The sequence below is a fragment of the Halomonas sp. 3F2F genome (genome assembly GCF_014897805.1).
Classification (GTDB): Bacteria; Pseudomonadota; Gammaproteobacteria; order Pseudomonadales; family Halomonadaceae; genus Vreelandella.
In genome coordinates, this window is sequence record NZ_JABUZE010000181.1 from 1 (window position 1) to 57,417 (window position 57,417).

At 52.6% G+C, this 57,417-nt stretch carries 56 protein-coding genes and 1 pseudogene (1 of these 57 only partly in view); 23 read left to right on the top strand and 34 right to left on the bottom strand.

Annotation, left to right across the window (positions count from 1 at the left end):
- Positions 1-105: 105 nt before the first annotated feature.
- Positions 106-417, top strand: a complete 312-nt coding sequence (locus INT21_RS17940) for a hypothetical protein (protein WP_226930694.1) — start codon at positions 106-108, stop codon at positions 415-417.
- A 318-nt stretch (positions 418-735) separates the two neighbouring features.
- A complete protein-coding gene (locus INT21_RS17945) occupies positions 736-1,596 on the top strand; it encodes a PA0069 family radical SAM protein (protein WP_226924553.1) in 861 nt (286 codons plus the stop codon).
- Here INT21_RS17945 and tyrS read toward each other — a convergent pair.
- Both tyrS and INT21_RS17955 read right to left on the bottom strand, forming a co-directional pair.
- Positions 1,593-2,861: a tyrosine--tRNA ligase gene (gene tyrS, locus INT21_RS17950; protein WP_193060514.1), complete on the bottom strand. Its 1,269-nt coding sequence runs from the start codon at positions 2,859-2,861 to the stop codon at positions 1,593-1,595. The genes INT21_RS17945 and tyrS overlap by 4 nt on opposite strands.
- Positions 2,862-2,968: 107 nt before the next feature.
- Positions 2,969-3,823 carry a LuxR C-terminal-related transcriptional regulator gene (locus tag INT21_RS17955; protein WP_193060513.1) on the bottom strand — a complete coding sequence of 285 codons (855 nt, stop codon included), beginning with the start codon at positions 3,821-3,823 and terminating at the stop codon, positions 2,969-2,971.
- 71 nt (positions 3,824-3,894) lie between these two features.
- Here INT21_RS17955 and INT21_RS17960 point away from each other — a divergent pair, with 71 nt between their 5' ends.
- Positions 3,895-4,194 carry a winged helix-turn-helix domain-containing protein gene (locus INT21_RS17960; protein WP_193060512.1) on the top strand — a complete coding sequence of 100 codons (300 nt, stop codon included), beginning with the start codon at positions 3,895-3,897 and terminating at the stop codon, positions 4,192-4,194.
- 8 nt (positions 4,195-4,202) lie between these two features.
- Here the strand turns inward: INT21_RS17960 and INT21_RS17965 are convergent, their stop codons facing one another.
- Genes INT21_RS17965 through coxB form a run of 4 tightly spaced genes read right to left on the bottom strand, consistent with a single transcriptional unit; the run spans position 4,203 to position 10,379 of the window.
- A complete protein-coding gene (locus INT21_RS17965; protein ID WP_193060511.1) occupies positions 4,203-6,401 on the bottom strand; it encodes a heavy metal translocating P-type ATPase in 2,199 nt (732 codons plus the stop codon).
- A gap of 23 nt (positions 6,402-6,424) precedes the next feature.
- The gene (locus INT21_RS17970; RefSeq protein WP_193060510.1) at positions 6,425-6,769 is read right to left on the bottom strand and encodes a hypothetical protein; all 345 of its coding nucleotides are present in this window, start codon (positions 6,767-6,769) and stop codon (positions 6,425-6,427) included.
- Positions 6,770-6,774: 5 nt separating this feature from the next.
- Positions 6,775-9,300: a cytochrome c oxidase subunit I gene (gene ctaD, locus INT21_RS17975; protein WP_193060509.1), complete on the bottom strand. Its 2,526-nt coding sequence runs from the start codon at positions 9,298-9,300 to the stop codon at positions 6,775-6,777.
- Complete coding sequence (gene coxB / locus INT21_RS17980) at positions 9,297-10,379, bottom strand: cytochrome c oxidase subunit II (RefSeq protein WP_319022709.1); 1,083 nt, start codon at positions 10,377-10,379, stop codon at positions 9,297-9,299. The genes ctaD and coxB overlap by 4 nt, the downstream gene beginning before the upstream one ends.
- Before the next feature lie 50 nt (positions 10,380-10,429).
- Here coxB and INT21_RS17985 point away from each other — a divergent pair, with 50 nt between their 5' ends.
- A complete protein-coding gene (locus INT21_RS17985; RefSeq protein ID WP_038483151.1) occupies positions 10,430-10,897 on the top strand; it encodes a DUF2231 domain-containing protein in 468 nt (155 codons plus the stop codon).
- A 55-nt stretch (positions 10,898-10,952) separates the two neighbouring features.
- On the opposite strand, the gene INT21_RS17990 is transcribed toward INT21_RS17985, so the two are convergent.
- From INT21_RS17990 to INT21_RS18025, 8 genes are all read right to left on the bottom strand, one after another.
- The gene (locus INT21_RS17990; RefSeq protein ID WP_095604605.1) at positions 10,953-11,378 is read right to left on the bottom strand and encodes a CopD family protein; all 426 of its coding nucleotides are present in this window, start codon (positions 11,376-11,378) and stop codon (positions 10,953-10,955) included.
- Between the two features lie 143 nt (positions 11,379-11,521).
- Positions 11,522-12,388, bottom strand: coding sequence for a DUF2797 domain-containing protein (locus INT21_RS17995; protein ID WP_193060507.1), 867 nt, complete (start codon positions 12,386-12,388; stop codon positions 11,522-11,524).
- Positions 12,372-12,656, bottom strand: coding sequence for a YeaC family protein (locus INT21_RS18000; protein ID WP_038483142.1), 285 nt, complete (start codon positions 12,654-12,656; stop codon positions 12,372-12,374). Before INT21_RS18000 ends, INT21_RS17995 begins: the two co-directional genes overlap by 17 nt.
- A gap of 11 nt (positions 12,657-12,667) precedes the next feature.
- Complete coding sequence (locus INT21_RS18005; protein ID WP_193060506.1) at positions 12,668-13,519, bottom strand: rhomboid family intramembrane serine protease; 852 nt, start codon at positions 13,517-13,519, stop codon at positions 12,668-12,670.
- Positions 13,520-13,726: 207 nt separating this feature from the next.
- Positions 13,727-14,713 (bottom strand): metallophosphoesterase, encoded by a 987-nt coding sequence (locus INT21_RS18010; RefSeq protein ID WP_193060505.1) that lies wholly within the window; start codon positions 14,711-14,713, stop codon positions 13,727-13,729.
- A gap of 1 nt (position 14,714) precedes the next feature.
- On the bottom strand, positions 14,715-15,695 hold the full coding sequence (locus INT21_RS18015) for an NAD(+) kinase (RefSeq protein WP_038483133.1): 981 nt from the start codon (positions 15,693-15,695) through the stop codon (positions 14,715-14,717).
- Positions 15,696-15,811: 116 nt separating this feature from the next.
- On the bottom strand, positions 15,812-16,681 hold the full coding sequence (locus INT21_RS18020) for a carboxylate/amino acid/amine transporter (protein WP_193060504.1): 870 nt from the start codon (positions 16,679-16,681) through the stop codon (positions 15,812-15,814).
- Positions 16,682-16,766: 85 nt separating this feature from the next.
- On the bottom strand, positions 16,767-17,312 hold the full coding sequence (locus tag INT21_RS18025) for a YqaE/Pmp3 family membrane protein (protein WP_193060503.1): 546 nt from the start codon (positions 17,310-17,312) through the stop codon (positions 16,767-16,769).
- Between the two features lie 257 nt (positions 17,313-17,569).
- Here INT21_RS18025 and INT21_RS18030 point away from each other — a divergent pair, with 257 nt between their 5' ends.
- The 8 genes and pseudogenes from INT21_RS18030 to INT21_RS18060 all read left to right on the top strand — a co-directional run bounded on the left by INT21_RS18030 (position 17,570) and on the right by INT21_RS18060 (position 26,338).
- The gene (locus tag INT21_RS18030) at positions 17,570-17,977 is read left to right on the top strand and encodes a CBS domain-containing protein (RefSeq protein ID WP_038483124.1); all 408 of its coding nucleotides are present in this window, start codon (positions 17,570-17,572) and stop codon (positions 17,975-17,977) included.
- A 277-nt stretch (positions 17,978-18,254) separates the two neighbouring features.
- Positions 18,255-18,614: a hypothetical protein gene (locus INT21_RS18035; protein ID WP_095604612.1), complete on the top strand. Its 360-nt coding sequence runs from the start codon at positions 18,255-18,257 to the stop codon at positions 18,612-18,614.
- 26 nt (positions 18,615-18,640) lie between these two features.
- The gene (locus INT21_RS18040; protein WP_193068425.1) at positions 18,641-19,534 is read left to right on the top strand and encodes an AraC family transcriptional regulator; all 894 of its coding nucleotides are present in this window, start codon (positions 18,641-18,643) and stop codon (positions 19,532-19,534) included.
- A gap of 259 nt (positions 19,535-19,793) precedes the next feature.
- The gene (locus INT21_RS18045) at positions 19,794-19,934 is read left to right on the top strand and encodes a hypothetical protein (protein WP_193068424.1); all 141 of its coding nucleotides are present in this window, start codon (positions 19,794-19,796) and stop codon (positions 19,932-19,934) included.
- A pseudogene (locus INT21_RS20815) lies at positions 19,907-20,008 on the top strand (1-pyrroline-5-carboxylate dehydrogenase); the annotation flags it as partial. The gene INT21_RS18045 and the pseudogene INT21_RS20815, both read left to right, overlap by 28 nt.
- A gap of 46 nt (positions 20,009-20,054) precedes the next feature.
- Positions 20,055-23,720, top strand: a complete 3,666-nt coding sequence (putA, locus tag INT21_RS18050; protein WP_193068423.1) for a bifunctional proline dehydrogenase/L-glutamate gamma-semialdehyde dehydrogenase PutA — start codon at positions 20,055-20,057, stop codon at positions 23,718-23,720.
- A gap of 237 nt (positions 23,721-23,957) precedes the next feature.
- Positions 23,958-25,448: a sodium/proline symporter PutP gene (gene putP, locus INT21_RS18055; protein ID WP_193068422.1), complete on the top strand. Its 1,491-nt coding sequence runs from the start codon at positions 23,958-23,960 to the stop codon at positions 25,446-25,448.
- A 263-nt stretch (positions 25,449-25,711) separates the two neighbouring features.
- Positions 25,712-26,338: an OmpW/AlkL family protein gene (locus INT21_RS18060; RefSeq protein WP_089037667.1), complete on the top strand. Its 627-nt coding sequence runs from the start codon at positions 25,712-25,714 to the stop codon at positions 26,336-26,338.
- A gap of 127 nt (positions 26,339-26,465) precedes the next feature.
- On the opposite strand, the gene INT21_RS18065 is transcribed toward INT21_RS18060, so the two are convergent.
- Positions 26,466-26,798 (bottom strand): YqcC family protein, encoded by a 333-nt coding sequence (locus INT21_RS18065; RefSeq protein WP_089037666.1) that lies wholly within the window; start codon positions 26,796-26,798, stop codon positions 26,466-26,468.
- Between the two features lie 285 nt (positions 26,799-27,083).
- Here INT21_RS18065 and INT21_RS18070 point away from each other — a divergent pair, with 285 nt between their 5' ends.
- The 4 genes from INT21_RS18070 to INT21_RS18085 all read left to right on the top strand — a co-directional run bounded on the left by INT21_RS18070 (position 27,084) and on the right by INT21_RS18085 (position 30,129).
- Positions 27,084-28,136: a DUF3549 family protein gene (locus tag INT21_RS18070; RefSeq protein ID WP_193068421.1), complete on the top strand. Its 1,053-nt coding sequence runs from the start codon at positions 27,084-27,086 to the stop codon at positions 28,134-28,136.
- 69 nt (positions 28,137-28,205) lie between these two features.
- Positions 28,206-28,646: an ATP-dependent zinc protease family protein gene (locus tag INT21_RS18075; RefSeq protein ID WP_009724956.1), complete on the top strand. Its 441-nt coding sequence runs from the start codon at positions 28,206-28,208 to the stop codon at positions 28,644-28,646.
- A 40-nt stretch (positions 28,647-28,686) separates the two neighbouring features.
- On the top strand, positions 28,687-29,595 hold the full coding sequence (gene rimK, locus INT21_RS18080; protein WP_038483098.1) for a 30S ribosomal protein S6--L-glutamate ligase: 909 nt from the start codon (positions 28,687-28,689) through the stop codon (positions 29,593-29,595).
- Positions 29,596-29,682: 87 nt separating this feature from the next.
- Complete coding sequence (locus tag INT21_RS18085) at positions 29,683-30,129, top strand: hypothetical protein (protein WP_089037664.1); 447 nt, start codon at positions 29,683-29,685, stop codon at positions 30,127-30,129.
- 1 nt (position 30,130) lies between these two features.
- Here INT21_RS18085 and INT21_RS18090 read toward each other — a convergent pair whose 3' ends face one another.
- The 10 genes from INT21_RS18090 to INT21_RS18135 form a co-directional block, all read right to left on the bottom strand.
- A complete protein-coding gene (locus INT21_RS18090; RefSeq protein WP_226912725.1) occupies positions 30,131-30,904 on the bottom strand; it encodes a SanA/YdcF family protein in 774 nt (257 codons plus the stop codon).
- Between the two features lie 18 nt (positions 30,905-30,922).
- Positions 30,923-31,492, bottom strand: coding sequence for a putative Fe-S cluster assembly protein SufT (gene sufT, locus INT21_RS18095; protein ID WP_193059323.1), 570 nt, complete (start codon positions 31,490-31,492; stop codon positions 30,923-30,925).
- 22 nt (positions 31,493-31,514) lie between these two features.
- Entirely contained in the window at positions 31,515-32,780 is a 1,266-nt protein-coding gene (locus INT21_RS18100) for an aminotransferase class V-fold PLP-dependent enzyme (RefSeq protein WP_193059322.1), read from the bottom strand.
- 30 nt (positions 32,781-32,810) lie between these two features.
- Positions 32,811-34,151, bottom strand: a complete 1,341-nt coding sequence (gene sufD / locus INT21_RS18105; protein WP_193068420.1) for a Fe-S cluster assembly protein SufD — start codon at positions 34,149-34,151, stop codon at positions 32,811-32,813.
- Positions 34,148-34,897, bottom strand: coding sequence for a Fe-S cluster assembly ATPase SufC (sufC, locus tag INT21_RS18110; RefSeq protein WP_095604620.1), 750 nt, complete (start codon positions 34,895-34,897; stop codon positions 34,148-34,150). Before sufC ends, sufD begins: the two co-directional genes overlap by 4 nt.
- A gap of 69 nt (positions 34,898-34,966) precedes the next feature.
- Positions 34,967-36,409: a Fe-S cluster assembly protein SufB gene (sufB, locus tag INT21_RS18115; protein ID WP_089037659.1), complete on the bottom strand. Its 1,443-nt coding sequence runs from the start codon at positions 36,407-36,409 to the stop codon at positions 34,967-34,969.
- Between the two features lie 71 nt (positions 36,410-36,480).
- The gene (locus INT21_RS18120) at positions 36,481-36,939 is read right to left on the bottom strand and encodes an SUF system Fe-S cluster assembly regulator (RefSeq protein WP_083002775.1); all 459 of its coding nucleotides are present in this window, start codon (positions 36,937-36,939) and stop codon (positions 36,481-36,483) included.
- Positions 36,940-37,278: 339 nt separating this feature from the next.
- Positions 37,279-37,620, bottom strand: coding sequence for a zinc ribbon domain-containing protein YjdM (locus INT21_RS18125; protein WP_193059892.1), 342 nt, complete (start codon positions 37,618-37,620; stop codon positions 37,279-37,281).
- A 151-nt stretch (positions 37,621-37,771) separates the two neighbouring features.
- The gene (locus tag INT21_RS18130) at positions 37,772-38,335 is read right to left on the bottom strand and encodes a hypothetical protein (RefSeq protein ID WP_193068419.1); all 564 of its coding nucleotides are present in this window, start codon (positions 38,333-38,335) and stop codon (positions 37,772-37,774) included.
- A gap of 28 nt (positions 38,336-38,363) precedes the next feature.
- Positions 38,364-38,738, bottom strand: coding sequence for a thiol-disulfide oxidoreductase DCC family protein (locus INT21_RS18135; RefSeq protein WP_193060532.1), 375 nt, complete (start codon positions 38,736-38,738; stop codon positions 38,364-38,366).
- 81 nt (positions 38,739-38,819) lie between these two features.
- On the opposite strand from INT21_RS18135, the gene INT21_RS18140 reads away from it, so the two are divergent.
- Positions 38,820-39,281, top strand: coding sequence for a flavodoxin family protein (locus INT21_RS18140; RefSeq protein ID WP_193060531.1), 462 nt, complete (start codon positions 38,820-38,822; stop codon positions 39,279-39,281).
- A 60-nt stretch (positions 39,282-39,341) separates the two neighbouring features.
- Here the strand turns inward: INT21_RS18140 and fadA are convergent, their stop codons facing one another.
- Both fadA and fadB read right to left on the bottom strand, forming a co-directional pair.
- A complete protein-coding gene (gene fadA, locus INT21_RS18145) occupies positions 39,342-40,520 on the bottom strand; it encodes an acetyl-CoA C-acyltransferase FadA (protein ID WP_038483059.1) in 1,179 nt (392 codons plus the stop codon).
- Positions 40,521-40,543: 23 nt separating this feature from the next.
- Entirely contained in the window at positions 40,544-42,718 is a 2,175-nt protein-coding gene (gene fadB, locus INT21_RS18150) for a fatty acid oxidation complex subunit alpha FadB (RefSeq protein WP_193060530.1), read from the bottom strand.
- A gap of 271 nt (positions 42,719-42,989) precedes the next feature.
- Between fadB and INT21_RS18155 the strand changes: the two genes are divergently transcribed.
- The gene (locus tag INT21_RS18155; RefSeq protein ID WP_089037652.1) at positions 42,990-44,147 is read left to right on the top strand and encodes a DUF5924 family protein; all 1,158 of its coding nucleotides are present in this window, start codon (positions 42,990-42,992) and stop codon (positions 44,145-44,147) included.
- 71 nt (positions 44,148-44,218) lie between these two features.
- Entirely contained in the window at positions 44,219-44,671 is a 453-nt protein-coding gene (slyA, locus tag INT21_RS18160; protein ID WP_193060529.1) for a transcriptional regulator SlyA, read from the top strand.
- 8 nt (positions 44,672-44,679) lie between these two features.
- Here the strand turns inward: slyA and INT21_RS18165 are convergent, their stop codons facing one another.
- Positions 44,680-45,222 carry a preprotein translocase subunit YajC gene (locus tag INT21_RS18165; protein ID WP_193060528.1) on the bottom strand — a complete coding sequence of 181 codons (543 nt, stop codon included), beginning with the start codon at positions 45,220-45,222 and terminating at the stop codon, positions 44,680-44,682.
- A 179-nt stretch (positions 45,223-45,401) separates the two neighbouring features.
- Between INT21_RS18165 and INT21_RS18170 the strand changes: the two genes are divergently transcribed.
- Entirely contained in the window at positions 45,402-45,854 is a 453-nt protein-coding gene (locus INT21_RS18170; protein WP_038483043.1) for a universal stress protein, read from the top strand.
- Positions 45,855-45,903: 49 nt separating this feature from the next.
- Here the strand turns inward: INT21_RS18170 and INT21_RS18175 are convergent, their stop codons facing one another.
- Positions 45,904-47,823: an ATP-binding cassette domain-containing protein gene (locus INT21_RS18175; protein ID WP_193060527.1), complete on the bottom strand. Its 1,920-nt coding sequence runs from the start codon at positions 47,821-47,823 to the stop codon at positions 45,904-45,906.
- Between the two features lie 153 nt (positions 47,824-47,976).
- On the opposite strand from INT21_RS18175, the gene INT21_RS18180 reads away from it, so the two are divergent.
- Positions 47,977-48,990, top strand: coding sequence for an AraC family transcriptional regulator (locus tag INT21_RS18180; RefSeq protein WP_172420436.1), 1,014 nt, complete (start codon positions 47,977-47,979; stop codon positions 48,988-48,990).
- A gap of 3 nt (positions 48,991-48,993) precedes the next feature.
- On the opposite strand, the gene INT21_RS18185 is transcribed toward INT21_RS18180, so the two are convergent.
- Genes INT21_RS18185 through INT21_RS18205 form a run of 5 tightly spaced genes read right to left on the bottom strand, consistent with a single transcriptional unit; the run spans position 48,994 to position 55,912 of the window.
- Positions 48,994-50,661, bottom strand: coding sequence for a fatty acid--CoA ligase (locus INT21_RS18185; protein ID WP_193068417.1), 1,668 nt, complete (start codon positions 50,659-50,661; stop codon positions 48,994-48,996).
- Positions 50,662-50,698: 37 nt separating this feature from the next.
- On the bottom strand, positions 50,699-51,886 hold the full coding sequence (gene bktB / locus INT21_RS18190; protein WP_193068416.1) for a beta-ketothiolase BktB: 1,188 nt from the start codon (positions 51,884-51,886) through the stop codon (positions 50,699-50,701).
- A gap of 50 nt (positions 51,887-51,936) precedes the next feature.
- Positions 51,937-53,079 carry an acyl-CoA dehydrogenase family protein gene (locus tag INT21_RS18195; protein WP_193068415.1) on the bottom strand — a complete coding sequence of 381 codons (1,143 nt, stop codon included), beginning with the start codon at positions 53,077-53,079 and terminating at the stop codon, positions 51,937-51,939.
- A gap of 2 nt (positions 53,080-53,081) precedes the next feature.
- The gene (locus INT21_RS18200) at positions 53,082-54,638 is read right to left on the bottom strand and encodes a fatty acyl-CoA synthetase (RefSeq protein ID WP_193068414.1); all 1,557 of its coding nucleotides are present in this window, start codon (positions 54,636-54,638) and stop codon (positions 53,082-53,084) included.
- Positions 54,639-54,679: 41 nt separating this feature from the next.
- Complete coding sequence (locus INT21_RS18205) at positions 54,680-55,912, bottom strand: ABC transporter substrate-binding protein (RefSeq protein WP_193068413.1); 1,233 nt, start codon at positions 55,910-55,912, stop codon at positions 54,680-54,682.
- Between the two features lie 266 nt (positions 55,913-56,178).
- On the opposite strand from INT21_RS18205, the gene INT21_RS18210 reads away from it, so the two are divergent.
- Positions 56,179-57,030: a TatD family hydrolase gene (locus INT21_RS18210; RefSeq protein ID WP_193068412.1), complete on the top strand. Its 852-nt coding sequence runs from the start codon at positions 56,179-56,181 to the stop codon at positions 57,028-57,030.
- 12 nt (positions 57,031-57,042) lie between these two features.
- A protein-coding gene (locus INT21_RS18215; protein ID WP_038483013.1) for a hypothetical protein crosses the window boundary here: on the top strand, positions 57,043-57,417 show its 5' portion. It continues 105 nt past the right edge of the window; the window shows 375 of its 480 coding nt (coding positions 1-375); its start codon is at positions 57,043-57,045; its stop codon lies beyond the right edge, outside the window.

Consider the following 57,417-nt stretch of genomic DNA (forward strand, 5'->3'; position numbering starts at 1 on the left):
TAGCTATGAAGCTGATCACGCGATTAATTTTGAATAAGCACTTACCTCAGTCGCATTCGCACCGAGCTTCACTACAGACAGGTTCTGGGCCGTATTTTAAGACAGATGGGTATTGAAGATAAGGAAGCGTGGCTTTACGTGATTGCTGAACCTACCCTGCGTAAATACTCGCAAAGAATCGCGAATGACCTTCCCGAGGATCAATCCACGCTGCAGGCAAAAAAGCTTAATGATCGTCTGACTAAATCCCATGCAGAGCACACAAATGGCATTACCGAGGACGTAAAAGAAAATAAAGGTCACTTCCTTCCCGCAGCAGAGGAGAACAGAAAGAGTGAGCTACAAGTAACTGAGCATTCATTGCTGACGCTGAGTTTTTCTCACTACTACCGTCAGTACCTACTCTCTTTAATGTAATTGATCTGGAGAATTTTTTCTGATGGCAAGGAAGCTTTTTAATACGGAAATTCTTTTCCTTAAGAATTTATCTCATCGTTGCTTTCCAGACAATACCTGCAACATCAGACTCTCCTGCGCCTTTAGCTACGAAGTTGTTTTGGGGAGATTTGTGCAGCGATTAACAAAAGCAACCTAGGATATCTTTTGCAAATAAAATTAAAAATTTGGTACCAGATTACCAATGTGTAGACGCTCTATAGTCATATTGGTGACTAAACTGACGTTTTTTGTAGATCTACAGGAATATCAAATTTAACAATAAAAAACAATTGCTTAATGAATCATATCTACAACTTCACTTTAAGGTGCGACCACTACGCTCGCCCTTCCCACGCCTACTGGGATTTATCACCGGGTCTCGATTTTGAAACTAAATTAATCGCCCGCACAGGCTTAGTTGAGCACTTAACAGACGAGCTTAGCCACCCCCATTATGTCTGTCGTCCTATCAACCTTTCCGGCAACACCGACTGTTATCAGCCACTGGAAGCGAAATACCAAACAACACGTCGTTTATTGGAGCTGCTACTGGCATGCAGGCATCCGGTCACCCTGGTGACTAAAAGCACGCTAATACTGCGGGATTTAGACCTGCTAGCAGAAATGGCCGAGCATCGGTTAGTGCGGGTGCTTGTTAGCCTGACAAGTCTGGATGCCAACCTAAAGCGTACCTTGGAACCCCGGACGGCCTCGCCTCAGGCGCGCTTAAAAGTGATCCGCGAGCTCAACACCGCAGGCATTCCAGTGGGTACGCTGGTCTCACCGATTATTCCTGGCCTTACTGATCACGAAATTGAACGCATTCTTGAAGCGGCCAGCCGGGCTGGCGCGCGCACAGCAACGTGGATGCTGCTGCGCCTGCCCTATGAAGTCGCACCAATGTTTGAAGCATGGCTACAAGCCCACTACCCCGAGCGAGCGGCTAAGGTAATGAGCTTGATTCGCCAATGCCGAAGCGGCAAAAACTACGATGCACAATTTGGTAAACGCTTCCGTGGTGAAGGTGTCTTTGCTGACTTGATCGCCCAGCGCTTTAATCGCGCCAGCCGCCAGTGGAACATGCAGCCACGCACCGAACAGGGCCTGAATACCCGCGACTTTCGACCACCACGGGCGCAAGGGGATTTATTCTATTAGCACGCGCGCTTAAACAGGCAGAAGTGCTTTTTGCCTTTTTGTACGACCCAATAGGTATCAAATAACGCGAAGCTTTCCTCCAAGCGGGTTTGTACAGCCCGTTCGCCGTTCAGGCGCACTGCCCCCTGCTCAATCAGCTCACGAGCTTGGCGTTTAGAGCCAACTAAACCTCCTTTGACGAGTACGCTATCTAACGGCTCTTCTGGCGATATCTGGATACATGGCAAACCATCTAGTGCTAGTTGCTCAAGTTCATGCTGCGTTAGCGTGGCTACGTTGCCGCTGAAGAGCACTTGAGAAATGCGCTGTGCGGTTTTTAGCCCTTCATTACCATGAACGAAACGAGTGACCGCTTCCGCCAGTATCATTTGTGCCTGGGGCTTACCTGCCACGGCTCGATCATTGGCTTCAATCTTGTCAATCTCATCGCAGCTAATAAAGGTGTAGTAGCGTAAAAAACGGTAGACGTCGCTGTCATCAGTGTTTAGCCAAAACTGGTAGAAGTTATAGGGCGACGTTTGCGCTGGATCGAGCCATACAGTGCCACTTTCGGTTTTGCCGAACTTGGTACCGTCTGACTTGGTAATAAGCGGCAGCGTCATCCCCATGACCTGCCCACCATTGAGACGGCGGGTTAAATCGATACCGCTGACAATATTGCCCCACTGATCGTTACCGCCAATCTGCAAACTGCAGCCCAGCGTGCGGTTTAAATAGGCAAAATCGTAGGATTGCAGTAGTGCGTAGCTAAACTCGGTGAACGACATTCCCTGGTCGGGGCGCTCTAGCCGCTGTTTGACCGATTCCCGATTAATCATGGCATTCATGGAAAAGTGCTTGCCCACATCACGGAAGAACTCGATCACATTGATTCCGCTCATCCATTCTGCGTTGTTGACTACCTTAAACGGCGCCTCTAAATGCGCAGCCATCAGCCAGTAGATCTGCTCTTCTAGCGACTTCACCCAGCCTTTAACGGTGTCAGGAGAGTTTAGCGATCGCTCGGTGGCTTTGAAACTAGGGTCGCCAATCATGCCTGTCGCGCCGCCAACCAAGGCAATGCCCTGGTGCCCGGCATCCTGAAAGCGCTTAAGCATCAATAGTGGCACTAGATGCCCAATGTGTAGGCTGCCCGCCGTCGGGTCGAAGCCACAATAGATGGTTTGCGGGGTGCTGAGCAGCTCGTTGAGCGCCTGCCGCTCATGCGTCGACTGCGCAACCAGCCCACGTTGCTTCAGATCCTGCAATAATGCCGTAGCGTCCATGATGCTGCCCCTTTGCAATTAATTAATAGCATTAGGCTAAGGGGCACCTAGATAAAGTACGATATCCCTATAGGGACAAATAGCGATAATAGAGATAAAGGCATTGGTCAGCGGTAGTCAGGCCTAGCTGACGCCGCCACGATATGATTGAGAAACAGGCCGAATAGCTCACTCAGTGAGGTAACGCCCAACTGGGCATAAATGCGTTTGCGGTGATTCTTAACCGTACCGAGGCCTATCGCTAAGTATTCAGCAATCTCCTGGCTATCCATCCCCTGTACCATCAATGCAGCAACCTGCTGCTCTCTTGGAGTTAGTAGTGCTTTCCCAAAGCTTTCGACGGATTGGCGCAGCGTTGCCGCTATGTCACTATTTACTGTCGTGCTAGCAAGATGAAATGGTACTTGCCAATGCTGCTTGCAAAGTGCGGAGAGCACACCCAGGTAACCGGTTAGCCGAGCGCGATCGGCACATGTAAAGCCAGTGTGCTGAGTTTCCGGACCGCTTAATTTCCCCAGGTATATCACCAACCAATCCTCACCACCCAGTTGCAAGATAATGCATACCTCATCCTGCCAGCCCGTTTGCTGATTAAAACCTTGCTGATAAGTATCGCTAACGCGCTTAAATAGAGAGGTGTCTTCGATGCTAAAAACGCCTTGCTCTTGTTGCTGGGCAAGCAGTAGCAAAAATGGGTCTTCCTGATAGGCATCCATCAAATAACGCTGGAACAGTAGTTCGCGCTGCTCCGGTAGGGAGTCGAACAGATAAATAGGGTGTTTAGCGGGTCGGTAGCCCACTATAACAGTACAGTCGAAGGTAACTAATGTACGCAGAAGCTTGGTAAAATGTGAGGTAAAGTGGATAGTGCGCAACGTACTGATGGCACCTGCGAGCGCTTGGTTAATAAGCTCGTTCGAAAACGTTATTTCCTGACTATGCACCGAGCTATCATTTGCCATTACCATCGCCACCCCGCCGCTATGCTGGCTTCATCGTTTTACCGCTATTTTGCGCTTCAACAGGAGATTGCATGACCACCGCTTTAAGCAAAACCAAGTCGAGTTTTTACCGCCGTCTATATGTAGCGTACTTAATTGAGCAAGGTATCGCGAGCGTGCCCGCATTAATTGAGGCCACCGGTATGCCTCGTCGTACCGCGCAGGATACTATCACCTCACTTGCGGAGCTGGATATCGAGTGCGTATTCGAGAAAGGCGAAGGTGAGCGCCATAATATTGGCCACTACCAGATACGTGACTGGGGGGCGATAGATCCTCGCTGGGTTGCTGCTCATGCGGAACGGCTAAAGCAGTCTCTTGGTTACGCTTAAACACTGACTCATTGTTCCTGCTCTGACCATGCTAATCGTGCGGCGTTAAGCGTCACGCTGAGCGAGCTTATTGCCATGGCGAGTACTGCGATCAACGGTGGTATGGCCATGACGACGACCACGCCAAGTGCCAGGGTGTTATAGAGTGCCGAGAAGAAAAGATTTTGCTCCATAACGCGCCGCGTACGCTTGGCAATGCTAAGCAATTTCACTACCCCACCAATCCCTGGCGTCATGAGCTGGGCGGATGCTCCCTCGCGGGCAGCTTCGCTGGCACTCAGTGGGGCAATGCCAGCGTCTGCTGCCGCCAAGCTTAGCGTATCGTTTACGCCATCTCCCACAAACAGTGTTGGCGATGGTAACCCGCGTAATAGCCGTGCCTTGGCTTCCGGAGAGCGCTGGGCATAGCAAGCTTCGCGCACCAGACCAACACGCTCACCTACCCAACTAACCGCGCCCTGACGATCACCACTGATCATTGCAACCAGATAACCTGACCCTAGCAGGCGCTTCACGCTTAGCTCTGCATCGTCTACGGGTTGATCGGTTAGGTAGAACGTCGCCAGCCAGCCTGACTCATCCGCCAGTATTACCTGGGAAGCAAAAGCTAGCGTGGCCTCTTCCGCTTGGGAAGGAACATCAACCTGCTGTCGTGTCAGCCAACCGGCGCTGCCTATCATCAGACATTCACCGTTTACAAGGCGAACACGGCGTCCTTCCCCGGGGAATTCATCAACATCTTCTATGCAAGGCTGAGAGCTTTGTTCATCTTGGCCACCAGACCAGCGCGCCAATGCTTGCGCTAACGGATGTTCGCTCCCGGCAACGGCATTAGTTAGCTTGTGCTGCAACGTGTGTTCATCAATGCCAGCCCGCGATTGCCAGTGCAGTACCGCATGGCATCCTGTCGTTAAGGTTCCGGTTTTATCAAGCGCCACTGAACGAATACGCGCCAAGATTTCTAGCGCGGCGGGGTCACGCAGCGCAATACCTTGTTGCATAGCCTGACCGCTACCGGCAAGACTAGCCAAAGGCACCGCCAGCCCAACGGCACAGGGGCATGCCACCACGAGCACTGAGAGAGCACGCACCAATGCATCCTCCCAGCCCAATCCAACGAGTAGCGCACCAAGCAGCGTCACTAGCGAGAGCACAAGTGCCAAAGGACTTAACCAGGCGGCAAAACGGTCGGCTAGTTTCTGCAGTTGCCCTTTTTGGGCCTGATAGCGGCGCATTTCATGACGCAGTCGATCCAATCGGCGTTTACCAACCCCTGCAGTGACCTGCATTATCAGTGGTGTCGTGCCTAGGTAGCGACAGCCGGCATACACTCTCTGCCCTGCATTGAAGTGACGTGGCAAGCTTTCACCGGTCAGTGAGGCGGTATCAATCCAACCGGGAGCATCAAGAATGCCATCTAGCGTCACTAACTCCCCCGGCGCTAGCTTAACGCGCGTACCCGCGGCCACATCATTAATAGGAAGTAAGACCCAGGCCCCCTTTTGCCAAGCGCTTATAGCCGCATCTGGCAATGCCAGTGCATCCAGCGCTTTCAGCCCACGGTGGCGGCACAGCGTTTCTACCAGTCGCCCAACGAGCAACAACACAATCAGCATAACCGCCGTATCGAAATACACCTCCGACGAGCCGCGCCACAACAACCCAATCGACACACTCACTGCACCGATCGCGCCAAGGCTAACCAGCACATCCATCCCTGGGCGTTTGGCAAGTAACGTGCGCCAGCCTGCTCGGTAAAACGGCAAGCCCGAATACACCACTATGGGTAGCGCAAAGGCACCCGATATCCACGCCACCACTTGCTCTATCGATGCGCTCGGTAGCGCTCCCACATAAATAAGCAGTGATGCCAACATGGTCCACATACCGAATACGGCGCCTACTAACAACCGCAAGGTAAGGTAGCGGCTCTCCTGCTCAAGACGATCATGGGCATCATCGACGGCTTCTAATTCAGTTAGCCGATAACCCAGCCGTTTGACTACCGGCGCAAGCTCCGTCAGATCGACAGCCTCTCGCGCACCTTTCACCCACACGGTTGCCGTGGGGTAGTGGACGCTAACGTCGATGACCCCAGGCAGACGTGCTAGCGCCCCCTCTACTGCCAGAGCACAGCTGGTACACCACATACCATGCAGGGTATAGAGGGGTGTGTCATGGCTAGATGTTTTATCGTCTTCTGGCATCGAGCTAACGTGGGCGTTATGACTTATAGGCAAGGCGGCACACTGATAATCGGCATACCCGCAAACACCACACCGAAAGCGGAAAACAAATATAGCCATGCCGAGACAGTGGCATGAAAGCGCTGGCGACCTTGATGCTGCTTCGCCACTTGGCAACTCCCCCAGGCAAGCGCCGCAAGCCCTACGGCAGTAATGAGACTAACACCACCTAGCGCGGCATTAAGACCTGTAAGCGCTCCCGCTTCTGGCGATGGTGGCGCCACCGCACAGGCTACTGAAAGGCCGCTATAAACCGCCACAAACCATAGGCTCCATAGCGTTAGTCCGATAATTAAGTGGATGGGATGAGTAAAATGTAGTAGTACCATCACCATTATCCTCCTATCACCCGAGGCAGTATCGCCAACGCCCCGACTAACAACCAGAATGTGACCACGTTATAGCGCCAAAGTAGTGCCACTACGGCGGGTTCAAACGGCGCCTGCGCACCCACGTAGCCATAACCAACGCGCATGCCTTGCAACACCGTTAAGATAACCGCTAGGCCACCATGAAAAAGCGCGTAAACAAGCCCCACCAGCATCACCGCATCGTGGGTGGTTTGGGTCGGTGAAAGATCGGCTCGCCACAGCGCCCAGCCAGCGAGCCCCACTTGAAATACGCCTAACACAGCGGCTAAATAGAGGCTTGCTCTTAACCCTGCATCACGCTGCTGACGCAGCCCGCGTACCAGCTTCTCCATCACCACACACCCTGCTATAACCACCCCGCCAGCCATGCCCATTATCAGCAGAGACAGCGGCGGTGTATCTGGCATTTGCCACTCAGGCGAAACAGTCCATAGATAAAACCAGCCAAACAGATAGGAAAGAAAGAACGAACCGTTGGCAATTAAAAACACCGCCATTGCCCAAAGCCCAGGGCCATCCATCGTGCGTGAATGAAGCGGCGGATCGCCTGGTTTTACCCCTGCATCAGGGGCTGCATTCGGGTGTGCGCCGTTCTCCCACGACCAGCGCAGTAGAAACACGCCAGCAATCACTACAAAGATGCCCGCTAGCGCATAGACACGGGTTAATAAACTAATGCACACCACTGCCAGCGCTGCTGCAGCCAACAGCGGCCACCAGGAGTTACCAGGCAGGTGAATGATTTCGCGCACTTTGCCTGTAATCGGGTCGCTACCCCACATTTCACGCCGGCCGTGGGAAGCCACCGCTAAGCCGTGCATACCCTTCGCCATGGTATGTGGCAAATTCGGGTCATTCCACAACGGATGCCGTGTTTCTACAGTAGGTAAGCTGACAAAGTTATAAGCGCTTGGGGGCATCGAGTTAGCCCATTCCAGCGTATCGGCATTCCATGGGTTCTGTTTGGCGGGTTTACCAAACCGGAAGTGCAGCGCGATATCCAGCAACACCATGGCAATACCCGCCGATAGCACAAAGCTGCTGACGGATGAGAGCAGGTTATAAATCTCCCACCCGGAGCCAGCCTCATAGGTATAAACACGCCTGGGCATACCTAAAAGGCCCGTCCAATGCATAATCAGAAACGTACCGTTAAAGCCTAAAAAGGTTAGCCAGAACCCCCAACGCCCGAGGCTTTCAGATGGCATACGCCCGGAAAATAGCGGCAACCAGTAGTAAAGCCCGGCAATGAGTGGGAAGAACATGCCACCCACCAATACATAGTGCATGTGGGCCACCACAAAGTGGGTATCGTGCACCTGCCAGTTAAATGGCACTAGCGCCAACATCACCCCAGTTAAACCACCGCAAACGAAAATAATTAAAAAGCCCATCACCCAAAGCATGGGCAGTTTCATTTTAGGTTTACCTAGCCACAGGGTAGCCAGCCAAACGAACACCTGAATCGCCGTTGGTACCGCCACCAGCATGCTAGCCGCCGAGAAAAATGCCTGAGCCAGCTGTGGGATACCCACTGTAAACATGTGGTGTACCCAAAGCCCAAAACTGATAAAGCCCATAATAGCGATGGCAGCTACCACCCACCCATAACCGACAATAGGCCGCCCGGCAAAAACCGGTATTAGCGTCGAAACAATGCCCGCGGCAGGTAGAAAGATGATGTACACCTCAGGGTGACCAAACAGCCAAAACAGATGCTGCCACAGGATGGGGTCGCCGCCTCCCGCAATCTGGAAAAATGGCATACCAACGGCGCGCTCAAGTTCCAGTAAAACGCTGCCAAGAATCAACGGTGGAAACCCCACCACAATCATCAGTGCCATGGCCAAGATATACCAAGCGAACAACGGCATTTTATGCAGCGCCATGCCCTGAGTGCGAGTGCGCAATATCGACACTACCAACTCTACACCCGCAGACACTGCAGAAATTTCCACAAACGTGATGCCCAACAGCCAAAAATCCGAGCCCAGATCAGGCGAGAACTCTTTACTACTAAGCGGGGTGTACATAAACCAGCCGCTGGACGGCGCCATTTCAATAATCAGGCTGGAAGTAAGAATAATCCCGCCAAATAAATAGCAGAAATAGCCAAGTGATGTTAGCCGAGGGCAGACCAGGTCGCGGGCACCAATCATCTTTGGGATCAGGTAAATCGCCAGCCCTTCCAGCATAGGAATGGCGAACAGGAACATCATCACCGTGCCATGCATGGTGGTGACCTGATTATAAATGTCTGGCGACATAAAGTTTTGGTCGGGCATCGCTAACTGGGTTCGCACCAGCATTGCTAAAATGCCGCCAATCAGGAAAAACACCATCCCCGTGACCATAAAACGTAGGCCAAGCGTGGTGTGATTGACGATAGTTAAGGATCTTAGACCTTTGGGATTCCCCCAAATGGTGTGCAAGTCTTCGTGCAATTGCTGCGGGTCATGCTCAATGGCTTCTTGATTGACACTCTTCATGGTGACAAGGCCTCCAGCCAAGCACCCAGGGCATCCAAGGTGTCCGTTTCAATTTCACTGTGGGTAGGCATCTTATTGCCTGGCTTTAGCGTTTGGTGATGCTGCAACCAGCGACTCACCGCCCCTTCTTCCATGGCAATCACCCCCGCGCCTAGCGTGGCGCGACCGCCCACATCTGAAAGCGTTGGCCCAATGCCCCCTTGGCTAACGCCCGCTACCTGGTGGCAGCGGGCACAATGCGTCATAAAAGCATCTCGCGCGTCGTCGTAAGTAGCATCGGCAACGGCCAGTTCGCTAAGCGTCGTCTCTTGTCTTGCAGTTAACCATGCCTCGAACTCGCTGCGTGGCAAGGCCTCCACATGCAATTGCATATGGGCATGGCCCACGCCGCAAAGTTCGGCACACTGCGCACCAAACACCGCGGGTTCATCAGCTTGTAAACGAATTTTATTTACGCGGCCCGGCAACATATCTATTTTCCCCCCCAGCCGGGGCACCCAAAACGCATGAATCACATCGGCACCACTGACATGAAAATCTACTGGCTCTCCAGCAGGCATCACCAGTTGATTAGCGGTAACAACCTCACCGCCTTCAGCATCGGGATAGCGCACTTCCCACCACCACTGATGGCCAATCACCTCGATAACTTCTGGCGGTTCGCTCATGGGTAGCGTTAGCATCCGCTGGCCGGCGGGAACGCCAAACAGTAGCAGCGCGGTAATGCTGGCCACAGGCAACATAATGCCGCCGCCAATAATCCACCGGCGAGCGATACGGCGCTCCTGGGCAGGTGTGCGTTCCACATTTCTTGGTTTAAAGGCGTAAAGCCAAAGAGCTGTCACCCCAATCAGTACAAGGGTGGCAAATCCGAGCATTACCCACCAAATTAACCGCACGTCTCGCGCAGCAGGCCCAGCAGGGTCTAAGATAGATCTATCACCTGTGCAGCCCGCTAAGCTCACCAGTAAGAAAGTCCCAAGCAAGCATGCTGTTCGACGGACCCATCGTGACGATAAATATGAAATGATGGTGGACGTTACGCCATTACGTTCCCTCATTTGCAATTTTCCTGGCATGCCGTTGGTCTGAATGACTTTTTCGCTTTGTCTAACCACAGGAAGTGACCATGACACTTACTCCCCAACGCTCGATAAAAAGCCGTGCCGCGCTGGCTGGCCATCCGCTTCACCCAGTGATGATCCACTTTCCTGTGGCCGCACTGATGGCGCTGGTCGCCAGCGACCTGGCTTACTGGTATACCCAAGACCCTTTCTGGCTGCGCAGCGGTTTGTGGTTGGCGGGGGTAGGCGCGTTTGGCGGCTGGATTGCTTCGGTAGCGGGCATTATTGACCTGGTCACCGTGGCGCGGATCCGCCGCCTGATCACCGGCTGGAGCCACGCGATTGTGGCCGTTGTCATGCTTTCCCTGGCGTCGCTTAATTGGCTTCTGCGATTTAATGAACCTGGTGCGGTACTGCCCTGGGGGCTGGCCATTTCGCTGGTCACTGCCTGCCTGATCGCGCTGGCAGGCTGGCTGGGCGGCCAGTTGGTATACGAGCATGCTGTCGGCGTCGACGTTGAGAAGTCGCCTTAACAGCGCAATGTCGGCAATAGTAGTGTTGGCACTTAAGGGAATAATCTTCATTGCGTTAACTCCAAGCCAGCGGTTTGGAGAGCACAAACCCAAGCACACCCAATATCCCCGTTAACGCGAGGATTAAGGCGCATAGACTGGCAACTTTTACGCCTTTGAAAATCCCCATTTCCAGCCGCAAAATCAGCCAACCGAAACAGCCGTGGGCAGCCACCATTAGCACCACGGCACCTAGCTTTAGAATTAACCACCCCCCAAGAAGGCCATGCAGCAGAAACAGCAGCGTGCCCGACGCGATGGCGACCAAGGCAGCAGGTGTTGCGATGGAGTTATAGAAGAAACGTGGCATGGGGGGCGTGCCTTGAGCGAATCCAGCGTCTTTACGCAGCTGGAGCGCATGCAAAAGCAGAGCGGGTAAATAGAGAAGCGCGCCGCACCAAGTAACTAGCGCGGCGATGTGCAGAAGTTTTAGCCATGGCATTGAGGCTTCCTTGCGTTGCGTAAGGCGATAACGGGATTCACCCCAGATAACCTTAGTTAACAAAAGCGACTCTAGCTAGGCAGGATAGCGAAGATAGGCAGTTATAATCAGTTAAAAGCCCGCGTTAGGAGATATAGCGAAGGCTACTCCACAGCGATTTCGTAACCGGTGAATTTACGCAGGTTAATAACCCCGCTATCAAAGATCAGGTACTGCCCTTTTACACCTTGAAGAGTACCTTCAACCAGCGGCTGCTTATCAAAATTATGGGACGTCACCTTACTTGGGAAAGTCGCCACGGGATAATGAAAGTCCAGCGGCGTTTCATCCAGCGTACGAATGGCATCCGCACCGTGCACGTCACGTAACTGCCCTAACCCATCGGCTAACAGGTTAAAAAGACGGTCACGCTCTGCGCACAAATCCAATGGTTTCACCTCGCCTTTAAGCATGGCACGCCAGTTAGTTCGGTCGGCCACCTGCTCTTTAAAGAGCATTTCGACAAAACCAGACTGTTGCCGGGTATTTACCTCAAGAATGGGCAATGCCTGAATGGCCCCTTGGTCCAGCCAGCGGGTTGGCATTTGCGTTTTGCGGGTGATACCTACCTTCAAACCGGATGAGTTCGCTAAGTAGACAATGTGTGGCTGGAAGCAGTGTTTTTCGCCCCACTCGGGGTCCCGGCAGGTGCCCTGATGATAGTGGCACGTCTCGGGTTTCATGATGCATGTATCACACTGGGCTAAACGCTTAAAGCAGGGGTAACAGTAGCCTTGAGCAAAACTTTTTTTGGTTGCCCGCCCGCAGTGGGTGCAAGCAATCGCACCGCTCCAGGCAAGTCGCATCGGCGAGCCGATACGCTCATTCAGAGGCATTCGATGGTCGCCCGCGCGAAGGTGATACACCACCCGATCATCTTGGCGACTAGGCAAATCAGCCGCCATTTTTTGCAAACATCCTTGCACCGGGGATGCTACCGAGGCAAACAGATCATCAGTCACGCGTGGCATCCCGGGCAAGGCCTGCCATTTCAGGGGAAACACCGGCACCGGTCGCGCCAGCACCACAGGTACGCTGCTCCAGATAGCCGACACGACTCTCTTCAGGAACGTTATTCTCCACCTCAAAACGCATCACCGCTTCCAGGCACAATTCGGTCTGTTCTGGCGTTAAATACCGGCCATCGGGCCATTTGCGCAACGCCACTGCCTGCTTAAGGCTTTCGTAAATAGCGGGCGTCATTTGGTTAATCATTTTATCGAAGGTCATGTCACTCATCGTAGGCACCTTTAATGTTTGCTTCGTTTGGATGAATAATACCAGCCTGTGACCAGCCCCACGAGCAGCCCGCCCAAGTGCGCTTCATTCGCTACGTTGCCAAAACCCACGCTACCGGCAATATCGGTCATGGTGAACACCATCCAGCCCAGCATGAAGACGACTAGCATCTGGGGGACGAAAAATCCGCTTTGCGGGGCACGATAAGACATCAGCCACACATGGGCCAGCAAGGCGTAAACCACACCAGACATACCGCCAAACAGCACTGTGCCAGTGACATATTGCGCAATGTTAGCGCCAATACCGGCAACCAGAAGCAGTAGCAGCATGGTACGACTACCCTGAAGCTGCTCGATTTGACGCCCGAAGTACCATACCCACATCAGGTTGAAGATCAAATGCATCCAGCCAAAGTGTAAAAACGCAGGCGACAGTAAGCGCCATACTTGGCCAGACATCATTGTGTCACTAAGGTTGCCATATACGAGCTGCCCACCTGAAACGCCCACTGGCACGATGGTGAGCCCTACAATTAGTAAGTCGCCAAATACCCCTGTTAGGGCAAAAACACATAGGCTAATACCAATCATCAGCGCTGTAACCGGCACTTGGCGCAACATCGGCACCAAACGATTCATCCCGCTTCGGTGGGTGGGTCGAACAGTCGTCGTAATCAGAGGCTCACCTCGCTCCCAGCGACTCACCAACGATCTCATTTCATCATGCTGGCGCGGGTCGGCAACCCATAGCAGCTGGCCATCTGCTTCATCGGTAATGCGGTGACCAATGCGGTAGTGCCATAGAGCTTTACGCAGCTCTTTTGTGTCCGCGCCCGTGGGTAAAAGCATTACTGGATGCATGGCAGGTTCCTTTCAACCAATAAGAATCGGCGTAACGTCACGCCGCGTCACCAACGGATAGACGAAAAAAATCCGGCGGAGGGGGCCGCCGGATCAAAAAGCAAGGGATCATTCAAGGGAACACTTACTCTGATAACCGACAACACCGTTAGTTCAGCGATTTTGAAAAAAATATGTAACCGTGTGTAAAGCTGGAAAATATCGCTATTAATCAAAATCTATTTCCCACGGTTTAGGCAGTGCACGCTCCTCTTTTGGCACCTGTATCCACACAAAATGATCAGCGTTGAGCCGCGCTTCTCCGCTCCAGCGATAAGCCACTAAACGGCCAAATTTCACCGCACTATAATCCAAGCAGGCAATGTTGTGTGCTGGTAAGGCGGGAATACCCTCGCACCAGTAATGGCCGATAAATAAAGGTGGCTGTTCAGGGCCGTAATAACTAAGGCGCTGACGTTCAGTATCGGTCAGCGTTCTGGTCTCTAGGTCACCAGGAAGGTTATCTGGCTGAAATACCACGTCCCCCCACTGCTGGGGGTTCGCTGACCAAAAGTGCGCACGAAAGCTCTGCCTGGTAAAGCCATCGCCTGAGTGTATCGCAATGCCTTTTGGTAACGGTATATGAGGCCCACGGGTTAGGCGATCAAGTATACGAAAGGCTTGTGTCGAGGGGTCAGTGGACTCAACCAGAAAGTGATTGTCCATGCAGGCGTTGGGCGCGCGCTGTTTGAGCTGTCGAATCAACTCGTCATCCCAGCAGGCATGCACCACACGAATCCCATCCAGCTCCAGACAGAGTGGAATAGTCTTAAACCACGCCAAGGTGTCTTCCCACTCGTTTGTATAATCGCGGTACTGAGCCAGCGTGTCTTCAATAATACGGTTATGGCGCGGCGTATGTTCGCGCAGCCAGCGCTTGTTGCTACCAGGGGGCGCAGGGTGCGTATAGGCCAGGGCATTATATTCATGATTACCCATGACAATATATGCTTCGCCCTCTTCAACCATTCTGCGTGCGATGGTAACCGCTAGACGAATACGCGGGCCACGATCAATTAAATCACCTAAAAAGATCACTTTTCGGCGTGGGTGACGATATACCCCGCCCCGCCGATGATAGCCAAGCCGTTCTAATAACGCTGCCAGCGTTGCACCACACCCATGTACATCACCGATTAAATCGTAGCCCTCCATATTAATCCCCTAGCCGATGGCTCCAGCCGAGTTTACTGCGCAACACTTCATAGAAGTTATGCCCAATAGGATGCACGAGCTGAACGCGCTCTGGTTTTCGTTGAATAACGAGCACATCGTCAGGTTTAGCCACGGCACGAGTTTGTCCGTCGCAGCTGATATGGGGATAGGTCTGATTGGTTTCACCAATGTGAACACGGATTTCACTGGCAGCGTCAATCACAATAGGACGACTCGACAGCGTATGAGGGAACATGGGCACCAACGTCACTACATCAAGTTTGGGGTGCATGATTGGCCCGCCGCCAGAAAGTGCATAGGCGGTTGAACCAGTGGGCGTGGCAATAATTAAGCCGTCACTACGCTGGCTATACACAAACTGCCCATCAATAAACAGTTCGAACTCAATCATGCGCACCGCTTTACCTGGATGAACCACCACTTCATTGAGCGCAGCACCGCTACCCACCGCTTTACCGTTTCGGTACAACACGGCATCTAGCAAGAAACGCTCTTCAACTTCAAACTCTCCCGCCAGCACTTCGCCAACCCGACTTTCTAGTTCATCAGGAGAAATATCCGTTAAAAAGCCTAACCGCCCCCGGTTCACGCCTAACATCAATGTACCGCTAAGGCATAGCGTGCGGGCAGCCCCGAGAAGGCTACCATCTCCCCCCACAACGATGACCAAATCGCACAGCTCCCCCAACATGCGGCGGCTGGCTTCAGGCAGTCCATGGTTCGGTAACACCGTTGCGGTCCGGTCTTCAATCAGAACTTTATAATCGTGGGCAACTAGATAGCTGACCAACCGCTTAAGCGAATCGACCACTTTGTCACTGCCTAAGCGGCCGATTAAGCCGATTGTTTTAAAGGACGTCGCTTTAGAGGACGTCGCTTTTTTAAGGGGCGCTTCTTCTAAAGGCTGCGTGCGTTCGGCCTGGCTCAAGGGTGCTAAACCTGACGATGGGGTGTTAGACATGGACAACTCTCGCTGGCATCAGCCCACATTATGGAGAGTATGAGGGTGTCGAGCAAATTGCCCAGCGCAACGCGAAACCGCTGGTTACTCTGGGCAAAAACAATAGCTTGAATTAGTTAGACAGATATAGCGCGACGACGCTGCAACCACCAGTGATTTAACCACAGAGAAGCGGCCATGATAGCGGCGCCCAATAGTAGCTTGCCTATATCTGCATCCCGGTTCCAAATCACCAGATTAACCACCAAACCAGCGGGTACCAATGCATTGTTCATTATCGCCAGTGTTCCTGCATCGACCTTGGTGGCTCCTTGGTTCCAAGCAAAATAACCCACGCCAGAAGCGACTAGCCCAAGCCATGCCAATACACTCCACTGCACCGGTGTACTGGGCAGCGCTGCCGTATTACCAAACAGCAAAAAGGCCGGGAGTGCCACTAGCATTGCGCCGATAAAGAACCAGCCAAAAACGTTATGCCACGCCAAGGTGGGCGGCAAATCAGCTGCGAGACGACGATAGCCAACCTGACCTAACGCAAAACAGAGATTAGCCCCCTGCACTACCAAAAAGCCCAGCAAGAACCCACTATCAATACCATCGTAACGAATGACGCCTGCCCCGATCACCGCCAATAGGGCGGTCACTAAATAAATAGGCGTGAAGCGCTTAAACATTAGGTCATCTAGAAGTGCAATATAAACTGGCGTGAAAATCGTGAATAACAGAACCTCAGGAACCGATAGCAGTAAAAACGAGTGATAGAAGAAGGTGTACATGACGCCTAACTGCACCGCACCCAATGCCATTAACGCTAAACGCTGTTTTCCCCGCAGCAAGCTGGGCCGTAAAAATGGCAGGAACACCAGCATGGCGAGCGTTACCCGTACAAGCACCGCAAAGTAGCTGTCTACTTGGCCTGCCAGATATACACCAATCAACGAGAATGAGAACGCCCACAGCGCCGTCACGCTAACAAGGTAGCCCATAGTAAACCCCACCGAAAAGAAAAGTTGACAGGGATTATACGCGCTTCACAACAACTGCCAATGGGCTAGGCGAAGAATCGCTAGCTTAGTGCTTTTTTAACCATATAAACGCATGCACTACGCCAGGAAGCCAGCCCAACAACGTCAATACAACACTAAGAGCAACACGTTTTGCCCCGCCCTCTGTTAACCCAACGGCCAAAGGCGGTAGCAAAACGGCTAACGCGCGGTAGGCAAACAGAACCGATGTCGGTTGAGGCGATGCTGGCACGCCTTCAGAAGCAATAGGTGATTGGGTTTGATGCTTAAGCGCGCTATCAGCCTCATTTGTTTGCACGGTAGGCGTAAAGTGCTCTACCGCCGCTTGCGCTTGCTCAGCTTGCTGCTTCTCTTTAGCTAGTGCTTTTTGGTGAGCCTCTTTATCAATTTTCTGCTCTAACGTTTCCGCGCCGTCTGCCAAATCATCGTGATGGCGCTCCCAATCTTCCCAATCATGTGGTGTACCGGATTTTGGACGCTGGCTACCTGCCCCACGAGCTCTCTCCCACGCTTTTTCTTCTAATGTGTTGGGCCGTTCAGGGTCTCTTTCTATGCCAACGCCTTTGCGATTGAGGTATTCACGTGCGTCCATACTGACTCCTTGCAGCTTCTGGAATGAAGCAAAGCGTTGAATGTACCAATAATAAGGACAACGCAGGGTGAGTTAAATCTTCTACATTAATAGAATTATAGGTCTCGTGGCTCATGGCTCTTATGACTCATAGGTCTTGTGACTCATAGCTCTCGTGACTCATGGTTCTTGTGATTCATGGCTTTCATGCCGCAAGCAGTTATTGCTCTACTCTCTTTAAGAGTGAAACTGCGCGTATTACGTCAAGGAGTGTCAAGATGAATAATAGAACCCCCGATACCGTACGCGATGTCATGTCACGGGACTGCTATCGCGTCACTGGCCAAACCTCTATCACCAACTTAGCCCAAGGTTTGGCATTGCATCGCTTACCAGGCGCTCCAGTGGTAGATGCGTCTGATCGGTTGATTGGTTTTATATCCGAACAGGACGTGATGGGTCGCGTATTGGACAGCATCTACCACGATGATGAAGCGCCGCTGGTACGTGAGTTAATGCGCCAAGACGTGCTCACCACAACGCCCAATAAAAGCATCACCGACTTAGCACAGGAAATGCTCGGAGCAAAACCAAAGGTTTATCCCGTTGTGGAGCAGCAACGTTTAGTGGGGATTGTCACACGCCGCGATATCTTAATGGCGCTGCTAACGATTCGTCGACACTAACTATCGCCGTACTATCTATTGCCGTACTACGTCAGAAAACGACCGATTGATAAGCAAAAAAAACCGCTGCTTGATAAGCAGCGGAAGCAAGGGATCGAAAACAATAGCCAGAACAACACTATTAACGACTGCTATCGCGATGTTGCCTGTACACACTCTGACACCTTGTAGGGGAAAAGTTCGCAAAACTGCAAAATTTTCGTCTTAACGAGCAGCAGGCGTATACTGTCGTGCATTGTTAAACGAATGCTGATACTGATTTTGCAGGGAGTGTAGTATGGCGCTGTACTTATTAGTGTTTGGCGTCTGTTTGCTGGTAATAGGTGGCGTGCTGGTAATATTAATGACCGTAGGTACGCCACGCTACCGCACTGAGCCTAACGATCTGATCAATTTGTTCGACAAAGCGCTAGAAAGCAGCATCAGCGAAACGGAGTGGAATGCCATCATTGGTTACCCCATTCGCCACGATGAGTACCTAGAGAGTGTCCGCCGTCGTGCATCACATTTAATGGACACCCACGGGCGCCATTGGCAAATTGCTCGAAGCAAACCGTTACTTAACCAAGAGGGTTACGCGGAACTGAAAGCATTACGTGATCATTTAGCGGCACACACAGCGCTGCGCCAGCAGTAATAGGCCAGTCGTGTCGAGGAGACCCCATGCCGAGTACTATTCGTCAAATCCCTTTAGAAAGTGCCACAAAGCATCACTCCCACGATTTTCACCAAATCGTCATTACGCTGTGCGGCTCTTCAGAATTTGAAATCGAAGGCCTCGGCGGCCGGGTAAACGCATTTTCAGGCTGCATTGTTCCCGCGAATCACGAACACTTCTATTCAGGTAATGGCTACAATCGTCAACTGATACTGGATCTGCCTGAAGATGCGCCTGCTTTAACGGGCGAACACCGCGAGTTGGTAGCACTGTTTGATGCACCGCGTTTTTTTGCACTCGACAACCCATTGCGCCACTACCTTGCTTTCGTAGAAAGCGAGCTCGTCCAAGGATTTGACACGTCGGCAATGTCTTTTCAGCAAGACCGGCTTGCTGCCACGCTGTTAGGTTCATTAAAGGCTCGTCTGGGCGCATCGGAGAGCGCATCACAACGGCGGCTCAATCTTGATCAAATCGATCGATTTATTCGCCACCACTTGGCCGATGAGCTGAGAGTCGCTGATTTAGCAAAATTGGCTTGCCTTAGTGAGGCACACTTTTCTGAACGCTTTCGCGTCCAAACGGGCCTGTCCCCTTGGCAGTATGTACGACGCCAACGTCTACACGCAGCTCGGCAGCTTGTATTACAAAGCCGTCTACCACTCACTGACATAGCCATTCAAACAGGCTTTGCCAATCAAAGCGCTCTTTCGCATGCTTTTCGGCGTAGTTACGGCTTGTCTCCCCGCCAGCTACGCCAAGGAGTAGGCGCAACCAATACGCCGCTCGATTCGGCGACCCACTTAGCGCCGTCTTCAACATCCGGTGCAACCTCGTTAGCATCTTCCGCGCCTTCTTCAGGAGCAAGCGTCAAGACTGGCGCACTCTCATTTCGCTAGTGATGAAGCAGTTAGCTTGGGCACATAACACGCTATTTTGCGTGCTGGCAGCCGTTTAGAGACTAAACTAAAGTCTTAAAAAGCGTTTCTTGCCGAGAATTTGACACGTTTTGCCATGAAAACGACATACACCTAATGGCAGCTCGCTCTACATTCGACCGTTATCTTGGGCGCAGTGCCCTACCATCGCTTTATTTCGGTTATTTGATTCAGCTTTTCGCTTTCTGTTTAGACTTATGGGGGCCTCAATGCCAAGAAAATGCGTGACCCTGCCATCTGGCAAACTGATCTTGATACGCTTATGGAGCGTATCAGTGATCACTGTCTTGTCGATGAGGATGCCTTCGTCAGTGAATCAAGGCTCTCAACGCTGGCCCACACTACCTACAGCGTTTTGTGACTGAAAAAACAATCACCAACAGCACTGCCGCGCTGGGTGGTAACGCGTCGTTTCTGGCGCTTGGCGATAAGTGAACAGCTCAGCAATGCTGACGTGTCGACTTGCAAGGAGAACCCCATCATGAACAAAACTAATCTTAATTTGCATAGCGACGTGAGTGATCTTCGCTCACGCATCCGCAGCAACTATGACGCCGATGAAACAGCGGTGCTGCATGAGCTGATCGAACGCATCAAGCTGTCAGAGGATGACCGACGTAAAGTTGCTGCCGCCGGTGCCAACTACGTGGAGCGTGTGCGCAAAGAAAGGTCTCCCTCGATGATGGAGGCGTTCCTCGCCGAGTACGGCCTTTCCACCACCGAGGGCGTCGGCCTGATGTGCTTGGCAGAAGCCCTGCTGCGCGTGCCTGATGCGGAAACCATCGACGACCTGATCCACGATAAAATTGAGCCGTCCGACTGGGGCGCACACCTGGGGAAATCGTCCTCATCGATGGTTAATGCCTCGACCTGGGCGCTGTTGCTAACCGGTAAAGTGCTGGAAGAAGATCCCAAGGGCCCAACCCGAGCGCTACGCGGCCTAGTACGCCGTATGGGCGAGCCGGTAGTGCGTAAGGCCGTTGGTCAGTCGATGAAGATTCTCGGCCGCCAATTCGTACTCGGCCAGACCATCGAAGAAGGCATGAAGAATGCCCGCGAGCTTGAGAAACAGGGCTACACCTACTCTTACGACATGCTTGGCGAGGCAGCTCGCACAGATGAGGATGCCGTCCGCTACCACGAGGCTTATGCCAAGGCGATCACCGCAATCGCCGAACAGGCCAAGGGCGATGTACGTGGCAGTCCCGGTATCTCGGTAAAACTATCAGCCCTGCATCCCCGTTATGAGTACACCCACCGTGACACGGTAATGGCAGAGCTCGTACCCCGTGCGTTGGAACTGGTAAAACAAGCGGCCAAAGCCAATATCGGTTTCAATATCGACGCAGAAGAGCAGGATCGACTGGATCTGTCACTCGACGTGATCGAGGCACTGATGTCCGACCCCAGCCTCGATGGGTGGGACGGCTTCGGGGTCGTTGTACAAGCCTACGGGCGCCGCGCCGCGCCAGTGATAGAGACACTTTACGAACTTGCCGAGCGGTTCGGCCGCAAGATCATGGTGCGTTTGGTCAAGGGCGCCTACTGGGATTCCGAAATCAAGCTCTCCCAGGAGATGGGCGTTAAAACCTTCCCGGTCTTCACCCGCAAGGTCAATACCGATGTCAGCTACATGGCCTGCGCTCAGATGCTGCTCGACCGGCGCGACCGCATCTATCCACAGTTCGCCACACACAATGCCCATACCTGCGCCGCCGTCGTGGCCATGGCAGGCGATGACAAGGACAGCTACGAGTTTCAGCGCCTACACGGCATGGGCGAATCGCTGCACCACATCGTTAAAGAGGCTGAGGGCACGCACTGCCGCATCTACGCCCCAGTCGGCGCTCACCGCGACCTGCTGGCCTACTTGGTACGTCGCCTGCTAGAGAATGGCGCGAACTCCTCGTTCGTCAACCAGGTGGTGGATAGTTCGATTCCCCCGAGCGAAGTATCAAGAGATCCAGTGGAAGGGTTTAAACAGCTTGGCGACGCCATCTCAAGCCCGTTGATTCGCCAGCCCGGTGAGCTGTTTGCGCCAGATCGCAAGAACTCCAAGGGTTATCGTATCAACGAACCCGCCTCGATCCTGCCGCTGCTTAATGCGCGGGAAACCTTTGCTGACAAGACCTGGACAGCAGGCCCCATGCTAGTGGGAAATCCTGCCCCCCAAGGTCCGGCTCGCGATGCAGTCTCTCCCGCCGACAGCTCGCGTATTATCGGCAAGGTGCATGAGGCCACCCCTGAAGAGGTAGCCGCCGCTCTCGATGCTGCAGAGGAAGGTTTCCGCGAGTGGTCAGCACGTCCTGTGGCCGAGCGCGCCAAAGTGCTCCGTCGTACCGCGGATCTCTATGAAGAACATATCGCTGAGCTGACCGTGATCACCACCCGCGAAGCCGGCAAGATGATGTTTGATGGCATCGCTGAAGTGCGCGAAGCGGTGGATTTCCTACGCTACTACGCCAATGAGGGTGAACGGCTGGAAGCGGAAGAACCCGGTAGCGCCCGCGGCATCTTCGTCTGCATCAGCCCTTGGAACTTCCCACTGGCCATCACCACCGGGCAGATCGCCGCAGCCTTGGTGGCTGGCAACGCGGTACTTGCCAAGCCCGCCGAGCAAACACCGCTGATCGCCGCCCGCGCCGTCGAATTGATGCGTGAGGCTGGCCTTCCAGAAGCAGCACTTCAACTGCTGCCTGGCGATGGGCCCACGGTGGGTGGCCCGCTGACTAGCGACCCACGTATCGCTGGTGTCTGTTTCACTGGCTCGACCCCCGTGGCACAGATTATCCACAAAGCCCTGGCGCAGAACGCAGGGCCCGATGCGATACTGGTTGCCGAAACTGGCGGCCTCAACTCGATGATCGTGGACTCTACGGCGCTGACCGAGCAGGCAGTCCGCGATATCTTAATCTCCTCCTTCCAGTCGGCTGGGCAGCGTTGTTCAGCGCTACGCATGCTGTATGTGCAGGAAGAGGCGCGCGACCGGTTGCTCAACATGCTTTATGGCGCCATGGACTCGCTCACCATCGGCGACCCTTGGAATACTGACACCGACGTCTCACCCGTGATCGACGCCGACGCCCAAGCCGAGATAAGCGACTACGTAGCAGCGCACGAGAAGACAGGTAAGGTGTTGAAGAAACTGTCCGCACCGGAAGCTGGCACCTTCGTCACCCCCGCGGTCATTGAGGTGGGGGGCATTGCGGATCTCGAACGCGAGATATTTGGCCCGGTTCTACACGTGGCTACTTTCAAGGCGCGAGACATCGACAACGTGGTCGACGACATCAATGGCAAAGGCTACGGACTGACCTTCGGCCTGCATACCCGCATCGATGATCGTGTGCAGCAAATCGTCGAGCGCATCCATGTTGGCAACGTTTATGTTAATCGTAACCAAATCGGCGCCATTGTCGGCTCCCAGCCATTCGGGGGCGAAGGCCTTTCGGGCACCGGGCCCAAGGCCGGTGGCCCGCTCTATGTTACTCGCTTCCGCCGCACTGCCACCGCCGAGCACCACAAGGCTCCTGAGGGGAAAACCCTCTCACTCAGCGACCTCCAATCGGCCTTAGATGGGCTGGATGCGCGGAACTGGGCGGTACGACCCAATCGAATCGAGGCACTCCGCAAGGCACTCTCCGGCAAAGGCGGCGTGATCCGCAAGGCCCTTAACGAGACAGCGGCACTCGACATGACACCGCAGACGCTTCCAGGACCCACAGGGGAAAGCAACCGCTTGGCGATGTATCCAAAAGGCGCTGTTCTCTGCCTTGGACCAACGCTGGATATCGCCGCTGCCCAAGCAGTACAGGCGCTTGGCGCGGGCTGTACTGCAGTAGTGATTGCACCAGGCGCAGCTCAAGCCGTCCAGCCGCTGGTCGACGCAGGCGCCCCCGTGATTGGGCTCGACGGTAGCATCACAGCAGATACACTAAGCGAGGTCCAAGGGATTGCCGCCGTCGCCGCGGCTGGCAAAAGTGATTGGACGCATGAACTGCGTATAGCACTCGCTAAGCGCGACGGTGCCATCGTGCCGCTCGAGACTCAGACCATTTCACCAGATCGCTACGTGGTGGAACGTCATCTGTGCATCGATACGACCGCAGCGGGTGGCAACGCCAGCTTGCTGGCAACGGCCGAATAGGCCCGCTGGCTTTGTCGGCGCCATGCTTCTCAACTAAACTTAGACGACAATAACCTCGTGTTGCCGGGAGGCGGCCAGTACAGGCGCTTCCCTAGCAAGGAATATCGAGGACCAAGCGGTAGCGCCTTGCTACACGAATAAGAAGCGGAGTTAAACATGCGTGCTACTAGCGGTTCTGCACGGCAAGCGCGCTAACCTGTCGGAGCTAGCTCCGTCCTGACAAATTGGAGAACTTTCATGGCTATCGGTGTTTGGATTAGTCTTTTTGCCTACTTTGCGCTCATGATCGCCATCGGCATTTATGCCATGCGCAAAGCGACATCTTCATCAGAAGATTACATGCTGGGGGGACGTGGCCTCAGTCCACAAGTAGCAGCTCTATCGGCTGGCGCTTCGGACATGAGCGGCTGGTTGCTGCTTGGGTTGCCCGGCGCAATGTTTGTTTCCGGCTTGGGATCCGCCTGGATCGGCATTGGCCTTCTGGTGGGTGCGTTCTTCAACTGGACCCTGGTCGCCCCCCGACTGCGTGAACAGACGGTTCACTACGGTAATGCGATTACCATTCCAGCCTTTTTGGCAAACCGATTTCCGACACGTGCGCATTCACTGCGCACGGTGTCTGCTATCGTTATCGTCATCTTTTTCGCGGTTTACACGGCATCAGGTCTAGTCGCTGGGGGCAAACTGTTTGAAAGCGCGTTTGCCGGTATTTTTAACATCGGCGGCATGAGCGACTACGCTGTAGGCATCCTCATTACACTTGGAGTGGTACTTGTCTACACCGTTGTTGGCGGCTTCCTGGCCGTGAGTATGACTGACTTCGTGCAAGGCTGCATCATGATGCTGGCGCTAGTAATCATGCCTGCAGTGGTGCTATTTGGCGAAGGCGGCGGTGGGTTCTCCCAAGCATCGCAGACGCTAAATGAAGTCGACCCCACCCTGCTATCCTGGACGTCAGGGCTGACCTTTATTGGCTGGCTCTCTGCGGTTACCTGGGGACTGGGGTACTTCGGTCAACCCCACATCATTGTGCGCTTTATGGCCATCCGGACGCTGAAAGATGTCCCGACTGCCCGTAATATCGGCATGAGCTGGATGCTTATTTCCCTGATTGGCGCGGTCTCTCTAGGTCTGTTTGGCCGGGCTTATGCAGTCCGCAACGGCATGGATATCGAGGATCCAGAAACGATCTTCATCATTCTGGCGAACCTGCTATTCCACCCGCTGGTCACCGGCTTCCTCTATGCGGCACTGCTTGCTGCAATTATGAGCACCATTTCCAGCCAATTGTTAGTATCGTCGTCCTCATTAACCGAAGATTTCTATCGCCTGTTCCTAAGAAAGGAAGCAACCGATAAAGAGTGCGTAAAGGTCGGTCGAATCTGTGTCGTACTGGTTGGTCTGGTGGCCGCTGTGATTGCGTCAAATCCGGACTCGCAAGTTCTTGGGCTCGTAAGTAATGCCTGGGCTGGCTTTGGCGCAGCATTTGGCCCGCTGATCATTCTGTCGCTAATGTGGTCTCGCACGAACGGAGCTGGCGCCATTGCAGGCATGGTAGTGGGTGCTGCTACCGTCATGATTTGGATTGCATTAGGCTGGAACGGAGAATTTATGGGTGGCCCCGGCGTGTACGAGATCATCCCTGGCTTCATCGCTGCCTTTATTGCCATCTTGGTGGTTAGTAGCATAACTGCCGATGCGGGTGAATATCAGCATATTGATCGCTAGACGAGCGTCAATGACACACTCAGCTTAATTAAACAATTAGCTGATTATTGAGGCCTTCCCATGCCACGGGAAGGCCTCTTTCACTTCTGACAGCCTCTTTTAAAAGCCCATTATTTAGCGGCGGCGCTCCACTCTTTGCCCCAGGTCAATAACCTGCCCTCCTCTACCCGATACACTCTTTGCATGGTTCGCGATCATGTCGAACAACGGTTCATGTTAACCACTCACTGCAAAGACTCACATTAATGGTCAGGAGCAATGCTATGCGCCATAACTCTCTTTCAACACTGCTCACCACTGGACTTGCAGCAGCCACATTGATGGCAAGCGGCCAAGTTTTAGCTTACGGCGCTGGCGATTTCTTTACTCGCGTGGGTGTTGCCAAAGTGGAGCCAAAAAGCGACAACGGTTCATTAGCCGGAGGCGCGTTCGCGGTTGATGTTCAGGATAAAACCGATTTCGCATTTACCCTGGGCTACCGCTTCCACGACAAAATGGGCATCGAATTACTGGCAGCCCTACCGTTTGAGCACGATATCGCCCTGAACGGTGATAATCTTGCCTCTACCAAGCACCTTCCACCAACTCTAACGCTCCAGTACTACCCGCTAGGTGGCACTGATGCGCGCGTACAGCCTTATGTCGGCGCAGGTATTAACTACACCTTTTTCTCTGATGAAGAGCTAGCCATAGGCGAACTGGAGCTGGACGACTCCTGGGGTGCCGCTGCTCAAGTGGGTATCGATTTGCTTATCGATGAAAACTGGGCACTTAACGCAGCCGCGTGGTATATCGACATCGATACTGACGCGACCGTTAACGGTGCCGCTGCAGGCACGGTAGAGATTGATCCCTTAGTGGTTATGGCAGGCTTAAGCTATCGTTTCTAACACCGCTACAGCTGTGCTAGCGCCATAATCGCATGAAAAATGCCCAGTCCCGCTGCTTGCGGTGCTGGGCATTGTCTTTGCTGATACCCTCATCACACTAGGCTTCAGCTTCTCGTAGTAGCGCGACCTAGTTTTCGGTAACTAGCTGATCTATCTTTTCAACGGCTCGAACAACCAGTAGCTGGTCACTGGCACGAACTTTTTCCTGCATTAGATATGCAGCCACTGCCGGCGCTACATCGCACTTGGCAGGCATAGCGGCCTGGGCATCAATCAGTGCATTTAATCGAGCGATAAAAACAAATCGAATCCACTGAGGCAGCGACATCGTGTCGATACAGAAGGGTTGCTGACTATTAAATGCTGAAATATCAGGCGTTGGCATACGCCATAAGTTAGCGGCCTTCATAGTGGCTTCAAGCTCAAGAAGCGCGGTTTGAAGCTGTTGATGGACGCTCATAAGCACCTTTTCCATTTGAATCAGTAAAGCTTTATTATCCCAGCACTGTGGGTAAGTTGCCAACCGTCTGACAGAGTTTGTGTGTTATTCACAGATTCACAGAAAACCTGCAAGAGGCTGTGGATAAACTATGGAAAGATGTCGCTACTGTTACTCTCATGCGGGTTACACCATGTTGTGCAATTTTTAACCATTTTGATAATAAAGCACGGATTAATCAGCGTTTGCGGCTGACAGTGACACATCAGCAAGGTAGAGTGCAGGCTTGAAATGCGGAAGGATGTCATGCAACCAATCCAGACACTTGATGAGTTTTTTACACGTAGCGGCGCGGACGTTTCCCTCTACCATATGGGACGACGAGTAACGGACTGCCCACGAGAAACGCTGCGTGCATTCGAAAATGGCGAGATAGCCTGGCCGGAACCCTGGCAACAGCAGGCACGCCTTGGCGTAGTATTTCGTATGGGTGACATGCCTGAACCAGCCATCTGGTTTTTGGCGCTGCCGCTAGACGAACAAGGCAAGCTCTCCCCCGCCCAACGAGACGGTTTTATTAATCGCTTGCTCGAAACCCTTGGGAGAAATGCTGCGCAGCTAGAAAATAAACCGCTAGGCCAGGCAGAAACTGCTGACGTGGATCATCTAATGAAGGATAATCCGCTCGCTTTTTCGCCTGATATTACTTTTCAAGCAATGCTTAATGCTCAGGCCAGTTATGCATTAGAGCTTGCCGCTAGCCAACACTTAGAGCCTGTCGAGGCCTATCTTAGCGGCCAGCAGACCATTGACTGGCAAGCACTGGGGTTACAAGGCATCGCTGATTATGTGGTACGCCTCGACTTACCCACATCAGAAGCGCTAGCGCTGCGCCTTCCCCAGTTGCCCACTAGTGTCGCTCACTCGCTGTGCTATTGCCTGGAGCATAGGCCTCTTGCAGAGCCGCTGGTCAGTGCCTTACGGGCGCGTGGAGAGCAGGCAGCCATTGATGGTGACGTAGAAACCCTGTGCGCCTGCGTGCGCGCCGTGGGCTGTACTCCGTCAGTTAGTGTCGGCAAATGGTACTCAAGCCTCTTAACTGACCCCATTGCTTGCGGCCCAGATATTATCGCAGCCATTGCTGGCCGCGGGTGGTTATTGTTAGAAGACGCTGAACGTTTACCGTTGCTTTTACAGCGTTTAGCAGAAGACAAACGCACTAATTTTAATGCAGTCGTACGTGACCTTGCACTGATTCCCAGACTTCGCCTATTGGTTATGCTGACACTACGCGACGCGCCGCCTGACTCCGCGATTCAGCTAAGGCTAAGTGCGTTGATTAACCAAGCTAGAAGCTAGCTATTTATTTATGAGACGCTAGATCGACTCATTTCTTGATGACAAACCTTCATTTGCCAGGAGTATGCCGTGAAGGAATTACCCTATCAGGCCAAAGCAGTCATCGGCCGCCGTGAAATGGTGACGTTACCTGAATTAGGGCTTCACCTTTGCTGCAAAGCCGATACTGGCGCGCGCACCTCTGCTTTGCATGCCGAAGAGATTGACACTCATGAAGATGAGGATGGGCAGCTGTGGGTAAGTTTTATTACCCATAGCGGTGGCCCGCAAACGCCTGCCCACCGCTACCAGCTCCACTTGCACGACCGGCGGCGCGTTACCAGCTCTAATGGGCACAGCGAGTGGCGTTATGTGATTCGCACCCCGATGCAATTGGGTGAACTAAATTTTCCGGTTGAACTAACCCTGACTGACCGTAGCAATATGCGCCATCCCATGCTGCTTGGGCGCCGCGCTATGCGACGCTTGCTTATAGCCCCTGGGGCTGCATTTTTGCACGGCGAGCCTTAAACTAACTTATTAGCCATATTTTTTGGCCCCGGAGCCCTGCATGCATATTGCCCTGCTTTCGCGCAATCGCAATCTATATTCTACTCGCCGCCTTATTGAGGCCGCCGAGCAGCGTGGACACACCGCTCGCGTGGTCGACACGCTGCGCTGCTATATGAGCATCGCCTCCCACCATCCGTCGATTCATTATAAAGGCGCTGAAATCGAGCCCTTCGATGCCGTCATTCCTCGCATAGGGGCATCGGTTACCTTTTATGGCTGCGCCGTACTGCGCCAATTTGAAATGATGGGCACCTACGTTATAAATGATTCAGTAGCCATCACTCGTTCACGGGATAAGCTGCGCTCGCTACAGCTTCTCTCTAGAAAGGGGTTGGGCCTTCCCATCACGGGGTTCGCCCACTCTCCTGATGACATTCCTGACCTGATTACCATGGTCAAAGGTGCTCCGCTGGTCATCAAGCTACTGGAAGGAACGCAAGGTATCGGTGTTGTACTTGCTGAAACCAACCAGGCAGCTGAGTCGGTTATTCAAGCGTTTATGGGCATGAAAACCAACATCATGGTGCAGGAGTACATTAAAGAGGCGCGCGGTGCCGATATTCGCTGTCTGGTGATTGGCGATAAAGTGGTTGCGTCGATGAAGCGTCAGGCAGCCGAAGGTGAATTCCGTTCAAACCTGCATCGTGGGGGCACCGCCAGCGTCATCCGCATTACCCCCGAAGAGCGCTCAACGGCCATTCGAGCGGCAAAAGCCATGGGACTGCGCGTTGCAGGTGTCGACTTACTGCGCTCTAACCACGGGCCGGTGATTATGGAGGTCAACTCATCACCTGGATTACAAGGTATTGAGAATGCAACAGGCAAAGATATCGCCAGCATGATCATCGAACACATCGAAAAAAATGCCATGCCAGTGCGTAAAGCGCCACCCAAGCCTAAAGGCTAAGGCTTAATGCAAAAATAATCCGCATTAGGGGTGGCAAATTAGCGCTGCCACCCCCACAATCTGCGTCACCGAAGGAGGTAGACGCTCATGTTTCTCGACAATCGCCAAGTGGCGATGGACAGCGTGCTGGAAGCGCTGGCCGATAGCATTGATTATTTCCAGGATAATATTGAACGCCTGAGACCCACGCTGCGTGATGCACTGAAACCGCACTATACCGAGCGGTTAAACCAGATGCGTAAACTTCAGGAACTGGCCCGTGCGCACTTAAAAATGCTGCCTCGAGATGCTGACGTTGAGCGTGACGACTTTTTATGGCTATGGAGCCGTTTAAAAAGCTTTGTGGGCAACGATAGTCAGGTATTAATCAATGAGCTGTTGGAACAAGAGCGCGTACTGATGCAGGCCCTTTCAACGCTATTCACTCACCCCCTGCCCGACCCCATTGAGCCGGTAGTGGAAGAGTGCATGCAAGGTTGCCGCAAGCTAATACGCGAATTGTATAGCTTACAAAAGCGCAAAACGCATCGCTAGCCTATTGATCACCCGCCGCCTGCTCATGTGACGTCTCCGCCGACCTCACAAAGTAGTGGTAAATATCAAGGCCAACAGGGAGGCGAGACACTTCGCCGACGTTGCTACTAGCGTTTAATTCGATAGGTTCTGGAGAGCCTAGAAAGTAAGGCTCTCTTCCCCAAATATATAGATCACCTAACGTAGCGACCCGCGCCACCCATTCGCGCATTTTCAACCGCCACTCCCCGGCAGCAGATTTCTCTTCCGCCACACAGCCAGTTACATCCATTCCTAATGCGCGACCAATAAAAACCGCACGGGGAAGATGCCAGCTCTGAGTAACCAGCAACGCCTTATCTAACTGAAAGACATCTCTAGCGCGCGCAAGCGTGTCATAGGTACTGAACCCAGCAAAATCCATGGTGAGCTGGTCTGCTGGCACACCGCGACGATAAAGATCACGCCACATGGCGCGAGGCTCGTTATAGGCTTGAGTACGATTATCCCCAGAGATCAATAAATGACTGACCCGCTGATCGGCAATCAGGCGCGCTGAGGTTCGCATACGGGCGTTAAAGTGTGGGTTGCGAAAGCCGCTGCGTGTCCAGTTAGAGGTCCCAAATACGATCGCCACATCGGTTGGGCGGCACTCCGCAAAGCTGTCATCAATATAGCGTGCCGTACTAGCAACCACCCAAAAATTACCAACTATAAACAGCAATGTCGCCAGCAGCATAAGTGCTCCTAGCGACATCAAAAAACGTTTTATGTAACGTAATAGCAAGCTGTGCATCCAGCTCCCCATCAGGGGTTAAAACATGCCGAGCTCAAGCTTGGCTTCGTCGCTCATCATGTCACGGCTCCAGGGCGGGCTGAAGACAATTTCAGTATGCACCTTGTTAATCTGAGGCGCACCTAGGATTTTATTTCGCGCATCCGCCGCAATGACATCGCCCATTCCACAGCCTGGTGCGGTCAGCGTCATACGAATAGTGACCATCCGCTCGCCACTGATCAAGCGCTCAAGACGGCAACCATAGACCAACCCTAGATCAACAATATTAACCGGTATTTCGGGATCGAAGCAGGTACGCAACTGCTCCCAGACAAACTGTTCAATTTCTTCATCGCTGGCACTTTCAGGCAGCGTTGGGCGAGGCAATGGCTCGAGCCCCAAGGCATCCAAATTACGCCCTTCAATAAGATAAAGCCGCCCTTCATAGCCAACACTTACCGAGCTGCCCTTCGCTTGCATCACGCTGACAACGCTGTCTTCGGCCAGTGTCTCCGTTTTGCCAAACGGAATAGCAATGGCGTCAACATCACGCTGAAGCGGCAGTTTTTGACCACGTTCAAGGCTGGCCACTTGCTCAATATCCATAACGGTCCTTAAATGACGGCCTTTAACGTACCATTCCAATCACACGCTTTAGCGCTGCAACAAACGTATCTATCTCTTGAAGCGTATTATACGCCGCAAATGATGCACGACACGTGGCATCTACGCCAAAATGATGTAGCAATGGTTGCGCGCAGTGATGCCCAGTACGAATAGCGACGCCTAGCTGATCAATCAGCAGCCCAATGTCCTGGGAATGGGCGCCTTCGACCACAAACGACAGCACGCCAGCTTTATGCGGCGCTGTGCCAAGTATGCGCAAGCCATCTATCTGGCTCACCTCTGCAGTGGCATGTTCCAGCAGTACGGCTTCCCAAGCACCAATCGCCTCCACGCCTACGCCTTCTAGCCACTCAATAGCGCGCCCCAAAGCAATCACCTCCGCAATCGCGGGAGTGCCAGCCTCGAATTTATGCGGAAGCGCCGCAAAGGTGGTGCCGACGTCAAAAGAGACCGTTTTAATCATCTCGCCACCACCCTGCCAAGGCGGCATCGCTTCTAATAAGGTCTGCTTACCGTACAGCACGCCAACCCCAGTAGGGCCATAAATTTTATGCCCAGAGAACGCATAGAAATCAGCATCAATATCCTGAACATCAACCTGCTGGTGCGGTGTTGCCTGAGCACCATCGACCAGGATAAGCGCACCGTGCTGATGGGCAAGCGCTGCCATCTCTTTCACTGGGTTAATGGTGCCCAACGCATTAGAGACATGATTGACTGCCACTAGTTTAGTGCGCTCATTGAGCAGCGCGCGGTACGCCGTCATGTCTAGCGCCCCATTAGCCTCAACGGGAATGACTTTAATGGTAAAGCCGATCTCAGCCGCCAATAGCTGCCAAGGGACAATATTGGAGTGATGCTCCAACATTGAAATTAGCACTTCATCGCCCGCAGCCAGCTGGGAGCGCCCCCAACTTTGAACCACTAGATTGATTGCTTCAGTCGTGCCCCGCGTGAAGATAATCTGGCGTGCATCTTCCGCATTGAGAAACGCCTTAACGCGATGCCGTGTGGCTTCAAACGCTGCTGTCGCCTCATCTGACAAGGTGTGCAGCCCCCGGTGGATATTGGCGTTATAGCGCGAGTAATAGTCGCTGAATACGTCAATAACCTGCTGGGGCGTTTGGCTTGTCGCGGCATTATCTAGATATACCAACGGCTTTCCGTGCACTTCCCGTTTTAGTATCGGGAAGTCGTTGCGCAGCGCCTCAACATCAAACGCTGCAGGGGCGAGCACGGAGGGTTTCTCAATCACGCTATGGGGCATCGATGACTCCTTGGCTAGTCGTTGAGTGCGTTAGTCGTTGAGCGCAGCCGCTGCTTCTACCAATCCAGCGAGATTGAAGCGTTCCGGCAGCTTGCCCGCTACCGCCAACTCTACCCGCTCAGCAATCACATCTAGCGCGACCTGTTCAAGCACCTCGCCAGCAAATGCAAGTGTTAACAAGCCTCGCGCTGTCGCTTTGTCGATGCCGCGGGTACGCAACGCGTAGATCGCGTCTTCATCCAACTGCCCCGTGGTGGTGCCATGAGAACATTTCACGTCATCAGCATAAGTTTCAAGCTCAGGCTTGGCATCGATATGCGCGCGATCGGAAAGCAATAAGTTTTGGTTACTTTGGAAACCTTCGATCTTCTGGCTATCGCGCTTAACGTACACTTTACCGTTAAACACGCCGTGGGCACGGTCATCCAAAATGCCTTTGTAGTTCTCGTTCGAGAACGTCAGCGGCGCATTGTGATTAACCTTGGTGTGGTTATCCACGTGCTGGCGACCCTGACCAAAGAACAGGCCATAGAAGTTGGTTTCTGCGCCTTGGCCGTTTAAATCACTAATCAGGTCGTTGCGTACCAGCGCACCGCCCAAATTCAGATTGTAGGAGCTGTAACGGCTGTCTCGGCCCTGTTCGACATGAATACTGGCGACATGCAGATCACCTAAGGGCGCTTCTTGCAATTTGTAGTGATTCAGAATCGCACCGCGATCCAGCATCAGCTCTGCAACCACGTTGGTGAAGTTGGCCGCATCGGCTTCACCGATATAGTGCTCAATTAACGTTGCTTCACTGCGCCCTGCTGCTTCAACCAAAATACGCGGATGGCACATTACTGGCGTGCCCGCGCGGGACAGAAACTGCAGTAGGATGGGTTTTTCCACCACGCTACCCGGTGCAATGCGCACCACAGCACCCTCTTCCATAAACGCGGTGTTGAGCGCGGCGAACGGGGAGAAATCTACTCCCGTTAAGCGCCCCAGCGGCCCACCCACAGCTTCATGGTTATCACTCAGCGCTTTGGAAAGCGGCATTACCTGAACGCTACTCGGCAGTGCTTCTAAGTCCGACAATGCGGCTGAGAAAACACCATCCACGAAGGTCAGTCGGTACGCATCCAACGGCAGCGTAAGCGCGGCTGCTTGTGCCTGGGAAAAGTCCGCAGTCTCAGCCAGCGCAAAGTTGCCCTGGGCAATCGTACGTACGTCAGTATATTTCCACTCTTCATCGCGGCGAGCTGGAAACCCCATGGCTTCAAAGCGGGCAGCTCCCGCTTGGCGGCGGGCCGCGATCCAAGTTGGCTCAACTCCGCGCTGTTGGCTACGCGCTTTCAGCGTGTCCAAAAACGTTTGCGTATCGCTCATGCCACAGACTCCTCAATGCCTTCATAGCCGTTGGCTTCCAGCTCTTTAGCAAGCTCAGCGTCGCCGCTCTTCACAATACGACCGTCGACTAAGACGTGCACTTTATCCGGTACGATATAGTCAAGCAGGCGCTGATAGTGAGTGACCAGCAGAATGGCTCGCTCTTCAGCCCGCAGGCTGTTAACGCCATCGGCAACGACTTTCATCGCGTCGATATCGAGACCAGAGTCAATTTCATCAAGCATGGCCAGCTTTGGCTGAAGCACCAGCATCTGAAGAATTTCGTTGCGCTTTTTCTCACCGCCAGAGAAACCTTCATTGACGGCACGCTGCAGGAAACTGGCATCCATCTTCATAAAGCCCAGCTTCTCTTTGACGAGCTTCATAAACTCAGGAGCGGGCATTTCTGCTTCACCACGTGCGACACGCTGTGCATTAAGCGCCGACTTGAGCAGATAGATATTTTTCACCCCTGGAATTTCCACTGGGTATTGGAAACCTAGTAGCAAGCCCGCTTGAGCGCGCTCTTCAATTTCCATTTCCAGCACGTCCTGCCCCTCAAAGGTAACGCTACCCTGGGTCACTTCGTAGCCATCTTTACCGGCAATCACTGCCGACAATGTGGATTTACCCGCGCCGTTCGGGCCCATAATGGCATGCACTTCACCTGCATTGATGGTGAGCGTTAAACCTTTCAAAATTTCTTTGCCGTCGACGGTGACGTGTAAATCTTTAACTTGCAACATAGTCATAACCTTTTAAATTCTTGCGGGACGCTTGCGCGTCTCCCATAAAATAAGTCGGGGCCGAAGTGGTTAACCCACTGCGCCTTCAAGCGTCACACTTAGAAGCGCTTCGGCTTCTACCGCGAATTCCATCGGCAGCTCTTGGAAAACGTCTTTACAGAAGCCGTTAACAATCATGCTGACCGCATCTTCTTCAGAAATCCCACGGCTTTGGCAGTAGAACAGCTGATCTTCACCGATCTTCGACGTGGTGGCTTCGTGCTCAATTGTGGCGGTGCTGTTGCCAATTTCTTGATAAGGAAAGGTATGGGCACCGCACTTGTCGCCAATTAACAACGAATCACACTGAGTGAAATTACGTGCCCCTTTGGCACGAGGGCCAATTTTGACCAAGCCACGGTAAGATTGATCGCTCTTACCTGCCGAAATGCCTTTGGCAACAATATAGGAACGGGTACCTTCGCCAATGTGAATCATTTTGGTGCCAGTATCCGCTTGCTGACGGCCATTAGTCACCGCTACGGAGTAGAACTCACCGATACTGTCTTTGCCACGCAAAACACAAGAAGGATATTTCCAGGTGATCGCCGAACCGGTTTCTACCTGTGTCCAACTGATGCGCGAACGCTCACCGCGACAATCGCCACGTTTGGTAACGAAGTTGTAAATCCCGCCTTTGCCGTTCTCATCACCGGGATACCAGTTCTGAACGGTGGAATACTTAATGTAGGCATCATCCAGCGCAACGAGCTCTACGACTGCCGCGTGAAGCTGGTTTTCATCACGCATTGGCGCCGTACAACCTTCCAAGTAAGACACCTGAGCACGGCTCTCGCAGATAATCAGGGTGCGCTCGAACTGGCCGGTGTTAGCCGCATTAATCCGGAAGTAGGTCGACAGTTCCATAGGGCACGTCACGCCTTCAGGAACAAACACAAACGACCCATCGGTAAATACAGCCGAGTTTAGTGCGGCAAAGTAGTTATCAGCCACCGGAACAACTGTACCGAGATACTGTTTGATAAGGTCTGGGTAATCGCGAATTGCTTCAGAAATCGAGCAGAAAATAACGCCCGCTTCGCCTAGCTGTTTTTTAAACGTGGTTGCCACGGAAACAGAGTCAAATACAGCGTCGACGGCCACACCGGCAAGCGCTGCACGCTCATGCAAAGGAATACCAAGCTTTTCATATGTTTCGAGAAGCTTAGGATCAACTTCATCCAGGCTCTGAGGGCGATCTTCCGGGCGCTTGGGCGCACTGAAATAAGAGATCGATTGATAATCAATGGGCGGATAATCAAGATGCGCCCAGGACGGCTCTTTCATCTTCAACCACTGACGGTATGCATCTAGGCGCCACTCCAGCATCCATTCCGGCTCGCCTTTCTTATTAGAGATAAAGGCAATGGTGTTTTCATCAAGGCCAGGTGGCAGGGTGTCGCTTTCAATATCGGTTATAAAACCATCTTTGTATTCGCGACGAACCAACTGTTCCATTTCTTCGCTTGCCATGGTGATACCCTCCGGGCAGTTGGGTGGCGAGCCTAGCTCGCCGTCAATAGGGTTAGTCTATGTTGCATTGCCTAAGCAGATGCCAGGCTAATGCTTTGAATCGGTAACTGTACGGGCAGCTTGATTGGCGTCGTATCGGCCAAGTGCGCCAGCGTAACGCTTTCCAGTAACGTGCGAATCGCCAGTGAGACTCGCTGCCAGTTATCAGCGACACCGCAGGTAGCCGCCAGGTCGCACTCACCCTCCGCTTGGCTACACTCGGTCATTGCCACCGGCCCTTCAATAGCGGCAATAATATCGGCAGCCGTAATGTGTGACGCTGGTCGCGCCAGACGATAACCACCCTGGACACCGCGTTGTGACTCCAGAAGGCCGGCTTTCACCAGCATCTTGAGCGTCTTACTAACAGTGGGATGTGGTAGCTGCACTGCATCTGCTAAATCAGCCGCCGCATGCGACGCCTGTGGATGGCGAGCAATTTGCGCCATCACGACAGCGGCATAATCTGTCAGCCGAGAAAGCTTGAGCATGTTGACTCCCATTCGCCGTTACAGTTGGCTTACCCGTTAATGGGTACCATTTTAGTCCTGTATAAATTTGATGTGAAGCCCTAGAGCAAAATCGTTATCAATTTGTGCAAAATAACAGCACGTTCGGCTCTGATAGCATCAAAAACAACAATCATTATCATTTGAAAAAGCTATCGACGCGTTAAACGAAAAAAACCTGCGAGGATTTCGCAGGTTTTTTTAAAAGAGCAGCACCTTGTGGTGAAGGCGCTATGCCTTTAAGTACTATGCCTTTAAGTACTATGCCTTTAAGTACTATGCCTTTAAGTACTATGTCTTTAAGTACTATGTCTTTGCGTACTAGGCTTTTTTGACGAACTCTGACTTAAGCTTCATGGGCCCAATACCGTCGACCTTGCAATCAATATCGTGATCACCATCGACTAAACGAATATTTTTAACCTTAGTGCCTACCTTAACCACTAGCGAACTGCCTTTGACCTTGAGGTCTTTAATGACAGTGACGCTGTCACCATCTGCCAGCATATTGCCGTTAGCATCACGAATACCAGAGCCAGCCGCTTCAGCGCCCTCTTCTGCTACTTTTGACCATTCGTTGCCGCATTCCGGGCAGACATACTGAATCCCATCATCGTAGGTAAACTCAGAGGCACAGGCAGGACAATTGGGTAGATCACTCATGATAGGCTCCAACGCATCAGGCTAATACACAGGACTTAGTCATACACAGAACTTAGTCATTCACAGAACTTAGAAAGCGATGGAGCCTACACGGCTTGAGCACAATACTCCAGTTGGATACGCCAATTTGCGCTATCAATACAGCGCATTACTACTCACCTAGCTGTGCTGAATGCTGCTGCCACCAGTGACGCGCGATGCGCACATTTTCAGCATTTGCCGTCGCATCTAACACGGTGGGCAACTGTATATAGTCACCTCGAGTTCTTGCCATCAATAGCGGATCCTGGGTGGCAAGCTGAAGCGCATACAGGGCTAACATCAACTCATAGTCATCGGTTGTATTGAGTCGCGCAAACAGCAAAGGCACAGCGGGCAGGCCGATTTCTCCTAACCGCTCTGCCGCAATATACCAAGTTCGGGGATTGTCTTGTCCGCCGTACTGCGAGACAAACCGCCTGTCTGCCAATCGGCTAACATAGTAGGCCGCCTTCTCTTCAGGGCTGGTTAATAGCGGCGGCACCCAGTCGGTTACTTGGCGGTTAGTTACGTAACCTGGCTGCGCCGCTCCTGAAGATACCTGAGCCACGCCAGGTGAAACCTTCTGAGCAACGGCAGCATCAGGTGCTTGAGAGGAAGTTGACTGACCAGCGCATCCCGCTAACATAGTAAACATTGCGAATGCTGGCGCTAACCATTGAAGACGCTGCTTCATGATAAATTCCCTATATCAATATCCATACTTATTCAGACCAACGCCCTTCCCGCTTTAGGCGCTTTCTCACCCAGCGATCATAATACCAGCGTAATGCTTTTTTGATCCCTGGCAGGCCAATAAGCCATGCGATTGGCACAAGCAGAGGAATACGCATCATCAGCAAACGGTAGGCATTAATACCTTCGATAAGCGTGCCATCAGCTTTTTCGATATGCAGCGAGCGTAAAGCAGTTTCTGGTGTTACCCCTTTTTCACGCAATCGTTGCTGATGCTCAGTCACATCACACCAGTTAATCCCGTTGCCATGCTTGCCAGCCCAACGCTCAAAAAGACGTCGATCCTTCCGACAAACAGGGCAAACAGCATCGTAGAAAACATTGATAGAGGCATTATCAGGCATATAGGCTCTCATCGTAGTCGTACTTAGCAGTGTGACACTTTGCGCTTACTACGCAAATTTCCAGTTAACAGGGGCACTACAATGAAACAGCTATTAATCGTTGCCCATGCTCCATCAGTTAATACACGCACTCTGCGTGATGCCGCCCAGCGAGGCGCAAGCCAAGACGTTGTTGAGCAGGTTGCCTGCATAGTAAAAACGCCTTTCGAGGCTGGTCCTGATGATATTCGCGCCTGCGATGGCATCTTGCTGGGCACGACAGAAAACCTGGGCTACATGAGCGGTGCACTTAAGGATTTTTTTGATCGCAGCTACTACAGCATATTGGAAGAGAAACAAGGGCTTCCATGCGCGCTCTATATTCGCGCTGGACACGACGGCACCGGCACCCGGCGTGCAGTAGAAAGCATTGTGACAGGACTACGTTGGCGCTGGGTTCAGGAACCACTAACGTTACGTGGTCAATGGCAGGACACTTTTGCCGACCAAGTAGAAGAGCTAGGCCTTTACATGGCAGCGGGACTGGATAACGGTTTATTTTAATGCCGCTCTGAACGCAAAAACGGCACCGCATGGGTGCCGTTTTGTGGGTAAACGCTGTGTTTATTTGAGTCGTTCAAACACCGTCGCAACCCCTTGCCCCATGCCGATACACATAGTGGCAAGGCCGAGGGTAGTATCGCGCTGCTGCATAACGTTAAGCAGCGTCGTACAGATACGCGAGCCCGAACAGCCTAGCGGGTGGCCTAGCGCAATGGCACCACCGTTGAGGTTTACTTTTTCATCCATGGCATCTAGGAAGCCTAGATCTTTCAAAACGGGCAGACCTTGTGCAGCGAACGCTTCGTTAAGCTCAACCGTTTGAATATCGGCTGCCGACAAGCCAGCGGCTTTCAGCGCTTTTTTAGACGCAGGCACTGGGCCGTAACCCATGATAGAGGCATCACAGCCTGCAACACCTGTTGAAAGCACTTTTGCAATCGGCTCAAGCCCCAGCGCCTGAGCGCGCTCGTAGCTCATAACAGCCATTGCCGAAGCCCCTACCGACAATGCAGATGACGTGCCCGCAGTAACGGTACCGTTGCGAGGATCAAATACCGGCTTGAGGCTGGCCATTGACTCGATACTGGCCTCAGGACGAATCACTTCATCGTTCTTGAACAGAATTTTAAAACCGCGCTGATCGTGGCCTTCAACACCAATGATTTCGTTATCGAAGTAGCCTTTTTCCATCGCGGCCTGGGCACGCTGATGGGAACGCACGCCAAACTTATCCTGGTCTTCACGAGAAATACCGTGCATTTTGCCCAGCAGTTCAGCGGTCAGCCCCATCATCATGGCGGCTTTTGCGGCGTATTTACTGGCAGCGGGGTTAACATCAACACCGTGAGCCATGGGCACGTGCTCCATGTGCTCTACCCCACCAATCACGTAAAAGTCGCCCATGCCTGCTTTAATGTTGGCCGCCGCAATATGCAGTGCCGTCATCGAGGAGCCACACAGACGGTTAACCGTTTGCGCAGGCACCGAGCGCGGAATACCGGTCATGATTGCCGCATTACGCGCAATATTCATGGACTGCTCGAGCGTCTGGTTAACACAGCCCCAGATAACATCGTCCACTTCGGACGGGTCTAAATTCGCGTTACGATCAAACAGCGCCTGCATGACGGCTGCTGACAGGTTCTCAGCGCGCACATTGCGGAATGCACCATTTTTAGCTTTCGCCATGGCGGTACGTACACCGTCAACCACCACGATATCTCTTGGGTTCAAACTCATCTTATATCTCCTTTGCGTGGTGGTTAGGCCTGAGAGCCAGCATAAAATTGCTCGTTATTTTGAGCCATCTGACGCAGCTTCTCAGTGGGCGCGTAAAGCGGGCCTAACTCTTCCGCAAGGTTTTCGGCTAGCTTCACGAATTCGGCAACACCCATCGCGTCAATGTAGCGCAGTGCGCCACCGCGGAAGGGAGGGAAGCCGATGCCGTAGATTAATGCCATATCGGCTTCAGCGGGAGTTTCCACGATGCCATCTTCAAGGCAACGAACAGTTTCCAGACACAGCGGTACCATCATGCGAGCGATAATGTCTTCATCAGAAAACTCTTTCTGCTCTTTCACGACGTCTTTCACCAGCGCGTAGGCTTGCTCGTCGGTAACTTTCTTAGGTTTGCCTTTCTTATCTTCTTCATAGGCATAGAAGCCTTTATCGTTCTTCTGGCCCAGACGCTTATTGTCGTACATCACCTGAATCGCGGTTTTGCCGTCACGCGCCATGCGATCCGGGAAGCCTTCCGCCATCACTTCGTTAGCGTGTACCGCTGTATCTAGACCCACTACGTCCAACAGGTAAGCAGGACCCATGGGCCAGCCAAATTTTTCCATCACTTTGTCAACGCGTTGGAAATCAGCGCCCTGCTCTACCAGGAAGCTAAAGCCACCGAAATAGGGGAACAGTACGCGGTTGACCAAAAAGCCGGGGCAGTCATTCACAACAATCGGGGTTTTGCCCATTGCACGAGCGTAGGCAACTGTGGCGGCCACCGCTGCATCTGACGTCTTCTCGCCACGAATCACTTCCACCAGCGGCATACGATGCACAGGGTTAAAAAAGTGCATGCCGCAGAAGTTTTCTGGACGCTTAAGGTTTTTGGCTAAGCGATTGATAGAGATCGTCGAGGTGTTAGAAGTAAGGATGGTGTTTTCGCTCACCATGCCTTCCACTTCGGTCAGCACGGCGCCTTTGACCTTGGGATTTTCAACGACAGCTTCAACTACTAGATCAACATTGCCGAAATCACCGTAGGAAAGCGTGGGGCGAATGTTGGTTAGCTTTTCAGCCATCTGCTCAGTCGTCAGCTTTTTACGCTCTACCTGCTTAGCAAATAGCTTACGCGCCTCTTTCAGACCCAGCTCAATCGCCTCATCGTTAATATCTTTCATTATGATGGGCGTGCCTTTGCTGGCGCTCTGATAGGCGATACCACCACCCATAATGCCAGCGCCCAGCACAGCTGTCTGCTTAACGGGCTGCGACTGCTTCTCGTATTTGCTCCCTTTTTTCTTCACGACTTGGTCGTTAAGGAACAAGCCAACCAAGTTAAAGGCAACACTGCTGAGTGCTAGCTTGGCAAATGCTTTTGCTTCAATCGCCTGGGCGCGGGCACGCGTCTCGCCAGCGCCTTTCTGAATCACCTTAATCGACGCTACCGGCGCGGGATAGTGAGGGCCAGCCTTGCCAGCGACAAACCCTTTGGCGGTTTCAAATGCCATCATTTGCTCAATGGCATTGAGATTAAGCGGTGCTTTCTTCTCTTCACGGCGCGCCTGGTAATCTAACTCGCCGGCATTGGCACGGTCTAGAATGTCCAACGCGGCTTCTTCAAGCAGCTCGTGAGTAACGACAGCATCGACTGCGCCGACTTTAAGTGCTGCGTTAGCACGATTTTCAGTGCCGCCAGCAATCCACTCAATGGCGTTATCCGCACCAATCAAGCGGGGTAAACGTACACATCCCCCCCAACCTGGCAGAATGCCTAGCTTGGTTTCAGGCAAGCCAATTTTGGCTTTCTCGCTCATTACTCGGAAATCAGTCGTCAACAGTACTTCGCAGCCGCCACCCAGTGCCAAGCCATTAATGGCCGTCACGGTTGGAAAAGGCAGGTCTTCAATCGCATTAAAGATGTCGTGAACCTTAAGGTTCATCTCAACGAGATACTCTTCGCCTTTGTCAAAAAGGCTGTGAAATTCGGTGATGTCAGCGCCGACAATAAACGCATCTTTGCCGCTGCTAATCATCAACCCCTGTAGGCCGCTTTCAGCTTGAAGCGCTTTTACTGCTTCGCCCAACTCTGCCACAACAGCACTGGATAGCTTATTAACGGACTCATCTTTCAGATCGAAAGTGAGCTTAGCGATGTCATTGCCACCTTGGGTGTCACGACGCTCCACCGTGATGGCATTGCCTTGATAGATCATCCGCGCTCTCTCCACAAGTTCGGGCTGGCACCATTAATCGGACCTGCCACGCATTTCATACGGTCGTTTGATTGCGTAAGCTTGGTTGAGATAATGAGGAACGTCAAGCCCTGACTTTTGGCTAATGCGCTTATCTCTCAAGTGCACTTACACAAATCAACTTACAGCAGGCCCACATTTTTTGCGCTTTTTATAGACAGGATAGGCAACGCATCGACTTTGCCGACGAATCCAACGATCATGCTGTTTTCATTTATGAGCCAACAACGCCATGGGTAGTTTCTTTACTCCCGCCCGTATTACGGCACTACAAGCACGGGTTGAACGTACCGTCGAACGCTTAAAACCCTGGAGCTGGCTGTGGCCACCTATCGCGTTTGGCGCCGGGCTAGGTAGTTTTTTTCTGGTGGACCGCCAACAGTGGCTAGGAGCGGTATTAGCGCTGGGACTTCTTTTTGCCTGGCTGCTATTGCTTTCTGAGAGCCTCATCGGGCGCTGGCTTGCTAAACGCGGCCATCCCACCTTGCCCCGCGGTGTTACTACCTTTATCGCCCAAATGATTCACCAGGAAACACTTTTCTTTACGTTGCCATTTATCCTGGTTACAACCGTGTGGAACAGCGGGCAGACACTATTTGCGCTGTTAGTGATCGCAATGGCAATACTGTCGATTATAGATCCGCTCTATTACAAACTCGCTGGGCGCTGGCGAAGCCTCTATTTTATCTTTCATGCCCAATGTGTCTTTTTAGTGGTACTGGTTATTCTGCCTATCATGCTGCAGCTGACGACTGGCCAAAGCTTGATCCTTGCGCTAGTGATCACCATATTGGTTGCGCTGCCCAGTTTTTGGCACTTACTTAAAAAACGCTCGTTAACGCGCTGGTGCGGGTTCTTTGTGCTCACTATCGTGCTGGCCTATGCGGCCTGGCTCGGCAAAATATGGGTACCTCCTGCCAGCTTATGGATGACAAACAGTGCACTTTCTCCAGCGCTAGATATTCAGAGCCGCGAGCCGCAGGGAGCCATGGCGCTTACGCCAGACGCAATTCGCTCAACCGGCCTTTACGTTTACACCGCCATTCGGGCACCGCGTGGATTAAGCGAGACAATTCATCATGCATGGCACCACAACGGCGAATTGTTAGATGAAGTAGAACTTGCTATCAACGGTGGACGGGAGCAGGGCTATCGTGCCTGGAGCCATAAGCAAAATTTCCCAGAAGCACCGTCGGGAGAGTGGCGTATCGACATTATGACCGCCAGCGGACAACGGCTGGGGCTGATCCGGTTTACTGTTTCGGAAGATTTGGAAAAAGCCACGATAGCGGATAGCAAAATCCAACCTAGCGGCTTGAGTGCGCTAAATTTGCGGCGCTTTATACCCGGAAACAACAATTCTGAAAACGATCTGTCAACGGACGAATAACATAACGCCTTGCATTCAGCGGCGCAGCTTATGACAATTCGCCTACTTACATTTTTCGGTAGCTGTTTACTATGGCTTCAACAATTGGTTTTCGCATTGCACGTCTGCCCCACTTGTGGCGCTCTATTCTTGATCGAAGACTGGCACCCTTGGGGTTAACACAAACACGCTGGGTGACGCTTTACCATTTATGGAAGTTAGGTGAAGGCAACCCACAGTGTGATTTAGCAAGGGTGATTGGCGTAGAAGCGCCCTCATTAGTTAGAACCCTTGGACAACTTGAGGAGCAAGGACTGGTTGAGCGACGGGCCTGCGATAATGATCGCCGAAGCAAACGACTCTATCTGACGCCAACGGCAATGCCGCTACTTGAACAAATCGACAGCGTCGTCCAGGAGGCACGCAAAGAGATGCTGGCGGGCCTAAGTGAGAGTGATCTAGATCAGTTAGACAAGTGGCTAGCGCTAATAGAGTCCAATGGTATGGCGATTCAGTTAAGAGACCAAGACGGTCCCTCGGCATAAGACGTCCATCAGTGCCCTGCTGTTTCGCCAGCCCCATTTAGCGGCTTTGCAGCAGGGCGGTCTGACAATCCGCTAAGCGCCTTTCTTAGCGTCTGAAAATCTTCTCCATAGATAGCAAAACGCTCTGCAGTTTGTGACTCCCACCACCATAGTGTTAACGCCGTCGCGTTTGACTCGACCACCAAAGCATCTTGTGGAAGGCGCTCTAGCAGGGCTTTCAAAGTAGCGCTTGCCATTTCTGGCAATGGCCGTAATGGTGCAATGCGCCAACGCCACCCAGCATGATAAAGCTCCAGCGCTTCACTTGCGTTCGATTCACGCACTAACACAAAATCAGGCCCTGGCGCGTGATGGGAAAAATACCACCGATAAGCGGGCATCGTGCCTCGAAAATTATGCAACGGGGGCTTCTCCATCTTGATCACTACCCCGTGCTTCTTGGCGGCATTCAAACGCAGCGCCATATGGCGCTTCTGCCGCGGGCTGGGCTTAAGCCACATTACCGGTGCGATAACAAACAGCGATATAAAAATAATAATAAGCCACTCCATCTAACCACTTCTCCTCGTTGCAAATACTGGCCATCAGCATGGATGTTAAAATTAGTCATACTATCGGGTTAACTTAAAAAAGCATGACATAGATCGTTGTTAAGATGGCACTTGAAGCCTAAAGTAAAGGTCATCTAACAAAGCGTTCTCTTTGTTAATTATCACGAAGGAGATAAGCCATGAGCTATCACCACATTTTAGTAGCCGTTGATTTAACTAAAGACTCCCATAAAATCTTAGAGCGTGCAGTCGCGATTGCTGCTCGCAATGACGACGCCAAGATTTCGATCATGCATACCCTTGAGCCATTGGGCTTCGCTTACGGTGGTGACATCCCGATGGATCTCACCAGCATTCAAGACCAGCTGGATGATCACGCGAAGAAACGGCTGACTGAAATTGCCGCCCCTCACGTCGAGCCCGCTGATCAACATGTCGTTGTCGGCATGCCAGACACGGAAATTCATCGTTTTGCAGAAGAGCACAACGTCGACCTGATCGTTGTTGGCTCGCATGGGCGCCATGGCTTTGCCCTGCTGCTAGGCTCCACGTCTACCGGCGTACTTCACGGCGCGCAGTGCGACGTTTTGGCCGTTCGGGTCGGCAAAAAAGGTGAAGAGAGCGACGAGTAACCAATGTAGAAAGGCACCCATTGGGTGCCTTTACTCATTGATGCGGGTGTCAGTCACCGCTGGCCATCGCCTCAAGCTCCATCCAACGCTCCATTGCCGTTTCAAGCGTTTGCTGTACGTTCTCTAACGCTTGCAATTTTGCTGTGACGGCACTGGCTTCTTGCTGATAGAAAGCGGGGTCGCCAATCTCTTGCTCTAACGCCTCTACTTCATTCTCAAGGCGCTCAATCTCCGCAGGTAGCGCATCTAACTCCCGCTGCACTTTGTAAGAGAGCTTAACGGTTTTTTTAACAGGCTCAGCAACCGGTTTCTCTGGCGTTTTTTCAACCGCAACGCTGGTCGGTTCAGTGTTCTGGCGGGCAGCGCCTTCCCACGGAGCAGGCGGCAGTTTACCTCCTTGGCGAATCCAATCCGTGTAGCCACCCACATATTCACGCACAACCCCCTCGCCTTCAAAAGCCAGCATGCTGGTCACGACGTTATCCATAAATGTCCGGTCGTGAGAGACCAGGAGCAGCGTGCCATCAAAGTCCAGCAGCAGCTCTTCAAGCAGCTCCAGGGTTTCCATATCCAGGTCGTTGGTAGGCTCATCCAACACCAATACGTTGGCAGGTTGAGTAAACAACTTGGCTAACAACAGACGGTTGGATTCGCCGCCGGAAAGGGCTTTCACCGGCTGTCGAACACGATCAGGTGTGAATAGAAAATCCTGAAGGTAGCTCATTACGTGGCGATCTTTTCCACCAACGGTTACCCGATCGCTGCCTTGGGCGACGTTGTCGTAGACGGTTTTTTCCAGCTCTAGACCGGCACGCAATTGATCGAAATAGGCGACCTTTAAATTGGTCCCCAACTGAACACTACCTTCTGTTGGCGCAAGCTCGCCTAGCAAGATTTTCAGCAGCGTTGTTTTACCTGCACCGTTGCGACCAAGGAAACCAATGCGGTCGCCACGCATCACTTCAAGATTCACATCACGTAGAATGACATCATTGCCAAAGCGCTGTGTTACGCCTTTCAGCTCGACTACCCGCTTGCCAGTACGCTCGCCGCTGTCGACATTGAGGTTGGCAGTTCCCTGACGCTCACGTCGCTGGCTACGCTCTAAACGCATCTGCTCAAGCTCCCGCACACGTCCTTCGTTGCGTGTACGCCGCGCTTTGACGCCTTGACGAATCCAGACTTCTTCTTGGGCCAGTTTTTTATCGAAAAGCGCATTTTCCCGCGCTTCTACTTCTAGCTCGTGCTGCTTACGCTCTTGATACTCGGCATAGTTACCGGGATAACGGCCAAGCTTACCTCGGTCTAGCTCAAGGATCGTGGTGGCCAGCTTAGATAAAAAAGCACGGTCGTGGGTAATCAGTAATACCGCGCCGTTGAAGGCCAGCAGTTGCTCTTCCAACCAAGCAATCGTATCTAGATCGAGATGGTTGGTAGGCTCGTCAAGAAGCAGCAAGTCCGGCTCAGAAACCAAGGCACGCGCCAACGCAACACGGCGGCGCCAGCCACCGGAAAGCGCGCTCATTTCAGCTTCAGGGGGTAACCCTAAACGGGTGAGTACAACGTCAATGCTCTGATGGAAAGACCAGCCGTCGATGGCCTCGATGCGGGTTTGCAGCTTGGCCATACGGTTCATGTCGGGGTCTGGATCATTGATCAGGTGCTGGTATTCAGAAAGCAATTCTCCCGCTTCCGGCAGCCCCTGAGCAACCATGTCAAAAATCGTCATGCCTGAGGATTCAGGCAGCTCCTGGGACAATACGCCAATCTTCAAGCCCGGCGCACGCCAAATGGAACCATCATCGGCATGAATATCGCCCGCGACTAGTTTTAATAGCGTTGATTTACCGGTGCCGTTGCGCCCGACCAGCGCCAGCCGCTCGCCTTTTTCAACCGTTAGGTCGGCGCGGTTAAGCAGTACTTGGGTGCCGTAAGCGAGTTGCAGCTGTTCGAGTCGTAACAAGGTCACGCAGTGTCCTCCTTCATCATGAGGCGCACAGTGTAACGCATGCGCTCGCGTTAAGGAGAGCCCTTATAGAGCCAAACGACACATCGTGCTAACGTCCCACCATCACGTGATAATAACAAGGTAGCGCCAAGCTACTCGTTTAGGGCTGACATCGTGACCGTTACTGTCTCAATGCACTTTGTGAACGAACTACTGTGTGGCTTACCCGCCACTGAGCATTCCCCTGTCCGCTACCTAGAGCTTGCTGGAATTTCCCCCTTTCTACTCAGCGCACCGAACGGCCGAGTCACTGTTGAACAGTTTGCCGAGCTTTACCGTCTCCTCGCCCTTGAGCTAGATGATGAGACGCCATGCTTTTTCTCCAGGCCGCTACGCTGTGGAACGCTAAAGCTGCTGTGCTTGAGCTTGCTAGATGCGCCTACGCTGCATGTTGCGCTTCACCGCTATACGCAGTTTTTTCGAATTCTATTAGATGATTTCGGCTACGACTTTACCATTGAAGGCGACTTTGCTCGGATGGCGCTTGAAGAACGCGCACCGCTTCATGGCAGTCGCATATTGATTCATGAATTGATGTTGAAACTGTTTCACGGTATCGCCTCCTGGATGATCGCACGCAAAATTCCACCTATCTTGATGGAGTGCGGCTACGCCCAACCCGCTCACAGTGCTGACTATCTCTACTTCTATCCCGGCAAGCTAAAATTTGATCAACCGCAAACAGCTGTTTACTTTGATAAGGTGTTTCTGAACCACCCCATACGTCAAACCAAACAGCATCTTGGCGCATTTCTACAACGCGCACCGGCTGACTGGTTCTACGTCTCTTTTGAAGATCGTTTGATTACGCACCGCGTTCGCGAACATCTTAGCCGCCACTTACCCACCTCATGCACGGTTCAGCATGTGGCAGACGCGTTACATATGTCTGTGCGCACACTCTCAAGACACTTGAAACTTGAAGGTACCCATTTCCAAGCGGTTAAAGACGAATACCGTCGCGACTATGCTATTCAAGCACTCACTCGCAGCACACAGCCACTGACAGCCATTGCAGAAAAACTAGGATTTGAAGACTTGGCTTGTCTTAGCCGAGCGTTTAAACAGTGGACGGGGAATTCACCCGCCGCTTACCGCAAGGCGCAAACGGCGGGCATAAAACGCTAGCGTTTATATCTCAGTGCGAATGCGCTTTTTATCCAGCTTACCGACACTGGTTTTAGGAATTTCATCTACGAAGCGAATCAACGATGGAATGCCCCAGCGGTTGATGCTGCCCTGTTCGACGAACTGCTCCATAAACGCCTGTACCTCTTCTGCCGTGGGCGGGTTATTGACATCGCTGGGAACAACGAGCGCTGCTGGACGCTCACCCCATTTATCATCCGTAACGCCAATGACCGCCACTTCCGCCACACCTGGGCATTGGCTGATATAGCTTTCCAACTCAAGTGAAGAGAGCCACTCTCCACCGGTTTTGATGATATCTTTAATACGGTCGCTAATGGCCAAGAAACCATGCTCATCAATCGAGCCAACATCACCGGTATGCAGCCATCCATCCCGCCAAAGCTCTTCACTGCGTTTCTCTTCTTTGTAGTACGCCTGGGTTAACCAGGGTGCCTGGGCACGCACTTCACCGACACTGACGCCATCATGGGGTAACGGTTCTCCATTGGCATCAACCACCTGCAATTTCACTAGGGGCACGGGTAAACCAGCCTTACACCGCCAGGGAAGCTGCGTTTCAAAATCAGCTTCGGCAACATCCTGAGGCAAAATATCAGCGGTTAGCAGCGGACAGGTTTCTGACATGCCGTAAGCACTACGTGTATCAATGCCGAGTGACCAAGCACGGCTAGCCAGGGCTTGGGTTAGCGCACTGCCGCCCACAAGCACCTTCCAACCAGTTAAATCAATTTTTTTCGATGCGATAGCGTCAGCGCTCACCACCATATTTAACAGCGTTGGCACACAGTGGGAGAAATCGACCTTTTCGTTCACCAGCAGTTTGACCAACATTTCCGGCTCATAGCGGCCAGGGTAGACCTGGGTCGCTCCCATCAACGTGGCGGTGTAAGGCACTCCCCACGCATGCACATGGAACATCGGCGTGATGGGCATGTATACCTTGTCACGGTTGAGCAGCTCACAACCCGGTGCTTGGAAGGTACTGGCTTCACCTAGTGTGTGCAGAACTAATTGGCGGTGGGTAAAAAACACTCCTTTCGGGTTGCCGGTGGTGCCCGTCGTGTAGAACAGCGTAGCCACTGCATTTTCATCAAAAATAGGGAACTCGTAATGAGTTGGCTGCTCACTTAACAACGCCTCAAACTCACCCACTAATGGCAGCGACGTGCTGACGGTGCTTTGTGTTTCTTGACTCGCCGCATCTTGGCAAAGTAGGTAACCGCGTATATTAGGTAGTTGATCAGCCAGCGGCTCCAGTAGCGGTACGAAATCCTCATGTACCAGTACAAAGACGTCTTCAGCGTGCTCCATCGTGTAGTGAATTTGCTCAGGCGCCAAACGTACATTGACGGTGTGTAGCACGGCACCCATCATGGGAATGGCAAAAAAGCACTCTAAATAGCGATGGCTGTCCCAGTCCAGCACCGCCACCACATCACCAGCCTGAACGCCCTGTGCTGTTAGCGTATGGGCAAGCTGGTGTACCCGCTCACGAAAACGTTGATAGTCATGACGGCTCTGGTCTCGATAAACAATCTGGTTGTTCCCTGCCATTCGAACACCGGACTCAAGTAAGTCGCTAATTAACAGCGGCGAGCTAGTCGCAGACGGCGTAGAAGGAAGTATTTTTGGCGTTATCGTAGACATAAAACACACCTGTCGATTGTTATTGGAAAACCGTTTGTTATTCGCGCTCTATTAGCAGCGCAATGCCCTGCCCACCGCCGATACACAGCGTGATCAAACCATAGCGGCCCTGACGTCGCTCCAATTCGTGTAAGGCTTTTAGAATCAAGATGGCACCGGTCGCGCCTACTGGATGGCCGAGCGCCACCGCACCACCATTCGGGTTTAGTTTTTCCAATGGGAAACCCAGCGTATCGGCAACCGCCAATGCTTGCGCCGCGAACGCTTCATTGGACTCAATCACATCAATGTCATTGATCGTCAGCCCTGCCTGCTGGAGGCAGCGTTTCACCGCAGGGATTGGCCCTAACCCCATTACCGAAGGCTCCACGCCGGCGGTGGTTGCCACGCGCAGTCGCGCCCTAACCGTTAAATTGCGCTGCTGTGCTTCATCAGCATGCGCCAGCACCAAGGTCGCTGCGCCATCGTTGATTCCAGAGGCATTGCCTGCCGTAACCACTCCCTCTTTTTTAAAGGCCGGTTTAAGCCGTGCTAAATCGCTTAACTCAACGCCTTCTCGCACATGCTCATCACGGGCAAAGGAAACCGTCTGTTTTCCTTTTGTCACCTCAACAGGCACGATTTGCGCGTCAAAATACCCTTCTGCAATGGCTTTTGCCGCCTTACGATGGCTATCCACCGCAAACTGATCTAGCTGCTCGCGGCTTAAGCCATACTGCTTGGCGATATTTTCAGCGGTCATTCCCATATGTCCGCTGCCAAATGGATCACTAAGAATGCCGAGGGTAAGATCCTGGATATTGGCATCGCCAAGGCGTATGCCATTGCGTGCTTGGGGCGGCAGTAGATAAGCGCCCCGCGACATCGACTCAGCCCCACCTGCCAATGCTAAGCGGCTGTCGCCCAGAGCGATTTGCTGCGCAGCGGATATCACTGCCTGCACGCCGGAACCACATAACCGGTTAACATTAAAGGCACCGGCTTCTTTCGGCACACCCGCACTCAACGCGATATGACGGGCAAGATAGGCATCTTCTGGGCTAGTGGTAATAATATGGCCATACACAGAGTGATCGATATCAGCGCCAGCAATGCCCGCACGGCGCAATGCTTCCTGAGCAGTGATAGTGCCTAACGCATGGGGCGCGAAAGATGAGAGCGACCCACCAAACCCGCCAATAGCGGTGCGAGCACCGCTTACAATAACAACGCTATCCAGTTGCATAATCTCTCCTTAGTAATAACGCACAGCGGAAAAGGACTTAAGAAAAGCGCTTAAGCCACTTTGCCCAACAGCGAGCGTGCGACCACTTCTTTCATAATCTCAGAACTACCGGCGTAAATAGTTTGCACGCGGGCGTCTAAATAGAAGCGTGAAATGGGATATTCATGGGTGTAGCCATAACCACCAAACAGCTGAAGGCACCGATCAACAGCACGACACTGCAGCTCGCTAAGCTGTAATTTGAGTATCGCGGCCTCGGTACTTGTCATCGTGCCGTGGCGGTACCTATTAACGCACTGGTCGAAGTAAGCTCGCGCGACATCCAGCTGTGCCTTGATCTCAGCCAGCGTAAAGCGGGTATTTTGAAAGTCGGCCACGCGCTGACCAAACGCGTGACGTTGGGTAACGTAATCAAGCGTTAATGCCAACGCGCCCTCTACCGCGCCAAGCGCTTGCGCGCCTACGCCTAAGCGCTCCCGGGGCAGCTCTTGCATTAGATAGCGAAACCCAGCGCCCTCTTCCCCTAATAAGGCACTGTTAGGCAGTTGCAGCTGGTCAAATGCTAGTTCTGCCGTATCGCTGGCGTGCTGGCCAATTTTCTTAATGGGCTTGCCACGGGAAAAACCGGCAAGTGACGTATCAACCAAAAACAGCGAGACCCCTTTTGCACCTGCACTGGGGTCTGTTTTTGCACAGACAATAACGAGATCGGCCACTTGGCCATTGGTAATAAACAGCTTGCTGCCGTTGAGCAGCCACCCATCGGCTGTTTTGGTGGCGCGGGTTTTCATCGCTGCCAAGTCACTGCCAGCATGCGGCTCGCTCATGGCAATCGCCCCCAACCACTCCCCGCTTGCCATGCGGGGTAGCCAGGTTTCGCGCTGTTCATCAGTGGCTAAATTTTGCAGGTAAGGCATCACGATATTGGCGTGAATGTTGTAAGCGCTGGCTAGCCCACCAAACCCTTGCCGAGACATCTCCTCCAGTGCCAGTTGGGTGATGGCAATATCGGCACCTGAGCCACCATAGGTCTCATCAAGATCAATCCCCAATAGACCAGCGGCACCCAGCGCTAGCCATAAAGAGCGCGGTATTTCACCGTCCGCTTCCCACTGGTCATAGAAAGGTGCCACTTCCTGCGCTAAGCAGCGGCTGATCATGTCATGAAACAGCGCCTGTGTTTGCTCGTCCATGCTCACTCCTTTAGGTCTTGGCGCAGGTGACGTTTAAGAATTTTACCTGCGGTGCTTTTTGGCAGAGCCTCTGCAAACACCACACGCTTAGGAACTTTGTAGGGTGCAATCAAGTTTTTTGTATGGAGGATAAGTTCATCCTCGCTAACCACTTGCCCCTCTTTCACCACAACGACGGCGGTAATCGCTTCAATCCACTTTTCGTCAGGCAGCCCCACCACCGCTACTTCCGAAATAGCCGAGTGCTTAAACAGCGCCTCTTCCACCTCACGGCTGGCAACCAGCACGCCCCCCGTATTGATAACGTCTTTAATCCGGTCCACGACATATAAATAGCCTGCTTCATCGAAGTAGCCCACATCACCAGAGTGAAACCAGCCGCCTTGGAAAGACTCAGCGGTCATCTCCGGCTTATCCCAGTAGCCCGTCATTAACTGCGGCGAACGATGGACAATCTCGCCATGCTCACCGGGGGCAACGTCGTTCATTTCCAAATCAACAATGCGCGTTTCCACCGTAAGTATCGGCCGTCCCGCCGACGCAGGACGCTCTGCATGCTCATCTGGACGTAATACCGTTGCCAAGGGGGCAATTTCACTCTGCCCGTAGCAGTTATATAAACCAACGCCGGAGAAACGCTGCTGCATCTCTTCCAACACAGGCACCGGCATGATCGAGGCACCGTAGTACGCCTTCTTGAGCGAAGTTAAATCAAGCCGATCAACGTCAGGATGACGTAGCAAACTGATCCACACCGTGGGCGGCGCAAAAAAAGATACGATTTTTTGTTCGGTAATTGTCGCCAGACAGCTATCCGGAAGCGGTGCTTCAAGCAAATGAATGGGGGCGCCCAGTAGTAAAGCTGGCATCAAAAAAACGTGCATTTGTGCGGAGTGGTAAAGTGGAAGAGCGGCCAACATGGCGTCACTTCCCTTGATATCCAACTCCACCATGCAGGCCATATATTCCGCCATCAGCGCTTGGTGGGTCATCATTGCCGCTTTAGGCGCTGCTGTTGTGCCAGAGGTATAGAGCAGCTGTGCCAAACTGCTTCCCTCTACGGCGACCGCTGGCTCCCTTGTTGATGGCGAGGAATGCACATAAGCCAAGACATCAAAACGACCTAACGGGATATCTTGTTGATCAGCATGCAGTGTTCCATTGACCGTTAATGCTAAACCCTGGGTTGCCTGCTGCACTTTGTCAGCTAACGAACTATCGCTTAGCACTCCTTTCGCCCCGGACTGTTCAAGGATATAGCGCAGTTCATCACTACTTAGCGCAAAGTTAATAGGCACATGTACTAAGCCCGCTTTAGTGGCAGCAAGCCAGGCAATGACATAGGCATCGGAGTTTTTACCGTATACCGCCAACCGATCCCCAGGAGAAAGACCGGCCTTTAACAAGCCACTGGCTACGCTGTTAGCGGCATTGTTAAGCGATTGATAGTTCCAGGTTCGTTCACCAAACGTTAGTGCGAGTTGCTGAGAATATTTGCGAGCGCTGCGGTTTAGCGCAGCGCCAATCGTATTACGGTGAATTAAGGGTGTCTGTTCCATGCCAAGTCCTTATTGTTATGTGTTGTTAGGGCTTCAGCGTTTTACGAATTGTTGACGAGTGGGCAAACGCTTTCAGAAAGTGGCCGGAATGCTTCCTCGGCGGGAATCGTGCGCACAACTCTGAAGAGGTCATCCTCATCGACTGACTCTTCCGGTGTTTTCACTTCAACGAGATACATGTCATGAACCATACGGCCGTCCTCACGAATGTAGCCGTTCGTTGCAAAAATATCGTTAATGGGGGTATCGGCCATCTGCTGACGAACGGTTTGCGTGTCGTCTGTTCCGGCCGCTTCAATGGCTTCTAAATAGTGGCGGGTGCTGGAATAGAGCCCTGCGTGCACCATAGTCGGCATGCTGCCGGTGCGCTCACGGAAACGCTCTGCCCAAGCGCGTGTTTCATCAGTTAAGTCGTAATACCATGCTTTAGTGAACTGCAGCCCTTGAGCGCTCTCCAACCCAATGCTGCGTATATCAGTACTGAACAGCACCATGCCTGCTAGAATCTGTCCGGCTTGAGTAATGCCAAATTCGCCTGCCGTTTGAACGGCATTGATGGTGTCCCCACCGGCATTATTGAGCGCAATCACATCAGCACCCGATGCCTGGGCTTGCAGCATGAAAGAGGAAAAGTCATTGTTCGGAAAGGGGTGGCGCGCGCTACCTACTATCGTTCCACCGTTTTCGATGACCACACGCTCGACATCCGCTTCAAGTGCATGGCCAAATGAATAGTCGGCACTGAGCAAATACCAGTTTTTATAGCCTTCCTGCGTAATGGCTTTGGCCGTACCGTTAGACATCGCCCAGGTATCGTAAACCCAGTGAATATGGTTGGGAGAGCAGTGCTCGTTAGTGACACTCGAAGAAACAGCACCGTTCACTAAGCCAAGTTTATCCGCCTCTTCTAACAAGCCTACTGCTGCTAATGTAACCGATGAAGCCACTAGGCCAGTGACCATGTCGACATTGCGTTCATCAATCCATTCACGCACCACGCTTGAGCCAACGTCAGGGCTATTGCGATCATCAGCGCTAAAGACGACAACTTGGGCACCGTGTACGCTGCCACCAATATCTTCAATTGCCATCTCAATGGCGTCTTGCCCTAATGGGCCTATGGGATCACGATAAACACCCGACATATCAGCTAGATAACCAATACGGATTTCATTATCTGAAATACCTTCATTGGCGGCCACGCTGGGCGCATAGCTAGCCGTAATGACCGCAGCCGATAGCGCAGAAATAGCGAAATGACGTGATAAATGCATGCTTTTCACCTGTCTATTGTTATTAAAAGAGCCTTAAGCCCGATTTATTTCATGCTTCATCCTCATGTTAAAAGTAAAAACTGCTTTACTGTTTACCTATCGAGCCAGTTTTTTTGCAATTCGTGCCATTCGAATGAGATATCCATCCGGGATAGACCATTAGTCGTTGTTACTCTCCAGCGTTACAATGGCATTTCACAGCTGGCTAAATAATTAACGAGAGCTGGCTGCTATCGAATCTTTAACTGACACTGGGAGTGTGACGCTTGGCGACAAGTGCTGTGGATAGTTTTTTACCCGAGGCGCTGCAGTTTCGTTCTGGTGCCCCCTTGGTGGATATCGGCGCTAACCTGACTCACGAGAGCTTTCAGCGTGATTTAGCTGATGTCATTGCGCGGGCGAAAGCGGCCAATGTAGCTACCTTAATAGTGACGGGTACTGATATTGAACACGCTGAGCAAGCCGTAGAGCTGGCTAAACAGACCCCAGGAATATATGCCACTGCCGGGGTTCACCCACACGATGCTAGCGGGTGGAGTAGTGATGTGGCGCGCCAGTTGAAAGCGCTTCATCAAAAACCTGAAGTGGTTGCCGTGGGCGAGTGTGGACTGGACTTTAATCGCAATTTTTCAACGCCTCACGAGCAAGAGCGAGCGTTTGAAGCTCAGTTGGCGCTCGCTGCTGAAAGTGGCTTACCGCTATTTTTGCACGAACGCGACGCGGGGCAACGAATGCGTGAAATGCTGCATAGCTGGCGAGATGATATCAGCCAAGCCGTTATTCACTGCTTCACCGCTGATCGAGATACGCTGCACGGCTATCTCGATTTAGATCTTCATATTGGCTTAACCGGCTGGATTTGTGATGAGCGCAGAGGTCATCACCTTCGCTCAATAGTGAAAGATATTCCGTTAGAAAGGTTAATGGTAGAGACTGACTGTCCTTACCTGCTGCCTCGCAATCTTCCAGCCAAACTAAAAGGACGCCGTCACGAGCCAGCCTTGCTACCATGGATTGTAAGAGAGATTGCCCAGTGGCATGACGTGACTGAAACCGAGCTGGGGAACGCAACAACCCGCACTGCCCAGCATTTTTTCCGCCTTGATGCGGAAGCTTAAAAGGAGCGAAGCGTGGCTGATTACCCAGGATTTATTGCCATTGAGACGGGCGAAGATGACGGCTTGCCGCTGGCTATTGCCTGGTCTCTACCTGATGGTCGCATTAAGCAAACACTCATTCAGCCTGACGATAGCTGGATCAGTGAAGACACGAACGTGATGGGTTCTTATAGCATTGAAGAGCTAGAAAGCCTCGGCGTCAGCCCTTTGGATGTAATACGTGAACTAGAGACCGATCACTTCTCGGCTACGCTGTATACCAGCGATAACGGTGAGGATGAAGCAGCACTGGCTCGACTCTTTGACACCTATGGCTTGGATCCTTTTGTTGAATTAGCGCCGGCACAGGTGCTTTATGAAGCGATTAGCGCGAGAGATTGGCACCGC

Excerpts from the sequence above, each read along its gene's own strand:
- INT21_RS17940 (WP_226930694.1), top strand. The coding sequence starts at position 106 with ATGGGTATTGAAGATAAGGAAGCGTGGCTTTACGTGATTGCTGAACCT.
- INT21_RS17945 (WP_226924553.1), top strand. The coding sequence starts at position 736 with ATGAATCATATCTACAACTTCACTTTAAGGTGCGACCACTACGCTCGC.
- tyrS (WP_193060514.1), bottom strand. The coding sequence starts at position 2,861 with ATGGACGCTACGGCATTATTGCAGGATCTGAAGCAACGTGGGCTGGTT.
- INT21_RS17955 (WP_193060513.1), bottom strand. The coding sequence starts at position 3,823 with ATGGCAAATGATAGCTCGGTGCATAGTCAGGAAATAACGTTTTCGAAC.
- INT21_RS17960 (WP_193060512.1), top strand. The coding sequence starts at position 3,895 with ATGACCACCGCTTTAAGCAAAACCAAGTCGAGTTTTTACCGCCGTCTA.
- INT21_RS17965 (WP_193060511.1), bottom strand. The coding sequence starts at position 6,401 with ATGCCAGAAGACGATAAAACATCTAGCCATGACACACCCCTCTATACC.
- INT21_RS17970 (WP_193060510.1), bottom strand. The coding sequence starts at position 6,769 with ATGGTACTACTACATTTTACTCATCCCATCCACTTAATTATCGGACTA.
- ctaD (WP_193060509.1), bottom strand. The coding sequence starts at position 9,300 with ATGAAGAGTGTCAATCAAGAAGCCATTGAGCATGACCCGCAGCAATTG.
- coxB (WP_319022709.1), bottom strand. The coding sequence starts at position 10,379 with ATGCCAGGAAAATTGCAAATGAGGGAACGTAATGGCGTAACGTCCACC.
- INT21_RS17985 (WP_038483151.1), top strand. The coding sequence starts at position 10,430 with ATGACACTTACTCCCCAACGCTCGATAAAAAGCCGTGCCGCGCTGGCT.
- INT21_RS17990 (WP_095604605.1), bottom strand. The coding sequence starts at position 11,378 with ATGCCATGGCTAAAACTTCTGCACATCGCCGCGCTAGTTACTTGGTGC.
- INT21_RS17995 (WP_193060507.1), bottom strand. The coding sequence starts at position 12,388 with ATGCCACGCGTGACTGATGATCTGTTTGCCTCGGTAGCATCCCCGGTG.
- INT21_RS18000 (WP_038483142.1), bottom strand. The coding sequence starts at position 12,656 with ATGAGTGACATGACCTTCGATAAAATGATTAACCAAATGACGCCCGCT.
- INT21_RS18005 (WP_193060506.1), bottom strand. The coding sequence starts at position 13,519 with ATGCATCCAGTAATGCTTTTACCCACGGGCGCGGACACAAAAGAGCTG.
- INT21_RS18010 (WP_193060505.1), bottom strand. The coding sequence starts at position 14,713 with ATGGAGGGCTACGATTTAATCGGTGATGTACATGGGTGTGGTGCAACG.
- INT21_RS18015 (WP_038483133.1), bottom strand. The coding sequence starts at position 15,695 with ATGTCTAACACCCCATCGTCAGGTTTAGCACCCTTGAGCCAGGCCGAA.
- INT21_RS18020 (WP_193060504.1), bottom strand. The coding sequence starts at position 16,681 with ATGGGCTACCTTGTTAGCGTGACGGCGCTGTGGGCGTTCTCATTCTCG.
- INT21_RS18025 (WP_193060503.1), bottom strand. The coding sequence starts at position 17,312 with ATGGACGCACGTGAATACCTCAATCGCAAAGGCGTTGGCATAGAAAGA.
- INT21_RS18030 (WP_038483124.1), top strand. The coding sequence starts at position 17,570 with ATGAATAATAGAACCCCCGATACCGTACGCGATGTCATGTCACGGGAC.
- INT21_RS18035 (WP_095604612.1), top strand. The coding sequence starts at position 18,255 with ATGGCGCTGTACTTATTAGTGTTTGGCGTCTGTTTGCTGGTAATAGGT.
- INT21_RS18040 (WP_193068425.1), top strand. The coding sequence starts at position 18,641 with ATGCCGAGTACTATTCGTCAAATCCCTTTAGAAAGTGCCACAAAGCAT.
- INT21_RS18045 (WP_193068424.1), top strand. The coding sequence starts at position 19,794 with ATGCGTGACCCTGCCATCTGGCAAACTGATCTTGATACGCTTATGGAG.
- putA (WP_193068423.1), top strand. The coding sequence starts at position 20,055 with ATGAACAAAACTAATCTTAATTTGCATAGCGACGTGAGTGATCTTCGC.
- putP (WP_193068422.1), top strand. The coding sequence starts at position 23,958 with ATGGCTATCGGTGTTTGGATTAGTCTTTTTGCCTACTTTGCGCTCATG.
- INT21_RS18060 (WP_089037667.1), top strand. The coding sequence starts at position 25,712 with ATGCGCCATAACTCTCTTTCAACACTGCTCACCACTGGACTTGCAGCA.
- INT21_RS18065 (WP_089037666.1), bottom strand. The coding sequence starts at position 26,798 with ATGAGCGTCCATCAACAGCTTCAAACCGCGCTTCTTGAGCTTGAAGCC.
- INT21_RS18070 (WP_193068421.1), top strand. The coding sequence starts at position 27,084 with ATGCAACCAATCCAGACACTTGATGAGTTTTTTACACGTAGCGGCGCG.
- rimK (WP_038483098.1), top strand. The coding sequence starts at position 28,687 with ATGCATATTGCCCTGCTTTCGCGCAATCGCAATCTATATTCTACTCGC.
- INT21_RS18085 (WP_089037664.1), top strand. The coding sequence starts at position 29,683 with ATGTTTCTCGACAATCGCCAAGTGGCGATGGACAGCGTGCTGGAAGCG.
- INT21_RS18090 (WP_226912725.1), bottom strand. The coding sequence starts at position 30,904 with ATGCACAGCTTGCTATTACGTTACATAAAACGTTTTTTGATGTCGCTA.
- sufT (WP_193059323.1), bottom strand. The coding sequence starts at position 31,492 with ATGGATATTGAGCAAGTGGCCAGCCTTGAACGTGGTCAAAAACTGCCG.
- INT21_RS18100 (WP_193059322.1), bottom strand. The coding sequence starts at position 32,780 with ATGCCCCATAGCGTGATTGAGAAACCCTCCGTGCTCGCCCCTGCAGCG.
- sufD (WP_193068420.1), bottom strand. The coding sequence starts at position 34,151 with ATGAGCGATACGCAAACGTTTTTGGACACGCTGAAAGCGCGTAGCCAA.
- sufC (WP_095604620.1), bottom strand. The coding sequence starts at position 34,897 with ATGTTGCAAGTTAAAGATTTACACGTCACCGTCGACGGCAAAGAAATT.
- sufB (WP_089037659.1), bottom strand. The coding sequence starts at position 36,409 with ATGGCAAGCGAAGAAATGGAACAGTTGGTTCGTCGCGAATACAAAGAT.
- INT21_RS18120 (WP_083002775.1), bottom strand. The coding sequence starts at position 36,939 with ATGCTCAAGCTTTCTCGGCTGACAGATTATGCCGCTGTCGTGATGGCG.
- INT21_RS18125 (WP_193059892.1), bottom strand. The coding sequence starts at position 37,620 with ATGAGTGATCTACCCAATTGTCCTGCCTGTGCCTCTGAGTTTACCTAC.
- INT21_RS18130 (WP_193068419.1), bottom strand. The coding sequence starts at position 38,335 with ATGAAGCAGCGTCTTCAATGGTTAGCGCCAGCATTCGCAATGTTTACT.
- INT21_RS18135 (WP_193060532.1), bottom strand. The coding sequence starts at position 38,738 with ATGCCTGATAATGCCTCTATCAATGTTTTCTACGATGCTGTTTGCCCT.
- INT21_RS18140 (WP_193060531.1), top strand. The coding sequence starts at position 38,820 with ATGAAACAGCTATTAATCGTTGCCCATGCTCCATCAGTTAATACACGC.
- fadA (WP_038483059.1), bottom strand. The coding sequence starts at position 40,520 with ATGAGTTTGAACCCAAGAGATATCGTGGTGGTTGACGGTGTACGTACC.
- fadB (WP_193060530.1), bottom strand. The coding sequence starts at position 42,718 with ATGATCTATCAAGGCAATGCCATCACGGTGGAGCGTCGTGACACCCAA.
- INT21_RS18155 (WP_089037652.1), top strand. The coding sequence starts at position 42,990 with ATGGGTAGTTTCTTTACTCCCGCCCGTATTACGGCACTACAAGCACGG.
- slyA (WP_193060529.1), top strand. The coding sequence starts at position 44,219 with ATGGCTTCAACAATTGGTTTTCGCATTGCACGTCTGCCCCACTTGTGG.
- INT21_RS18165 (WP_193060528.1), bottom strand. The coding sequence starts at position 45,222 with ATGGAGTGGCTTATTATTATTTTTATATCGCTGTTTGTTATCGCACCG.
- INT21_RS18170 (WP_038483043.1), top strand. The coding sequence starts at position 45,402 with ATGAGCTATCACCACATTTTAGTAGCCGTTGATTTAACTAAAGACTCC.
- INT21_RS18185 (WP_193068417.1), bottom strand. The coding sequence starts at position 50,661 with ATGTCTACGATAACGCCAAAAATACTTCCTTCTACGCCGTCTGCGACT.
- bktB (WP_193068416.1), bottom strand. The coding sequence starts at position 51,886 with ATGCAACTGGATAGCGTTGTTATTGTAAGCGGTGCTCGCACCGCTATT.
- INT21_RS18195 (WP_193068415.1), bottom strand. The coding sequence starts at position 53,079 with ATGGACGAGCAAACACAGGCGCTGTTTCATGACATGATCAGCCGCTGC.
- INT21_RS18200 (WP_193068414.1), bottom strand. The coding sequence starts at position 54,638 with ATGGAACAGACACCCTTAATTCACCGTAATACGATTGGCGCTGCGCTA.
- INT21_RS18205 (WP_193068413.1), bottom strand. The coding sequence starts at position 55,912 with ATGCATTTATCACGTCATTTCGCTATTTCTGCGCTATCGGCTGCGGTC.